Raw genomic sequence first — 55,571 nt, 5'->3', positions numbered from 1 at the left:
CTCGACCTGGCGGATGCAGTCTTCGAGCTGCAGGCGGTGCTGGGTGATGTCGCGGGCCGGCAACGGGGGCTGGATAGCACGCAATTGCCCGACTAGAGCGGAACGCGCCTTTTCATAGACCGCGCGACGCGCGGACCCATTATTCTCGGGCAGCGCCGAGATTGCCCGACGCAACAGCTCCTTGTAATCCGCCATTGGCTACTTGGTACTCACTCTGACAGCGCAGTCTTGTAACAAAATTTCTCAGTCTTGGAATGGGTCAACCACGAGGATCGTGTCGGCGCGTTCCGGGGAAGTGGACAACAATGCGACCGGCGCGCCAATCAGTTCTTCTATGTAACGCACATATTTGACTGCCTGCGCCGGCAATTCGGCCCATGAACGCGCGCCGGCCGTGGTGTCGGACCAGCCTTCGAGCGTTTCGTAGATCGGCTTAACCCGCGCCTGTGCTCCCATTGAGGCAGGCAAATAATCAATGCGTGATCCGTCCAGCTCGTAGCCGACGCAGACTTTGATCTCCTTGAGCCCATCGAGCACGTCGAGCTTGGTCAGGGCAATGCCGGTAATGCCCGAGGTCTTGACGGTCTGGCGCACCAGCACGGCGTCGAACCAGCCACAACGACGCGCACGACCGGTGTTGACGCCGACTTCCTTACCGACCACGGCCAGGTGGCGGCCAATTTCATCGTCCAGTTCGCACGGGAAGGGACCTTCGCCGACGCGGGTCGTATACGCCTTGGTGATGCCGAGCACATAGCCGATGGCCGTGGGGCCCAGTCCCGAACCGGCAGCAGCCTGTCCGGCAACCGTGTTGGACGAGGTCACGAAGGGATAGGTGCCGTGGTCGTTGTCGAGCAGCGCGCCCTGGGCGCCTTCGAACAGGATGCGTGCGCCGGCCTTGCGCTTGTCCTCGAGCACACGCCAGACCTGGTCCGTGAAGGGCAGGATCTCGTGAGCGATCGAGGTCAGTTCCTCGTGGATCGACTGGGCTGAAATCTCTGTCAGACCCATGCCGCGGCGCAGCGCGTTGTGGTGGGTCAGCAGCCGTTCGATCTTGGGCATCAGCGTCTCGGGTTCGCTGAGATCGACGAGGCGGATGGCCCGGCGGCCGACCTTATCTTCATAGGCTGGGCCGATGCCGCGGCGGGTCGTGCCGATCTTGAGGCCGGAATTGGCATCCTCGCGGATGCCGTCGAGCTCGCGATGCAGCGACAGGATCAGGGGGGCATTGTCGGCGATGCGCAGCACCTCGGGGGTGATCTTTACACCTTGGGCGCGCAGCTTGGCCATTTCGGCGACGAAATGATGGGGGTCGACCACGACACCGTTGCCGATCACCGAAAGCTTGCCTTGGACCAGGCCGGAGGGCAGCAGCGCCAGCTTGTAGCTCACGCCATCGATGACCAGCGTATGGCCGGCATTGTGGCCGCCATGAAAGCGCACGACGACGTCGGCGCGCTCCGAGAGCCAATCCACGATCTTGCCCTTGCCCTCGTCGCCCCATTGCGAGCCGACGACAACCACATTCGCCATAATCCAGTCTTCCCCAAAGAACGCGCGTCAACGAGTCCGGCATTGCACCGGCCTCTTTTCGATTGGACGTTCGTGTCCCCGGCCACCTTTGTCTGATTTGATTGTGGCCGAATAGCTGCTAAGTCCGATTGTCCTTACATCACCAAGACGACGATGACAAAGCCGCACGAACAGCAAAATAGCGGCAAATTCGCCCGCATCCTCGATCAACCCTATCTTTTGCTCATTCTGGCCCCGCTGTTCTGGGGCGGCAACGTGGTGGCGGCCAAGCTGGTCGTGGGCGAAATCGACCCGTTTCTGCTGCTTTCGGCGCGCTGCGTCGGCGCCACATTGTTCATCCTGCCGTTCTCCCTGCCATTCCTGCGGGCAGACTGGCCGGTCATCCGCCGGACCTGGCCGCTGGTCATGGGCTTTGGCGCACTCGGCTATGCGCTCTACAACGTACTGCTTTATGTGGGGCTCACCACCACGACGGCGGTCAACTCCGCCATCGAAACCGGCGCTTTGCCGATGATGATCCTTTTGGCCAATTTCGTTATCTTTCGCGTGCGCGCCAATGTCCTGCAGATCCTGGGCGTCGCCATCGCCATTTCCGGGGTCATGCTCACCGCCACGCATGGCGACCTGCGGCGCATCCTGACGCTGGACATCAATATCGGCGACGGCTTCATCCTGCTCGCCTGCCTCACCTATACGGCTTATACGCTGGCGCTGCGCTATCGCCCGCAGATGCACATGATGAGTTTCATGGCGGTCGCATTCCTCGGTGCGGCTTTGACGGGGCTGGCGATGCTGCAGGTGTTCGGGCCGGGCCTCGGCAGTTATGCGTCCATCCCGTCCATGTCAGTGACGGTATGGGCCGTGCTGATCTATGTGATGATCTTTCCGTCCATGTTCAGCCAGATCGCCTATGCGCGCGGCGTCGAGCTGGTCGGCCCGAACCGAGCTGCGCCCAGCCACAACCTGATCCCGGTCTTTGGAGCGCTCGGCTCGGTGCTGATCCTCGGTGAGCGGCTCGAGCCATACCATTACCTCGCCGCTGCCATCATCATCGGCGGAATCTTGTTGGCCGAATGGGCGGCGCGGCGGCACGTACTACGCAGTACTCCGTAATTGCCAGCAGCAGGATCGTGTGTTCCTCTTTTGTTCAAAGGAGGGCGCGCTCATGTCCATGGAAGTATACGTATTTTCTGATCGTCGTCTGGACTCGATGGCCGAATGGCAGGCGGCGCTGGATGATGCAGGCTTTAACATCAGGCTGGATGCTTCTCGGGATTTCCTCGACGTCGCCGGTTTCCTCCCGGTGACCATCGATGACAGGCAAAGTGGCTTCGAATGCGACCACTTCGATGCCGGCAAAGTACTCGATGAACTCAAGGCGGAGGGTTTTCCGGCAGACCGCCAATGGCGATGGTTGCTGGCTTTCCGGTTTGGCGGCCTACGCTACGAGTGTATCTCCGCTCTGGTGTCTGCAGCACTTTACATGCGCGCAACCGGCGGCGTTTTGTTCGATTGCGAGGAAGGCGAGTATTATGGGCCCGATAGCGCCCTGGACTATGCCGAAAAGGCGTCCAATCCTATGGGTTGGGACAATCTGGAGCGTCTCATGCAGGGGATGGCGACAAAGGCGCCGGACCAGTCCACCTGAGGCTGATTTCTGGCACCCAGATAGGGGCTCTGAAGGAAGAAAAACCCCGCCGACTGAGCCGGCGGGGCCTTGATTTGGCGCAAGGTCAAAATTGCCTAGAACTTGAGCGCCTTGGCTTGCTTGACGCCTTCGAGCTTGGCGATCTGGCCCAGCTGTTCTTCGGTCAGTGTACCGTCGATCGAGACCAGTGCGATGGCGTCGCCACCAACCTCGGCGCGGCCAAGGTTGAAATTGGCGATATTGATGCCCAACGTGCCCAGAAGCGTGCCGAGACGACCAATGTGGCCGGGCCGATCCTCATTGGTGACATAGAGCATGGACGGCGTGAGCTCCGCTTCCATGTTGATGTCCTTGACCTGGATGACGCGCGGCCGGCCATTGGCAAAGATGGTGCCTGCAAGGCCCCGGGTCTGGCGTTCGGTCGTCACCACGAGACGGACATAGCCCTCATAGGCGCCCTGCTGGTCGCGGGTGGTGGTCTCGACGACAATGCCGCGATCCTTGGCGATCTGCGGCGCCGACACCATGTTGATGTCCCCGAGCGAGGGCTTGAGCACGCCATTGATGGCGGCAGCGACCATCGGACGGGTGTTAAGCCCGGCCGGGGTGCCTTCGAATTCGATCTTGATGCCACTGATCGCGGTCTCGGTCAGCTGACCGGCAAAGGAGCCGAGCGCCTCGGCAAGCTTGACCCAGGGCGTGATGATCGGGGCTTCCTCGGCCGAGATCGAGGGGAAGTTCAACGCATTGGTGATCTCGCCGGTCATCAGGTAGGCCGAAATCTGTTCGGCGACCTGGAGAGCGACGTTTTCCTGCGCTTCGGTCGTCGCGGCACCCAGGTGGGGCGTGCAGATGACGTTGGGCAGCTCGAACAGCGGGTTGCTTTCCGCCGGTTCCACCAGGAACACGTCGAGCGCGGCGCCTGCAACCTGGCCGGACTTGAGTGCATCGTAGAGCGCAGCTTCATCGATCAGGCCGCCACGCGCGCAATTGATGATGCGCACGCCCTTCCTGGTCTTGGCCAGCGTCTCGGCGTTGAGGATATTGCGCGTGGCGTCGATCAGCGGGGTGTGCAGCGTGATGAAATCGGCACGAGCGAGCAGATCGTCGAGCTCCACCTTTTCGATACCCAGCGTCTGCGCGCGTTCGGGGGTGAGGAAGGGGTCGTAGGCGACGACCTTCATCTTGAGGCCAATGGCGCGGTCAGCGACAATGGAGCCGATATTGCCCGCACCGATCAGGCCGAGCGTCTTGTTGGTGACTTCCACGCCCATGAAGCGGTTCTTTTCCCACTTGGAGGCGCGGGTCGAGGCGTCGGCTTCGGGCAGTTGACGGGCGAGGGCCATCATCATGGCGATGGCATGTTCGGCCGTGGTGATGGAATTGCCGAAGGGCGTATTCATCACAATGATGCCCTTCTTGGTCGCGGCCGGGATATCGACATTGTCAACGCCGATGCCGGCGCGCCCGATGACCTTGAGATTGGTGGCAGCGGCGATGATCTTTTCGGTCACCTTGGTGGCCGAGCGGATGGCCAGGCCATCATATTGGCCGATGACGTCGAGAAGCTTTTCCTTGTCCTTGCCCAGGTCGGGCAGGTAGTCGACCTCGACGCCGTTGTCCTTGAAGATCTGGACTGCGGTGGGGCTCAGTTTATCGGATACGAGAACTTTGGGCATGTGGAATGGTCCCTGCGGTTTGGTTGCAAGAGCAGGATTTGAGCCTGCGACCTTGCATGAATGGGTTGTTTGCTCGGCTGCCTCCTGACGTCACCACCGGGTTTGTCCCGGTGGTCCATTGACGAAGGTGCAAAAGCAGCGTCGTGTCTTCCAAGACGGTCAGGCAGCGGCCCCAAGGGCAGCCTTCTCCTGGGCGAAGGCCCAGTCGAGCCATGGCGTCAGCTTGACAAGGTCATCGGTTTCGATGGTCGAGCCGGCCCAGATCCGCAGACCTGCCGGAGCGTCCTTGTAGGAGCCGAAATCATAAGCCACGCCAAGCTTGTCGAGCCGCGACACGATAGCCTTGGCAAAGGCGGCCTGGGCATCGGGATCGAGCGCGGCGACCGCAGGATCGACAATGGACAGGCACACCGAAGTATTCGAGCGCTGCTCGGGCACCTTGGCGAGGAAGTCGACCCAGTCGGTCTTTTCCACCCATTCGGCCAGCGCCTTGAAATTGGCATCGGCGCGAGCCTGCATGGCCTTGAGGCCTCCGATCTCGAGGCCCCATTTCATGGCGTCGACGGCGTCTTCGATGCAGATCATCGACACGGTGTTGATGGTTTCGGCCTTGAAGATGCCTTCGATCAGCTTGCCGCCCTTGGTCAGGCGGAAAATCTTGGGCAGCGGACGGTCCGGCTTGTAGGTCTCGAGCCGTTCGACGGCACGCGGCGACAGGATCAGCACGCCATGCGCCGCCTCGCCACCCAGCGCCTTCTGCCAGGAGAAGGTCACGACATCGAGCTTCTGGAAATCGAGCTTCTGTGCGAAAGCCGCGGAGGTGGCGTCGCAGATGGTGAGACCTTCGCGGTCGGTCGGGATCCAGTCGGCATTGGGGACGCGGACGCCAGAGGTCGTGCCATTCCAGGTAAAGACCACATCCCGGTCAAAATCGACCTGATCGAGGTCCGGCAGTTCGCCATAGGGCGCCTCGAGCACCCGGCAGTCAGCGAGCTTGAGTTGCTTTTGCACATCGGTCACCCAGCCGGCTCCGAAGCTTTCCCATGCCAGCATGTCGACGCCCCGGGCGCCGAGCGCGCTCCAGAGAAACATCTCGACAGCGCCGGTATCGGAGGCAGGGACGATGCCGATGCGATAATCGGCAGGAACTTCGAGCAGCTGACGGGTGAGGTCGATGGCTTCCTGGATGCGCGCCTTGGCGATCTTGGCGCGATGCGAGCGGCCGGTCAGGGCGCCGGCAAGGGCATCGAGCGTCCAACCCGGACGCTTCGAACAGGGACCCGACGAAAAATTGGGGTTTGCCGGTTTGACCGCCGGTGCGGTGTGGGGCGTCTCAGCCATTCTCAGCGGCCCTCCCAGGCCTATGCGTCTCGCGTTAGGGCGAGATGTCCTGAGGCTGCAAATACGCCTGCGCCGATACGGCGTCAATGGAGATTGTTGACAGAATATGGGTGTCATCGGCAAGCGGGGCAGCCGGCGCGTACACTCTGGCCAGGTGTCTCCTTTTCAAAGCTCGACTGATGCCTACGTCGCGTTCGATCTAACCTCAGTTAGTGAGGCATCCAACGTCGTCTCCAGGAGCTTTTGACCCGTAAGCAGAATGGAGATGCAGGATGTCGACACCATTGGAAATCTACGTGGCTGGCCTGCGCAACGCACATGCCATGGAAAATCAGGCACTTGCCATCATGCATCCGCAGGTGTCGCGCATCAAACATTATCCCGAGATGGCCGAGCGACTTGACCAACATGTGGTCGAGACCGAAGGGCAGCTAACGCGATTGGACAGGCTGCTGGACAAGACCGGCAGCAGTCATTCCAGTCTCAAGGATACCGCCTTGAGCATTGGCGGTACCCTGGCAGCTTTGGGTCACTCCATGGCGCCTGACGAGATCGTCAAAAACAGCTTCGCGAATTTTGCGTTCGAGAATTACGAAATCGCAGCTTACAAATCACTGCTTGCCTTGGCGGAACAAGTGGCCGACGACGAGGCCATCTCTCTGCTGCAACACAATCTCGATGAGGAAATCGCGATGTCCGAATGGCTGGACAGTGCGATTGAGCCGCTGACACTGCGCTATGCCAGTCTCAGCGACAGCGCCACCGAGGCCAAGAAGTAGCGCGATGCGAGGCCCGAACGCGCCGCGCCCGGAGACGGACCGCAGCATCAGCCGTAATCTCCAACAGCCAGTGGATCGATGGCTCCTAGGGGCGTCGCCTCTGGGTGCGATGCTCCGCATCGGAGGCTTTATCGCCGGCTTCATCCTGATCGGCGGCACGATCATGGCATTTTTAAACCCACTGACGTGACCGTCTTCAATTCCGGGTCGGCCGTACATGTCAGGATGCAATAGGGAGGTAAGCGATGAAGTCTGATACAGACACGGCTATCACGGGCGAGCGTCTGCGTGCCGATATCGACGCCGGGCTGACAGGGGACAAGATTGCTTTTCCCGATCCGGCGGCTGCCCCGCTCGAAACGGACGCTGAGGCGGGCGGAAACGCGACCTCTTTCCGTTCCGAACGCCGCCAGCCCGCAGCCAATCCAAAAGGCAATTGGGCGGGAATGCTCATCTATGTGGGGCTAGCGGCCTTGATCGCGTCTGTCGCAGCGTCAATCGTGTGGCTGGGAACCGCCGCATAAGGCATCCGCATGGTTCACCGATTTCACCTGGCCGAGACACTACCAGAAAACGGGATGCTCAATATGCTTCTTTCGGGTACTTGACCGCTCCTGCTCGGTCAGGTCTTGCGGCGCATGGCTTCGCTGAGGCGATCGCCGAGGGAGCCGGTGCTGCTGGTGGGATTTTGGTTTTGCTGCGGCCGTGCGGAGCGGGCGGGCTTTTCGCGCTGACGCTCGCGCGGCGCGCTCTGGTCAATCTCCTTGCGCATCGAGAGTCCGATGCGCTTGCGCGGAACATCGACCTCGACCACCCGTACCCTGACCACGTCGCCGGCCTTGACCACCTCATGGGGGTCCTTGACGAATTTGTCGGCCAGTTGCGACACGTGTACCAGCCCGTCCTGATGCACGCCAATATCGACGAATGCGCCGAAGGCGGCGACATTGGTCACCGTGCCTTCCAGCATCATGCCGGGCCTGAGATCCTTGATGTCTTCCACGCCCTCGGCAAAGGTCGCGGTCTTGAAGGCTGGCCGCGGATCGCGGCCCGGCTTTTCGAGCTCGGCGATGATATCGCGCACGGTAGGCAGCCCGAAGCGATCGTCGACGAAGCGTTGGGCGTCGAGCGTGCCCAAAACAGATTTGTCTCCCATCAGCGTCCGCAGGTCCCGACCGCAAGCGGTCACGATCTTGCGGGCAACGCCATAGGCCTCCGGATGCACCGCGGAGGCGTCGAGCGGTTCGCTGCCATTGGTGATGCGCAGGAACCCAGCGGCCTGCTCGAAGGTGCGCTGCCCCAGACGCGGGACGTCCAGCAAGGCCTTGCGCGAGACGAAAGGACCATTGGCGTTGCGATGGGCCACGATGGCCTCGGCGACCGATGGGCCAAGGCCAGAAATGCGGGCCAGAAGCGGTGCGGAGGCGGTGTTGAGGTCGACGCCCACCGCATTGACTGCGTCTTCGACGACGGCGTCGAGGGAGCGGCCGAGCCGGTATTGGTCGACATCGTGCTGATATTGGCCGACCCCGATGGCCTTTGGCTCGATCTTGACCAGTTCTGCCAGCGGGTCCTGCAGCCGCCGCGCGATCGATATTGCGCCGCGCAGTGACACATCGAGATCGGGAAATTCAGCGGCCGCCAGTTCGGAGGCGGAATAGACCGAAGCTCCTGCCTCCGACACGATCACCTTGGTGGGGCGCGGCGCGGGCAGGCGCTGGATCAGGTCAGTCACGAGCTTTTCGGTTTCCCGGCTGCCCGTGCCGTTGCCGATGGCGATGAGCTCGATGCCATGCCTTCCGATCAAGGCCTGGAGGGCCGCCTGGGCGCCGGCGACATCGTTCCGAGGCTGGAAGGGATAGATCGTGTCGGTGGCCAGTACCTTGCCGGTTGCGTCGACCACGGCTGCCTTGACGCCGGTCCGGATGCCGGGGTCGAGACCCAGAGTGGGGCGGGCGCCGGCGGGGGCGGCCAGCAGCAGGTCCTTGAGATTGCGCGCAAAAACCCCGATGGCTTCGAGTTCGGCGCGCTCGCGCAGGTCCACCATGAGATCGATGGAGAGGGTCATCCTGAGCCGCGTGCGCCAGGCCCAGCCGGCGATCTCGCGCAGCCACAAGTCGGCGGCGCCGTCACTGCGGGCGTCGAGCGCGGCAATAACCAGCCGCTCGGCCGGCTTGACCGCGTCCGTGCTGTCGGCATCCACCTCGATATCGAGGGAAAGGACATTCTCGTCGCGCCCGCGCATCATGGCCAGGGCGCGATGGCCAGCCACCTTGTTCCAGCGCTCGGAATGCTCGAAGTAATCGGCGAACTTGGCTCCGGCCTCTTCCTTGCCCTTGACGACCCGGGAAGACAGCATGGCGCGCTCGCGCATATGGGCGCGCAATTGACCGAGGAGGGCGGCATTCTCCGATAGCCCTTCCACGACGATGTCGCGCGCGCCCTCGAGGGCTTCCTTGGTGCCGGGCACGTCGGGCGCCAGGAATGCCTTCGCCGCTTCCTGGGGATCGGTTCGCCGGTTGGCCAGGAGCATTTCGGCCAGCGGCCCGAGGCCGCGTTCCCGGGCGATTTCGGCTTTGGTGCGACGCTTGGGCTTGAAGGGCAGATAAAGATCTTCGAGTTCCGCCTTGGTCGCAGCACCGGCGATCGCGGCGGTGAGCTGCGGATTGAGCTTTCCCTGGTCCTCGATGGACTTGAGGATCGCCGTGCGGCGCGCTTCCAGTTCACGCAGGTAAGTCAGCCGTTCGGCCAGCAGACGCAATTGGGTGTCATCGAGCCCGCCGGTCACTTCCTTGCGGTAGCGCGCGATGAACGGCACGGTGGCGCCACCGTCCAGCAGGTCTACCGCAGCGCGCACCTGCTCGGGGCGGGCGGCGACGTCCTTGGCGATCTGGTTGGCAATGCGGCTGTCGAGCTGGGACATGAATCACTTTCCTGGTTCGGCTGGCGCGACCATAGGGCGGGCTTGACCGAGAGCACAGCAGGGCAAAGAGATTTCCTCAGTCCCGGGAGATACGGCGCCGGCATCTATGGCAATCTCGACGCTGCCGGATCGATCCGCGGCGAGGCCCTCAATGGTCCGGCCTCGTGGAAATTGCCTCTTTTCAGGCGTATTTGTTGGCGCCTGCTCTGGTTCTTGGCCGGAGAAGCCATTAGCGTGGCTTTCCTTTCCGATCGCTTATTCAGAGACGCCCAATGGCCGAGCCCAGTCTATTCGCCCGCCTTGTAGCCCTTGTCGGTGGTATCGCCGTCGCTGTCCGCCATTCCGGCGATGGTCCGCGCCAGCCGGCCTACGGCACCCAGCCGACCATTCCCGATCCCAAGCCGCAGGGCAAGATTCCCACCCTCAAGATGCCCACGGCCAAGGGTTGGGTCGGCGATCACAAGCCCACGGCGGCACCGGGGCTCAAGGTCAACGCCTTCGCCAAGGGGCTCGATCACCCGCGCAACATGCATGTCCTGCCCAATGGCGACGTGCTGGTGGCCGAATCCATGGGCGAAGAGGGCAGTGGGCCGCGTTCGCTGTTCGACCATGCCATGCATGCCACGATGAAGCGCGCGAAGGCCTCGGGCAAGAGCCCGAACCGCGTTATCCTGCTGCGCGATGCCGATGGGGATGGGGTGGCCGAAGAACGCCACGCCCTGATCGAAAATGTGCGCCAGCCCTTCGGCATGGTGCTGATCGGCGATACGCTCTATGTCGGCGCTTCCGACGCCGTCCTGGCCTATCCCTATAGCCTTGGCACAACGCGGATTTCTGCGCCCGGCCGCAAGATCATGGACCTGATCCCCGGCGGTCACTGGACACGCAATCTCATCGCTTCTGCCGATGGCTCCAAGCTCTATGTCGCTGTCGGCTCGCTGAGCAATATCGGTGACCAGGGCATGGCAGCGGAAGAAAACCGTGCCTGTATCCACGAACTGGATCTGGCCACCGGTCAGTCGCGCATCTTCGGCTCCGGCCTGCGCAATCCGGTGGGCATGGCCTGGGAGCCTCAGGGTGGGCATTTGTGGACCGTGGTCAATGAGCGCGACGGGCTGGGCGACGAAACCCCGCCCGATTACCTGACCTCGGTGGTCGATGGTGGCTTTTACGGCTGGCCCAATTGTTACTGGAACCGGGTGGTCGACGACCGTGTGCCGCAAGATGCAGCCAAGGTGGCCTCGGCGCTGCAGCCCGATTATGCCCTGGGCGGACACACCGCTTCGCTTGGTCTTTGCTGGCTGCCCGAGGGCACGCTGCCGGGCTTCCCGCAGGGCATGGCCATCGGCCAGCACGGCTCCTGGAACCGCTCCAAGCTATCCGGATACAAGCTGGCCTTCGTGGAATTCCAGAATGGCAAGCCGGTCGGCATGCCGCGCGAGATCCTCAAGGACTTCCTCTCGCCTGACGAGGAGCATTCCTATGGCCGTCCAGTGGGCGTCGCCATTGCTGCCGACGGTGCCGTGCTGATGGCCGACGACGTCGGCGACGTCATCTGGCGGGTCACCGGCGCATAAAGGCCCCATCGTGTTCACACGTTCGCTCGCGGCATTGACGCTCCTGGCCGGGATGGTTGTCTCCGTCCCGGCCCAGGACACGATTGTTTTGGGATTGCAGGAAAGCGGTACCGTGCAATGGGAGATCGAGGCGATCCGCACGCTCGGCCTGGATCTCCAGCATGGTTTGACGATCGACGTCCGGCCTCTTGCCGATAGCCGGGCCGGGCAGATCGCCCTCCAGGCTGGGGCGGTCGATATCATCCTTTCCGACTTCACCTGGGTTTCGGCGCAGCGCAGCCAGGGCGCCGATTTCACCATGGTGCCGCATTCGCTGGCGGTGGGCGGGTTGATGGTACCGCCCGATAGCACCATTTCCGATGTCACTGACCTTGCGGGCAAGACCATCGGCGTCGCCGGTGGTCCGGCCGACAAGAGCTGGGTGGTGCTTCAGGCCTATTACGAGCAGTTGACCGGCACGGCGCTGGCTGATGTGGGGCAGGCGCGCTTCGGCGCACCGCCCCTCATCAACGAATTGCTCGCCTCCGGCGCCATCGATGCCGGGCTCAATTTCTGGCACTGGAACGCCCGGGCCAAGCAGGCGGGCATGGTCGAGGTGATCTCGGTTGCCGAGATGTTCGCCGATCTTGGGCTCGAGCGCACGCCAGTCCTGCTGGGCTGGACTTTCAGCGAAGCGGTTGCGGCCGAAAAGGCAGACGTTTTCGGCCGCTTCCTCGATGCCTCCTTCGACGCCAAGGCCAGGTTGCTTTCCGACGATGCGGTCTGGACGGAGCTGGCGCCCCTCATGGGGGTGAGCGCGGACGCCTCGCTGTTTGCCCAATTGCGCGAAGACTACCGGGCCGGCATTGTCTCGGGCGTCAGCGGGGAAGATGTGCTCGCCGCCGAGCAGGCCTTCGCCGTTCTGGCCCGCACCGGTGGCAGTGATGTTGTGGGGTCACAGACGCAATTGGCGCCGGGTACGTTCTGGGCGGGATATTCCCGATAGTGCGTCCAGACCGGCAGCGGCTGGCAGGCTGGCGCTGGGAACTGGCTTCCCTGCCGCTCCTGCTCATTGTCTGGCAGGTTCTGGCCATTGTCGTGGCCCATCGTCTCTTCCCCACTCCACTTGAGGTCACCGCTGAGATCGTGCGAGTGGCCAGCCAGGGGCCGCTCCTGGCCGATCTTGCCAAGACCCTGGCGCGGGCCACCAGCGCTTTCGTCATTGCAATGGTCCTGGGCACCGTGCTCGGCCTCCTGCTGGGTCGGCAGGCCATCCTCGACCGCCTGTTTTCCGCCTGGCTTGTCGTCGGGCTCAATCTGCCGGCCATTGTCGTGGCCATCGTCCTCTATATCTGGCTGGGGCTGACGGAGAGTGCGCTGGTCGCGGCCGTCGTCATCAACAAGATGCCCCTTGTCATTGTGACCGTGCGCGAGGGCGTGCGCAGCTTTTCAAACGACTATGAGGAGTTGTCCCGCGCCCTGCGGCTCGATTTTCGACAGCAATTGGCCAAGATCTACTGGCCGCAATTGCTCCCCTTCATGCTGGCGGCAGCACGCACGGGGCTGTCCCTCATCTGGAAGATCGTGCTCGTTTTCGAGGTGCTGGGTAGCGACGGTGGGGTCGGTTATCGCGTCAGCGTTCTGTTCCAGTTTTTCGACGTCCAGGGCATCCTCGCCTATACGGCAAGCTTCATCGCCGTCGTGCTGGCTTTCGAATATGGCCTCTTGCGGCCGCTCGAGCGGAGGGCGCTGGCATGGCGGCAGACCTGACCATCGAAATCACCGAAAAGCGCTATGGCGCGGGCGCGCCGCTCTTTACCGATTTTCACCTATGCGTGCCGCGGGGAAAGGTGGTGGCCTTGCTGGGACCCTCGGGGGTGGGCAAGTCGAGCCTTCTCAGGATGGTCGCCGGGATCGACCGGACCTTCAGCGGCAGCATCCGCCTTGGAACGCAGGATCTGGCCGATGCCCCCGGCATGGTGTTTCAGGATCCCCGGCTTTTGCCCTGGCTTACTGCGGTCGACAATGTACGGCTGGCGAACGGTGCTCTCAGCCTTGCGGAGGCCACGGCGCTTCTCGATCAGGTCGGTCTTGCCGGAGAGGGCCGCGCCTTTCCCGGGCAATTGTCAGGCGGCATGCAGCGCCGCGTCGCACTGGCCCGGGCGCTGGCGACACGCAGCGGCCTGTTGCTGCTCGATGAACCCTTCGTTTCGCTCGACCGGCAGCTTGCCGGCGAGATGCGCACCTTGCTTGCCGGTGTCATCGCCCGGCTCGGTCCGACAATGCTGCTCGTTACCCATGATCCTGAAGACGCGGCACACCTGGCCGATAGTGCCGTCATTCTTTCAGGGCGTCCGGTGCGCATTGCGCGGCAGGTGCAGCTACCCGTCCCGCGTGCCGACCGCGACAGACAGGTCATGGAGGACTATCGTCGGCTTTTCGATGGCGATGCGTGATATGGGCCCAGGCAAAAGGGCCGACGTCTTTCGGCGCCGACCCTTTCATTGCGCATGGCGGATGTGGCGGTCCGCCACAGACCAGATCAGTTGAAGCGGTAGCGGACGGTGCCGCGCACTTCGTGAACCCAGTTATTGTCCACCGAGTAGGGATAGGCTGCAGTCGTGTTCTCGATGCGGTTGATATAGAGGCCGCGATAGCCGACATCGGCGACGATCTGACCGAAATCATAGCCCAGACCAACCATGCCGGCTGCGGCGAGGCTGGTGTTCTGGGCCTGGACGGTCGCACCCAGCGGATCGGTCACGGTGTGATCGTTGAAGGCCACACCGAGGCCGCCACCGACATAGCCGAAGGCGCCGCCAGCGGCACCATAGCCATCGCCGAACCCGACATCGTAATAGGCGTTGGCGAGGAAGACGCTGGAGCGCAGGGCCAGCTTGTGCACGCCATCGACCAGCGGGCCGGCGGCGCCGTCATCGACAGTGGCGCGCATGCCTTCATTGCGCAGGATATCGGCAGTGACGTCGAAACGCAGGCCCGTGCCGGTTTCGAAGCCGGCGCCGACGCCATAGGAATAGCCGTAGCCGAAGCCATCGATATTGTAGGTCGTGGGCGTCGCCGTCGGGTGATAGACGTTGGGCGCCCACATCAGGTTCAGGCCGGCGCTGCCGCGCAGGTAGAACGAGCCGGTATAGCCATAGTCGACGTCGGGAACTTCGACGATCGGCGGATAGAAAGGCAGGTCGGCTGCCAGGGCCGGTGCGACAAGAGCAGCTCCTGCCGCCAGCACCGCGAGGGTGAGCTTACGCATGTGAAAAGATCCTTTGGTTGCCACGACACCAGTCGATTGCAGCCAATATTGCGTAAACTTCTTAAGGCCCACTTAACCTAAAGCTTTAACCCTATTGTTCCCGATGCCACAGGTATTGACGAAGTATTCGGCCCCGGCGATGGCGTTAATCACTCGCTCATAAATGGCGCATCAGGCAATCTCGCGGATCGCCGTTTCGACCTGGGCCACCACCTTTTCGACCAATTGGGCATCGTCGGCCTCGCCCATGACGCGAATGACCGGCTCGGTGCCGGAGGCGCGCACGACCAGTCGCCCGCCAGCGCCCAGCATGGCCTGTCCGTCGGCAATGGCCTGGATGACCAGCTTGTGCTCGAGCGGCTTGCCGGACTTGAACTTGACGCTGCGCAACAGTTGCGGGACCTTCTCGAACCGGCGGCAGATTTCGGAGACGGCCACGCCCTTCTGCTTGAGCACGCCCAGCAATTGCAGCGCGGCGACAAGCCCGTCGCCAGTAGTGGTGAAATCGGACAGGATGATGTGGCCCGATTGCTCGCCGCCGACATTGAAGCCCTTGGCGCGCATGGTTTCGAGGACGTAGCGGTCGCCCACCTGTGTGCGCTCCAGCGTGAGGCCCAGATTGGTCAGGTGCCGCTCGAGACCCAGATTGGACATGATCGTGGCCACGATCCCGCCGCCCATGAGCATGTCGCGCTCAAGCCAGCTTTCGGCGATCACGGCCATGAACTGGTCGCCATCGACCACGTGCCCCTTTTCATCAACGATGATGACCCGGTCGGCGTCGCCATCGAGCGCGATGCCGATATCGGCGCGCACTTCCTTGACCTTCGCCGCCACCGCTTCCGGCGCCGTCGAGCCGACCTTGTGATTGATGTTGAAGCCATCGGGTTCGGCACCGATGGTGAAGACTTCCGCGCCCAGCTCCCAGAGCGCGATCGGGGCGACCTTGTAGGCGGCGCCATTGGCGCAATCGAGCACGACGCGCAGGCCCGCCAGATCCACGCTGCGGGGCAGGGTGCGCTTGGCATATTCGATGTAGCGGGTGCGGGCTTCCTCGTCGCGGTGAGCGCGACCGATGTCGCGGCCCCGGGCGAGATGGCGGGTCATGTCGCTGTCGATCAGCCGTTCGATCTCGGCTTCGATCTCGTCGCTCAGCTTGTATCCATCGGGACGGAACAGCTTGATGCCATTGTCGTCATAGGGATTATGCGAAGCCGAGATCATCACCCCCAGATCGGCACGCAAGGAGCGGGTCAGCATGGCGACCGCCGGGGTCGGCATCGGTCCGAGCAGGTAGACGTCCATGCCCACTGCGGTGAAACCGGCAGTGAGCGCCTGCTCGATCATGTAGCCCGACCGACGCGTATCCTTGCCGATCACCACGCGGTTGCGGTGATCGCCACGCACGAACTTGGTGCCCGCGGCCATGCCGACCTTGAGCGCCAGCTCGGGCGTGAGCTTGTCACCGTTGGCAAGGCCGCGAATGCCGTCGGTGCCGAAATATCTGCGGGCCATGGCCGGTCTCCCAATTCATTGGTTCGGTAATATCAATACCACTTTGCGCCTGAATAGAGCAGCGCAAGACAAAGAGAAAGGGCCACCTGGTGGTGACCCTTAATGATTGATCCCGATGGGCTCAGCTTTCCGGCTGCGGTTCCATGCCTGGCTCCGGCGGCGAATCCGGCCGCTTCTTGGTCGCCTTGCCAGCAGTCGGCACACCCGTCGCCTTGGGTGCGGCGGGACCATTGTCGTCGGGCCGAACCGGCTGTTTGCCGTCCATGAGGGCGCGCAATTCATCGCCGGTCAGGGTCTCGAACTCGAGCAGGGCCTGGGCAATCGCTTCCCACTGGTCGTGGTAGGTGGTAAGGATTTCGCGGGCGGAGGCTTCGCCATCCTCGATCAGCTTGCGCACTTCCTGGTCGATGATGCGGGCCGTATCGTCGGACATATGCTGCGACTGGGTCACCGAATGGCCGAGGAACACCTCCTGGTCATTGGACTTGTAGCGCACGCGGCCGAGCTTTTCGCTCATGCCCCATTCCATGACCATTGATCGGGCCAGGCTCGTGGCCATCTGAATGTCACCGGAAGCACCCGAGGTCACCTTGGCCGGGCCGAACTTGATGATCTCGGCTTCGCGGCCACCGAACAGCATGGTGAGACGGGCGAGCGCCTTTTCCCGGCTGAACGAATAGCTGTCGGTTTCCGGCAGGGTCATCACCATGCCCAGCGCACGGCCGCGCGGAATGATCGTAGCCTTGTGGATCGGATCGATGCCGGCAACCTTGAGCGCGATGATGGCATGGCCAGCTTCGTGATAAGCGGTCAGCTTCTTTTCGTCGTCGGTCATGGCCATGGTGCGGCGCTCGGCGCCCATCATGATCTTGTCCTTGGCGTCCTCGAATTCCTGGTGGGTGACAAAGCGCTTGTTCTTGCGCGCCGCCATCAGGGCCGCTTCGTTGACGAGGTTCATCAGGTCAGCACCAGAGAAGCCGGGCGTCCCGCGAGCCAGGACCTTGAGGTCGACGTCCGGCGCCAGCGGCACCTTGCGGACATGGACCTTGAGGACCTTTTCGCGGCCCGAGACATCGGGATTGGGCACGACGACCTGGCGGTCGAAACGGCCGGGACGCAGGAGCGCAGGGTCCAGAACGTCGGGGCGGTTGGTGGCGGCGATGAGGATAATGCCCTCATTGGCCTCGAAACCATCCATCTCGACGAGGAGCTGGTTCAGCGTCTGCTCGCGTTCATCATTACCGCCGCCCAGGCCGGCGCCGCGCTGGCGACCGACGGCGTCGATTTCGTCGATGAAGATGATGCAGGGTGCGTTCTTCTTGGCTTGTTCGAACATGTCGCGGACGCGCGAGGCGCCGACACCGACGAACATTTCCACGAAGTCGGAACCGGAAATGGTGAAGAACGGCACATTGGCTTCGCCGGCCACCGAGCGGGCCAGCAGCGTCTTACCGGTACCCGGGGGGCCCACCAGCAGCACGCCGCGCGGGATTTTGCCGCCCAGGCGCTGGAACTTGCCCGGATCGCGCAGGAATTCCACGATTTCCTCGAGGTCCTGCTTGGCTTCGTCGACGCCGGCGACGTCCTCGAAGGTGATCTTGCCCTGGGTTTCGGTCAGAAGCTTGGCGCGCGACTTGCCAAAGCCCATCGCGCCGCCACGGCCGCCGCCCTGCATCTGGCGGATAAAGAAGAACCACACGCCGATGATGACGAGGAAGGGCAGCCAGCTCGAGAGCAGGATCGACCAGAATGGGCTCGATTCCGGGGCGCGTGCCGTGATGCTCACGTCGCGCTCCTCGAGCTTGGTGATCACATCGGCGCCTTGCGGGATGATGGTCTCGAAGCGCGTTCCGTCCTGCAACTGGCCGGACACGACGTCATTGGTGATGGTGACATTGGTCACCCGACCCGCATCGATATCCGAGACGAATTGAGAATAGCTCTTCTCCGCAACGGAGATGGAGCGCGACGAGGACTGAAAGACCTGGAACAGGCCCATCAGCATAAAGAGAATAACCAGCCAGATGGCGAAGTTGCGGAAATTTCCGTTCATCAATCCTGTCCCGGAAGGGGCCGACGAAAAGCGCGTCGACAATGGGCCGAATGTAAGACCCCCAATAGGGCGTTACAAGGGCAAGACCTCGTCTGTTCGGGCGTCGTCGTCCAGTCATATTGTCGCTACGGGGTTAATACGCCGTCACGACCCGATTGGATGCATGCAGGTCCTGCGCAAATCAAAACGCCCCGGCAGCGGGCCGGGGCGTTCCAAACTCATCGCGCTGGTTCAGGCTCCGGCCGCTTCACGGACGGCGTCCTGCACCTTTTCGAAGGCGCGCACCTCGATCTGGCGGATGCGTTCGCGGCTGACATCGTATTGCTGAGCCAGTTCCTCGAGCGTCGAGGGATTGTCCTGCAGGCGACGGGCCTGGAAAATGGCGCGCTCGCGTTCGTTGAGCACGTCCATCGCCGTGTTGAGCATGCCCATGCGCTCGGAGAATTCTTCGCTTTCGCCCAGGCTCGTTTCCTGGTCGGGCGTATCGTCCACCAGCCAGTCCTGCCATTCGGAGGAGCCTTCGTCCGCCCGCATGGGCGAATTGAGCGAGGCATCGCCGGACAGGCGCGAATTCATCTGCACCACTTCGTCTTCGGTCACCTTGAGGGTGGTGGCGATCTGCTTGATCTGGTCGGGATGCAAAGCCCCGTCCTCGAGAGCGGCGATCTGGCCCTTGACCTTGCGCAGATTGAAGAAAAGCCGCTTCTGGGCAGCAGTCGTGCCAATCTTGACCAGGCTCCAGGAGCGCAGGACATATTCCTGGATCGCGGCGCGGATCCACCACATCGCATAAGTCGCCAGGCGGAAGCCTTTTTCGGGCTCGAAACGCTTGACCGCGTGCATCAAGCCCACATTGCCTTCCGAAATCACCTCGGAAATCGGCAGGCCGTAGCCGCGATAGCCCATGGCGATCTTGGCGACGAGGCGCAGGTGGCTGGTGATCAGCTTCTGGGCAGCGCCGGGATCGGCGTGCTCCTTGTAGCGCTTGGCCAGCATATATTCCTCATCCGGTTCCAGCATGGGGAACTTGCGGATTTCCTGAAGATAGCGGCTGAGGCCCCCTTCGGACGAGAGGACCGGCAAATTGGACTGGGCCATGGACGCACCCCCTTTCGTTATCCCCCGCATTGCGCGGGCGGATCACCTGACGACATCCCTGAGGCAAGCCGACAGATATCCAACATATAGGTAGCACTTGGGCAATTTTAAGAGGTCGGAACCGAACTAAACGTTACAAATTGGATAGGGTTCCCGCCTCATCCTCGTGCTTTCATCGGTATACTACGATGGAAAGTCCGAATGGTTCATACACGTCGGCGTGAGGCCTTCTGAGAGTGTAGCGGCTCCATCAGGGTGGCGCATTGGCCTTGTCGTAATCGCCCAGGGCGTCTTCAAGCTCCTGGAGATCGTCGGGCAGGTTGGCCTCGAACAGCATTTCCTCGCCCGTAGCGGGATGCTCGAAGCCCAGCTCGGCCGCATGGAGCGCCTGCCGGCCGAGATTTGCAACGATCTGCGCCAGCGGTTCGGGCAGGCGATTGACCTTGGTGGCAAAGCCCGGGGCATAGAGCAGGTCCGACACCAGCGGATGACCGATATGGGCCATGTGCACGCGGATCTGGTGGGTGCGGCCGGTTTCGAGCTGGCACTGGATGCGCGTGATGTCCCAGCCGTCCCCGCCGAAGCGCGCTTCGACATTGTAGTGGGTAATGGCCTCGCGGCCGCTCTTGAGCACGGCCTGCTTGAGCCTGTTGCCCGGATCGCGGCCAAGCGGGGCGTCGACCGTGCCCATTCCCGATTGGGTACTGCCCCAGGCATAGGCGATATAGGCGCGGTGCAGTGGGCCGGTGCGCCCGTGATCGGCAAATTGCTCGGAGAGGTGCTTGTGCGCCCGCTCGGTCTTTGCCGCCACCATCACGCCCGACGTATCCTTGTCCAGTCGGTGCACGATGCCCGGGCGCTTGACCCCGCCAATGCCCTTGAGACTTGCACCGCAATGGTGGATCAGCGCGTTGACCAGCGTGCCGGAAGGCGAGCCGGGGGCGGGATGAACCACCATGCCGACCGGCTTGTTGATGACGATCAGGTGCTCGTCCTCGTAGAGGATATCGAGCGGGATGTCCTCGGGCTGCGGGTCGGGATCTTCGGGGGGCGGGGCAAGAAGAACAATTGTCTCACCTGGCTTGACCCGGTAATTGGGTTCCGCGATCGGCTTTGCGTCGACGCTGACGGCGCCGGTGAGGATCAGGTCCTTGATCCGGCTGCGGCTCAGCACATCGTGGGCCTTGGCCAGCACGGCGTCGAGCCGTCCGCCAGCCAGGCTCTCGTCGATCACTATTTCAATGGGTTCGCCCTCAAACTCCAAATCGGTATTTTCCGCCATGAGCAATCCTGATCAGAACAAGCCCCAGGCCGACGCCACCGAGTGGACGCCGGAAGCAAGGGCCGCATTGGGAAAAGCCCGCCGGTCATTCGCGTTTTCGATGGGCATTATGGTGCTCGGCTTTATGGCCGTTGGCTTTGCGCTTGTCTATCGGGTGACGCGCGACAGTCCGCCGCCTGCCGTCGCGGACGCGGTCAGCATCCCGGCAGGTGCTGAAATCATTTCGGCCCTGACCGATGATGGTACGGTCCAGGTCACCTATCGCTTGGGCGGGGACGTGACGCTCTCCATATTCGATGCCGGAACCGGGGCGCTGACACGCAGCCTGCGCATCACCGCCGAATGACCGGCCTCGGCTGATCGTGGTCCGTGGTTGCGTTCCGTTGATGCACGAGGCATCCGCGGCTCTTCAGCAATTGCCCGGACTGTGCAGGAGACGACGCCACCCGGATTGGACTAGCGGTCCTGGATTTCCCGCAGGGCCGCCAGCCGGTCGGAGACCGTGCCGCGCTGGCTTTGGCTTGGCGTCGGCAAGATATCCTGGCTTTCACCATCATCGGCGAAGCGCTGCACGCGGTCGAAGAGGCTTTCTTCCGGAAAGGCATTGGCAATGGGCTGGGTGTCCACGGCATAAACCAGCCGGCTGACGCTGGCGGCGATGTCGTTGAGCTTTTCGCGCAGGTGGGCCTCTTCGAAGCGCTCGGTCTCCCAATCGGCCATGATCGCGGCCTCGACATTGCCGACCTTGGCCCGCAGCGTTTCGAGTTCGTCTTCCATCGAGAGCTTGTCGGCCAGCAATTGTTCGGCCCGGTCCTCGCTGCGCGCAATGGTCACGCTGGTCTCGGCCAGCAGCGCATTGAGACGGTTTTCGGCACTGGCAATACGGGCTTCGGCGGCCACCAGCTCGTCCTTGCCGGATTGGCGCTCGCTCTCCTGTCCTTCGAGCGCTGCGCGCATATGGGCAATGGCGTCATTGGTTTCACCGCTGCGCCGGTCGGCTTTTTCCAGCCGTTCGATCAGGCTGCGCGCCTGGTCTTCCAGAAAGTCCGCACGCTTGCGCTCAAAGGCGAGGGCGCTGGACAGATGCTCGATCTGTTCGGCCGCTTCGCTCCCCGCTGCGTCAGTGCCGGCGCTGCTGCGCAGGGACGATCGCAGGCTTTCCAGCTCGCCGGCCCGTGTTTCCAGCTCGCGGTCGCGCATGCGCAGCCGCTGTGCCAGGTCCGTGCCTTCCTTCTCAAGGTCCAGCACCCGCGCGCGCAATTGGGCTTCGCGTTCTTCGAGCTCGCGCACGATCTCAAGATGCTTGTCGCGCTCGGCCTTGAGGGTGCCCAGGTCCGCCCGTTTCTGGTTAACGTCGCTCAGCTGCTCGGCCAGCCGCTTGCGCAGGGCCTCGACATTCATTTCCAACCGACGGGTCGAAAGGGCGAATTCGGCGCGCAACTGGTCCTTGTCGGCGCGGAACTCGGCCATGGTGATGGGTGTCGCGGCCTCGATGCGGCGCTTGGTGAGGCGCACGGCGCGCTTCCAGACGGCCGGCATGATGACGAGCGCAACCAGCCCTGCCACGAGCAGGCCCAGTGCGAAATACATGATGTTCTCGATCAGCATCGAACATCTCTCCGGCAGCGTCGTGCAGCCACCCGTGCAGTCGTTGTGGTTCTATCTGGCAGCAAAGCGGGGTGCTGACCATCTTTGGCACTCGTTAACCCTAACGGGTTTGGGACGTCCCGTCACGACAAAGCCGGGGAGGGTGTCCCCGGCTTGGTCAAGATTTGATCGGGAACCGGAGGTCAGAAGGGGTTCCAGGTGGGCTGGTTGGTGAAGTTGAGATAGCCCACATTGATGCCCAGCCGCGCGCCGACGCCCGAGCGGATCGGCACCACGACGACATTGCCGCGCTTGGTGACCGTCATCCCGAAACCACCCAGCACATAGGCAGAGCCATCCACGCCCGGGTAGCGGCCCAGGATTTCCTGAATGCTCGAGAGATTGTAGACCAGCATCATGGTCTTGGAGCCATCGCCACCGATATCGAAGCCGATAGAGGGGCCTTGCCAATAGATCGAGAACTGGCCGGCATTGCGGGTATAAAGCGTGCCCTCGCCATATTTGGCGCCGACGATCAGGGCTCCGCCGGCTTCCTCGCCCAGGATATAGCCATTGGGCAGGCCGAACTGGCTGACGGCGCGTTCGACCACCGATGCCAGGCCCTGCGCGGCAGAACCGAAAAACTGCTGGCCGCTTTCGACCAGCTCATCGCCCGAAAAGGTGTCGCTCAACGAGCCCTGGGCCAAAGCCGGGCCAGCCGGGGCCAGCAGCGACACGAGCAGGGCTGTCATCAGGGCAAGGCGCTTGAACATCGTTGGGGTCTCCCTGAAGCGCGGAAATTTACGAAGACCTTAAGGTCTCCTGCGTCAAAATTAGGACGCGGGTGATGCGCCGCTCATTGGGCAGATGATGAAGCAAATCTCTAAACAAATCTTAACCATGATGGCCCTTGTTCTGCCGCTTTTCGGGCTCCTTCCGGCCATGGTTCAGCAGAGCGCCGCGCAGACGCTGGCAACCTACATCATGACCGATCCGCTGACCGGCCTCGCCATCGGCGGCATGGACCCGGTTTCCTATTTCACCGAGGAGGCTCCGTTGCCCGGGCGACCGGGGCTCGAGACCGAATGGATGGGCGCGTCATGGTTGTTCGCCAATGCCGCCAATCGCGACATCTTCAGGGCCAATCCGGAGATTTATGCCCCTCAATATGGTGGCCATGGCGCCATGAGCATGGCGCGAGGCTTCGTCTCCGATGCCGATCCGATGATCTATACCGTGTTCAAGCAGCGGCTCTTCCTGTTCTATTCGGCGTCAAACCGGCAGGCCTTCCTGCTCTCGCCGGATGCGGCGGCCTTGCAGGGCGCTGAACATTGGCAGGTTCTGTCCAAAAGCCTGTCGATCAGGTAGTGCACCCCGAAAAGCCGCTTTAATGTCGGCCTATTGATTCTCGCCGCTCGCGGCACCTCGACGGAGAAATGCATCATGGCCGATATCATCGAGCTCAAGGCAACCGATCTGGCCGCCATGCTCTGCTCCAGGGTCTGTCACGACCTGATCAACCCGATCGGGGCCATCGGCAATGGTCTGGAAGTGCTGTCCGATCCGGGCCAGGGCGAGATGGCCGAGGGCGCCCGTGACCTGATCGCGAGCGCCGCCAAGCAGAGCCGGGCCAAGCTCGAATTCGCCCGCCTTGCCTATGGCGCGTCCTCGACCGCCGGCACCGATATCGACACACGCGAATGCGAGCGGGTTGCCCGCATCCTGTTCGAAATCGAGAAGGCCGACCTTGAATGGGATGCGCCGCTGATCCTGCTGCCCAAGCACAAGGCCAAGCTGTTCATGAACATGCTGCTGATCGCCGCCGGTTCGGTGCCGCGCGGTGGTCAGGTCAAGGCATCCATCAGCGGCCCGGCGGGTGAGGAAAAGTTCGAGTTCACCTCGAAAAGCGATCCGGACAAGCGCCAGAAGACGCTGGTGCCGTCCGGTTCGGCCGGCCTGCTTTCGGGCATTCCCGAGGAAGGATATGTCGATGCGCGCGGCATCCAGCCATTCTATACTGGCCTTCTGGCCCGCATGACCGATATGGACATCAATATTGGCATCGAGAACGACGTCTTCTTCTTCACCGCCGTGCCCAAGGCCAAGTCGGATGAAGTCAAAGTCGAGGCGGACGCGGCGCAATAGCGCAATTGCGCTAACCATTCGCCAATCATTGTTGCGCATAGTCGCAAGGCGTCCCTGTCTGTTCCGGATCCTTGTCTATGCGCACCTGCCTGATCGTCGATGATTCCAGTGTCGTGCGCAAAGTGGCGCGCCGGATCCTCGAAGATCTGGACTATGACGTCGACGAAGCCGAAGACGGGCAGGAAGCCATCGACAAGTGCCGTGAGCAGATGCCCGATGCCATCCTGCTCGACTGGAACATGCCCATCTTGAGCGGGCTGGAATTTCTCAAGCTGCTGCGCACCTATGTCGGGGGCGAAAAGCCCCGCGTCATCTATTGCACGGTCGAGAACGACATCGGTGCCATTGCCATGGCCCTTAAGGCCGGTGCCGACGATTACATGATGAAGCCCTTCGATCGGTCCGTGCTCGAAGCCAAGTTCGAGCATCCCGAAAGCACTGCTGCCTAGCCCGTTTCTTCCGCGGCGCGCGCCAGAAGGAACGCCTTTTCCCGCGCGTTGCGCGTCAGTTCCGCAGCTTTACCGAACTCCCGATTGGCCTCCTCGTGCCGGCCCAGGCGGCGCAGCAGATCTCCGCGCACGCCATAGAGCAGGTGGTAATTGGCCAGGACGGGGGTCTCGCTCAGCGCATCCACCAGCAGGAGCGCCGCGGCCGGGCCCTGCGACATCGAAATGGCGACGGCGCGATTGAGCTCGATGACGGGGGAGGGCGTCATCTGGTTGAGAAGGGCGTAGAGCGCGGCGATCTGGCCCCAATCAGTGTCTTCGGCCCGACTTGCCCGCGCATGGCAGGCGGCAATCGCGGCCTGGACGGTATAGGGGCCACTCTGTCCCTCCACTGTCTGCGCCCGCGTCAAGGCACGAAGCCCGTCGGCAATGAGGTCAGCGTTCCAGCGGCTGCGATCCTGTTCGGGCAGCAATACCGGCTCTCCGGCAGCGTTCACCCGCGCGGCCGCGCGCGAATGCTGCAATTGCATCAGCGCCAAAAGGCCATGCACTTCCGCCTCCTCGGGCATCAGTTTAGCCAGGATCAGCCCCATGCGAAGCGCCTCGTCGCAGAGCTGCGGCCGCATCCAGTCGGCGCCGGTGGTGGCGGAATATCCTTCGTTGAAAATAAGATAAAGCACGCCCAGTACCGAGGCGACTCGGTCCTTGCGCTCTGTGCCGCTCGGTACTTCGAAGGGCAGGCCAGCATCGGCAATGGTGCGTTTGGCCCGCACGATGCGCTGGCCGATGGTGGTGTCATTGGCCAGGAAGGCGCGGGCGATCTCTTCGGTGGTCAGCCCCCCGATCAGGCGCAAGGTGAGGGCGACGCGGCTTTCGGGCGGCAGCACGGGATGGCATGAGGTGAAGATGAGGCGCAAGACGTCGTCGCCGACATCGTCATCCAGCTGGTCGAGCAGCCTGGTTTCGGTGTCAGCCACATCGTCCTCCAGGCTGCGCCCGACTTCCTCGAGCTTGCCCGTCGCCATCTTGCGATGCCGAAAATAGTCGATTGCCTTGCGCTTGCCGGCCTGCATCAGCCACGCGCCCGGATTGCGTGGCACCCCGGTCTGCGGCCAGCTCTTCAAAGCAGCCAGCAGGGCCTCCTGCGCCAGCTCTTCGGCCAGGGAAATATCGCGAACGATGCGGGTCAGGCCGGCGACGACCCGGGCATGCTCGGAGCGCCAGACGGCATTGATGGCGCGGTCGGTTTCCGCACGATGGGCGGCCAGGGGCTCTTGGGCAGGGTCGGTCATCGGCACAGAGCATCGTTTTGCAACGTGATCGTCAAGGGGAGCGCTAGGGCGCACCTCTCCGACGTATAACCGGCCGGCGTTTCGACAGCGGCCGGTTGATGCCTATTGCGCAGTGTTGGGCTCTTGCGCGTCCTCTTCGATCAGCGGCTCGAAGGTCAGGCCGGACAAGAGGCATCCTTCTGCTTCCCCGATGATCAAGGCTTCCCCCTCGCGCTCGAGCGGGCAGGACATCGGAAAACTGGCAGTGCCCAGCCGCCCGGTGGCCTCGCTGAGAACAAGCTCGCCGTCCAAGAGTGTATAGCGGCCCTCGACGCTGCGGTTGAAGCGGTCGCTAAGCGTGAAGGTGTCATCTGCCGCGAGGGTCAATTCCATGCCATTGCCCTGGCCTTCGGCCGAGACAACGTAACTCTGCGGTTCGGTGGCGGCCTCGGGCTCTGGTTCGGTGGCTGCGGCCGGAGCCGTCGCGGGCACGGCCTGGGCGATATGGGCTTCCACCTCTTCGAGTTCGCTCGAGCGCTGTGCCAGCGTGCGGGTCAATTCCTCAACCTGCGGCTGAAGGATGGCCAGCTGTTCCTCATAGCCGGCTACGTCACGTTCGAGGCCGGTTCGGCGGGTCTCGAGGTCGCTCACCTGGGTCTGGAGTGCCTGGGCCTGGGCCCCGGCTTCCTCCGACTGGGCAGCAATCGTGGCCAATTGTTCCTGGGCGGCGGTGAGCTCTGTGCGGCTTTGCTGCAGCTGGCTCTGGGTGTCGGCCAGGGAGGTGGTGGCCAAGGCCGCTTCTTCGGTCAGCTGGGCAATGGCCTGGGTATTGGCCTGCTCCTGTCGCCGGGCTTCTTCGAGGCGTGCGCCCACATCCTGCAATTGCCGGTTCGAGCTCTGGATTTCCGCCTGCAGGGCCGCCTGGCGGCTGGCCAGCTCCTCCGTCTGCTCCTTGGCATCGCCGACCTGCTGCAGGAGAGCGTCGGCCTCCTGGCGATTGGCGTCGAGGTTCTGGCTCACGGACGCCAGTTCAGCTTGCCGCGCTTCGAGTTCGGTATTGACCTCTGCCAAGGCGATGTCCGCTTGGCTGCGCTGCTCTTCGGCCGATGTCAGGGCCAGGCTGACATCTTCGAGGCTTCCCTGGGCCGCCTCGCGTTCTTCGAGGACGCGATTGGCTGCGTCGCGCTGGTCTGTGACTTGCGCCATTTCAGTGCGCAGGCGATCAGCCTCGCCATTTGAATTGATCCACATGGCAATGAAGGCCAGCCAGCCGGCTGCGGCGAGCACGAGCAAGGCCATAGCAAGCGGCTCGCGCAGGCGTTTGGATAGGTCTGCCATATTGGTCCCCCTGAAATGTCTCCACTGGCTCCAACGTTGCGCCACGCTCAGGGTTCCGGCAAGACGGGTTTCGGAGTGCAAAGACGAAAAACCCCGCGCTTTGGGCGCGGGGTTTTGATTTCAGCAGGATAAGAATTAAGGGTCAGGCGACGTTTTCGCTGTAGCCTTCGTTCTCGTCCGGCTCGCGCAGCACATAGCCGCGTCCCCAGACGGTTTCGATGTAATTCTTGCCGCCGGTGGCAACCGAGAGCTTCTTGCGCAGCTTGCAGATGAAGACGTCGATGATCTTGAGCTCGGGCTCGTCCATGCCGCCATAGAGATGGTTGAGGAACATCTCCTTGGTCAGGGTCGTGCCCTTGCGCAGCGAAAGCAGCTCCAGCATCTGATATTCCTTGCCGGTCAGATGCACGCGCTGGCTTTGAACCTCGACGGTCTTGGTGTCGAGATTGACCATCAGGTCACCGGTCGAGATGACCGACTGGGCATGGCCCTTGGAGCGGCGGACGATGGCGTGGATGCGGGCCACGAGCTCGTCTTTGTGGAACGGCTTGGTCATGTAGTCGTCGGCGCCGAAGCCGAGACCACGAACCTTGTCTTCGATACCGGCCAGACCCGACAGGATCAGGATCGGCGTCTGCACCTTGGCGACGCGAAGGGTCCGCAGGACCTCATAGCCGCTCATGTCGGGCAGGTTCAGATCGAGTAGAATGATGTCGTAATCGTAGAGTTTTCCAAGATCGACGCCTTCCTCACCGAGATCGGTGGTGTAGACGTTGAAACTTTCGGACTTCAGCATCAGTTCGATGCTCTGCGCCGTGGCGCTGTCGTCCTCAATAAGGAGTACCCGCATTATATTCCCCTTGTCATTCGTTCCTGCTGGAACACGCGGGAGGCAAGGCCAAATTGCCCGTCCCGCTCCAACCCTACTGGATATGACTGAAGCCTAAGCCCAACTAGTTAACAAAGTTTAATTCTGATCCGCAATACGCAAAGCGCGGTAAGGTGAATTTATATTAACTCTTTGAAAATTAAAGATAAATCACCCAAAAAAATCTTAAGGTAAAACATTAAGAAGGCGTTCCAAGCGACTCTTGGGACTCAAGCAATTGAGGCATTTGGGGGGTGTTTGGCCACAATGGTGGCCCGGGGCGGATTCCGCCGATCCTTCATGCCAATAAAGCTTTTCGGTTAACGATCGGTTACATTCTGATTCGTGACGGGGCGCCAGCGATCGATGGCGGAAACCATAATTGTGATCGGTTTTGCCCCAGGCGTTAACGACCAGCGCGAACCGGGCGGATTCATAATCGCATGAAGGCACTGATTTCGGCCATCGATGCCATCGAAGACGTGGAGGTGTTCGGGCGGGTGAAATCCGTGCAGGGCCTGCTGATCGAGGTCGTCGGCCCGGTGCGGGAATTGCGCGTGGGTGGCCGCGTCGTCATCGAGGCCAGTGGCGGCGAGCACCTGGACGCCGAGATCATCGGTTTTCGCGACGGTCATGCCCTGTGTCTTCCCTTTGGCGAATTGCGCGGCATCCGGCTGGGCTGCAAGGCGGTGTTCCGTCGACATGACGGCTCGGTCAATCCATCCGATGGCTGGCTGGGCCGCGTGGTCAATGCCAATGGCGAGCCCATCGACGGCAGGGGACCACTGAGGCGCGGGGCCGTCTCCTATCCCCTGCGCCAGTCCCCGCTTGCCGCGCATGACCGTACGCGCGTGGGCGAGCCGATCGAATTGGGGGTACGGTGCCTTAACACCTTTACGACCATGTGCGAGGGACAGCGCATGGGCATCTTTGCCGGCTCGGGTGTGGGCAAGTCGGTGCTGATGTCGATGCTGGCCCGCAATACCGATGTCGACGTGTCGGTGATCGGCCTGATCGGTGAACGCGGCCGGGAAGTGCACGAATTCATCCAGGAATATCTCGGCGAAGAAGGGCTCAAGCGCGCCGTCGTGGTCGTGGCCACATCCGACGAGGCCGCGCTGATGCGGCGACAGGCCTGCTATATCTCCATGGCGCTCAGCGAATATTTCCGCGACCAGGGCAAGCGCGTCCTGTGCATGATGGATTCTCTCACCCGGTTTGCCATGGCCCAGCGCGAGATCGGCCTTGCCATCGGCGAACCGCCGACGGCCAAGGGATATCCACCCACCGTCTTCACAGAATTGCCACGATTATTGGAACGGGCCGGTCCTGGTAAACCGAATTCGGGCTCCATTACCGGACTATTTACCGTTTTGGTGGAAGGTGATGATCACAATGAGCCCATTGCGGATGCCGTGCGCGGCATTCTTGACGGGCACATCGTGATGGAGCGCGGCATTGCCGAGCGGGGACGTTACCCGGCTGTCAATGTGCTCCGGTCCATCTCGCGGACCATGCCAGGTTGCGTGCCGGAAGACGTCCGGCCGACCCTGTCTCGGGCGCGGGAACTCATGTCCATCTTCTCGGACATGGAGGAACTGATCCGGCTGGGGGCTTACCGGAAAGGGTCAGATCCGAATGTGGACCGCGCGATCGCCATCAACCCGCGGCTGGAGGCCTTCCTGGGCCAGCGGCGGGATGAAACGACTACGATACTGGACGGCTATGACCAGCTGGCCCAGATCGTCGCCGAGGCGGATGCGGGGGCCTAGCGGGGCGGAGCCGAGTTGTGGACCGTTCCGGAGCTGACTTGATGTGTAAGGAGTACAGGTCTTGAAATCGCGCAGCGAGAGCCTCATCAGGCTCAAGAAGTTCCAGGTGGACGAGAAGCGCCGTCAGGTCGCCCAGATCGAGATGATGATCGCCGATTTCGAGCGCATGGCGTCCGAACTCGACCAGCAGATCGAGATCGAGCACACCAAGACCGGCATTTCCGATGTGGCGCACTTCGCCTATTCCACCTTTGCCAAAGCCGCCCTTACACGGCGCGACAATCTTCTGGCATCGGCCAACGACATGAAGTCCAAGCTTGAGGTGGCCCAGGATGCGCTGGCCGAGGCGCTCGAGGACCTCAAGAAGGTCGAGCTTCTCGATCAGCGTGAACATCAGCGCGAGCGCGACGAGCAGAACAAGGTCGAGCAGGCCGAGTTCGACGAAGTGGCGCGGCTGCGCTTCCGACGCCAATAATCCTGCGCTCTGAACACGAAAAAGGCCCGCCGAAGCGGGCCTTTTCCATTTCAGCCTTGTCTGCCGACTACTGCGGCACGGCCGGAGCGGCAGGATCAGCCGGGGCCATGGCCGGATCGGCCGGAGCCATTGCGGGGTCCATAGCCGGGGCGTTCGGATCTTCCCAGACGAATTCCGGAGCGGCTTCAAGAGCCTCAGCGGTCGTGGGCAGGACCCAGCGCCAGGTGTTGTCGGCAGCCATGGTGTATTCAAGCGACATGTAGTCGACGGCAACGTTCTTTTCGCCGATGCCGAGGAAGCCACCCACGCCGATCACGACGGCATTGATATCACCGCTCGAGGTAATCACGAGGTCGTTGACGGTACCGATTTCCTCGGCGTCATCGGCAGCGCTGGAATAGACCGGGGCGCCGAGCAGCTCGTTGACGATGATATCGTCAGCGCCGATCGTATAGCCATTGGCCCAATCCCAGGTGGTTGCGCCGGACATGGCGCTGTCAGCGGCAGGAGCCGTCGTGGTGGCGGGGGCCATTGCGTCTGCCGGAGCGGCAGGATCAGCCGGAGCCATCGAGTCGGCGGGAGCCATCGAGTCAGCGGGGGCCATCGAGTCGGCCGGAGCCATCGAATCGGCCGGAGCCATGGTGTCGGTCTGGGTGGTGGTGTCAGCCGGAGCTGCGGGATCGGTCGTCGTGGTCTGGGCGAACGCGCCAGTGCTCAGGACGAGGGCCACGGCCGAGGTGGTCAGAAGGGTGCGGATCATTGTATGCTCCTAAGGTTCATCGTTGCGGTGAACAGGGCCGTGCGGTGCAAAACTTTGCCGGTGCTGTACCGTGCGGCCCATTTATGGCTGCTCAACGCCTCGACTCGCCGAGCCGTTCCGAAGCTTTTTTCTTTCCTTTGGGGGAACCCTGATGCGCAGGGCTCAATCGACGAGCACAGCGCTGTGCTTGTCGTAGTCGCGCATGGCCCGGTGCGGCATGCCGCCATCGATGATTTCCGGACCGAAGGCAACAAAGCCCAGGCTCTCGTAGAAACCGAGCTTGTCCGATTGCGCGGTGAGATAGAAGCGGTCACGCCCGGCCTTGCGGGCATGGTCCATCGCCGTGTCGATCATCGAACGGGCAATGCCGCGGCCGCGATAGGCCATGCGTACCGCGACCCGGCCGATCTTGACATGCTCGTCGAGAGTGATCAGCCGCAGCGTCCCAACCACTTCCCCGTCGGCGAGCGCGACGAAGTGCGTGGCGCTCAGGTCATAGGCGTCGTGCTCTTCTTCCTGGGGAACCTTTTGTTCCCAGACGAAGACTTCGCGCCGCAGGGCAAAGGCGGCGTTGCAGAGGGTGGAGAAGGCGGGAACGGATAGAATGGTGATGGTCGACATGCCCATATTCTAGCGGCTGGCGTCAGGGGCGACAATCTCGGCCTATATTCTCTCCAGCGCAGAAAGATGCTGCAGCGAGGGCGCCTGGTGAATGAGGCCGTTGATGAATCCCAGCTTTTCGATCACCGGCGGCGTCAGGATGAAGGGATAGGCATCGGGCTGGCCCACGGCGCGATTGAGATTGTTGATCAGTCCCGCCAGGGGGATCCATTGATCGACGATGGCGCCCATGTCGGGGGCCATATAGGGGTCGAAGGTGATCGCGGGCACGACGAGCTTGTCGTCCCTTGTGCTGGGACGCGCCCGCAGGCCGAAGGAGGCTGCCATTTCCACCGTATCGGTGATGTGCAGGTAATGGGCGAAGCTTTCGGCAAAGTCTTCCCAGGGGTGGGCGGTGGCATAGGCGCTGATATGGTTCTGCTCCCAGCCCAGAGGCGCGCCATTGGCGTAATAGGTGCCCAGGGCAGCGCCATAATCTTCCCGCTCGTCGCCGAACAGCGTGCGGAACTGCTCCAGCGCCGGCGTGCCATCGACCAGCAGGTCCCAGTAATGGTGTCCGATTTCGTGGCGGAAATGGCCCAGCAGCGTACGGTAGGGCTCGCCCATACCGACGCGGCGGCGTTCCCGTTCGGCGTCGTCGGCCTCGGCCAGCGCAATGGTGATGATGCCGTTGTCATGCCCGGTCATTACCCGCTCGAAGGCAGTCTGGTCGTCGGCGAGAAAGCGGAAGGCCAGGCCATGCAATCCGTCCTCGTTGCGCGTGTGCAGCGGCAATCCCAGCCGCAGCAGCGAATAGAACAGGCGCTTCTTGGCACGCTCGATGGCCTGCCATTGCAAGAGGTGCAGAGGGTCGCCGATGGGAGGAATGGTTTCATTGTGCCGACAGGCCACGCAATAGACGTCGCCGCCGGGCTGGGCGGGCACGAGCCAGTTACAGGCGCCATGGGTCGCATTGGCGCAATAGACATAGGCCTCGCCCTCAAGGGCGGGACTGGTCCAGACACCGTTCTCCGCATTGAGTGACACCAGAGCATTATGCTCGGCGGCATAGCCAAGGGCATGGCCGCAATTTTCGCAGAGGGCGTTTTCGAAATAGACGCTGTTGCCGCAATGATCGCAGGCGAAGAGTTTCATGCTGCTGTCTCCCGGCCCTCGGGGGCCCGACGTGGCCAGATAATGCCGCGCCTCACATCCGCGTTCCGTCAGCAACCGCAAAGCTTCTGCTCCGTTACTGCATGGTGATGAGGAGGAGTGCCATGCACAATATCGACGAGCAGAAAATTCGCGACCGCGCTTTCCAGCTCTGGGATGCGGCCGGCCAGCCCGAGGGCCGCGAGGAGGAATTCTGGTACGCGGCCGAACTGGAACTGGCCGAACAGGGCGAAGCCGATGTGTCCGAGGATCGCAGCGAGATCAGGAAGCCGCCGCTGGTGCCGGGCGGCATAGCCTGAGAACTGGCGGTCGAGTTATCCGGGGAGCGTCCATTGGGTCGCTCCCCTTTTTCGTCTAGACGCTGCCCACGGTTTTGAGGCGAATGCGCGGGTGCACTTCGTTCTGGCTCATGATCACGGTCTGCGGCCGGAACCGCTCGATGATGGAGCGCACCTGCGGACGGATCGAGGGCGAGGTGATCAAGACCGGGATTTCCCCCATCTGCGCGGCCTTTTCGTAGCCGGTCTGCACGGCGCCGATGAATTGCTGCAGCTTGCTCGGCGCCATGGCCAGGTGCCTGTCCTCGCCCGCGCCCACCATGGCCTCGGCAAAGTCGCGTTCCCATTGCGGGGACAGCGTCAGCAACGGCAAATTGCCATCGGGTCCCAGATTGGCGGCGCAGATCTGCCGCGACAGCCGCGAGCGCACGTGCTCGGTGATGGTCTGCACCGAGCGGCCATTGCCGGCAATCTCGGCGACGGCCTCCAGGATCGAGGACAGGTCGCGGATGGAAATGCGTTCGGTCAGCAGCGATTGTAGCACGCGCTGCAGGCCCGATACCGTGATCATGCTCGGCACGATGTCTTCCACCAGTTTCTGCTGGTCCTTGGGCAGGCCGGACAGCAGGCTCTGCACATTGGCGTAGCTCAGAAGGTCGGCGACATTGGCCTTGAGGATTTCGGTCAGGTGCGTCGAGATCACCGTTGAGGGATCGATGATCGAAAGGCCCCGCAATTCGGCCTCGTCGCGCAAGGCCGGCTCGATCCAGGTCGCCGGCAGTCCGAAGGTCGGCTCGGTGGTATGGGTACCCGGCAGGTCGATCTGGTTGCCATAGGGGTCCATGACCATGAGCTGGTTGGCATAGATCTGGCCGGCGCCCGATTCCACTTCCTTGATGCGCACCTTGTAGTCATTGGGCTCGAGCTGCATGTTGTCGAGAATGCGCACCGGCGGCATCACGAAGCCCAGTTCCAGGGCGAGCTGGCGGCGCAGGGCCTTGATCTGCTCGGTCAGCCGGTCGGTGCCGTTCTCGTCTTCCTTGACCAGGCTGAGCAGGCCATAGCCCAGTTCAAGCTTCAGATCGTCGATCTTGAGGGCGTCGGTGATCGGCGGTTCGCTGGGCTGGGCAGGCGCGCCCGGTGTGCCCATGGGACCGGCTGCAGCCTTGGCGAGAACTTCGGCGGCTTCGGTCTCGTCGCGCACCTGCTTGGACTTGCCGGCGCGGTAGGCGGCATAGCCAACGCCGCCGGCCAGGGCCAGGAACGGCAGCATGGGCATGCCGGGCAGGAAGGCCAGGGCGCCCATGACGGCCGAGGACATGCCCAGGGCACGCGGATAGCCGGCAAATTGCTTGGTCAGTGCCTTGTCGGCGGCGCCGGTCACGCCGGACTTCGACACCAGGATACCCGCTGCGGTCGAAACGATCAGTGCCGGAATCTGGCTGACGAGGCCGTCACCGATGGTGAGCAGGGTATAGACGCTGCTGGCCTCCTGAAAGCTCAGGCCTTCCTGCAGCATGCCGATCAACATGCCTGCGGCAATGTTGATGAAGGTGATGATGAGGCCGGCAATGGCGTCGCCGCGCACGAATTTTGACGCACCGTCCATGTTACCGAAAAAGGCGCTTTCGCCCTCGAGTTCGGCCCGGCGCTTCTTGGCGGTGTCCTCGTCGATCAGGCCCGCGCTGAGGTCGGCGTCGATGGCCATCTGCTTGCCGGGCATGGCGTCGAGGCTGAAGCGGGCGGCCACTTCGGCGATACGACCCGAACCCTTGGTGATGACGATGAAGTTCACGATCATCAGGATGAGGAAGATCACCGTCCCGATGACGAAATTGCCGCGGGTGACGAAATTGCCGAAGGCCTCGATGACATGGCCCGCGGCCGCGGTGCCGTTGTGACCCTCGGCCAGAATGAGGCGCGTCGTGGCCAGGCTCAGGCCCAGCCGCAGCATGGTGGCGATCAGCAGCACCGTGGGAAAGGCGGAAAATTCCAGCGGCTTCTGGATGAACAGCGCCGTCATCATGATCATGACCGAAAAGACGATCGAGATCGCCAGGAGCATGTCCACCAGGAGCGGCGGCATCGGCACGATCAGGATGACGATCAGGCCCATCACGCCTGCGGCCAGGGCAATGTCGCCCGAGCGCAGGGTGTTGAGGACCGTTGCGACGCTGGGCGGCTCGAAGCCCGAGGGGCGGCTGGATGGGATGTCGGTCATCTCGGTACTGGCTTACGCCGCACCCCGCTTTTCGCCGGGTTCGGGCACGGCAACGCCCTCGTCGGCATATTGGTTGAGCTTGTTGCGCAGCGTACGGATCGAAATGCCGAGGATAGTGGCCGCATGGGTGCGGTTGCCCAAGGTGTGGTCCAGCGTGTCGAGGATGAGGTCGCGTTCGACGTCGGCCACGGTACGGCCGACCAACGCCCGGTTCATGGCCTCGGCGGTCTGCGCTGCCATGGCAGCGGGGCTGGTCGCCCTGGCCGCTTCAGCCAGGCCCATGCCGTCGGGCAAAACGATCGCTTCGGGTTCGATCGTATCGCCAGAGGACAGCAGCACGGCGCGGTGCAGGGTATTTTCCAGTTCCCGCACATTGCCCGGCCAGGGTGCCTTGACCAGAGCCTCGCGCGCCGCTGCCGAGAGCGCACGGGGCGGAATGCCATTGGCCTTAGCATATTTGGCCACGAAATGCTCGGACAGCGCGACGATGTCGCCGGGGCGGTCGCGCAGGGCGGGGAGCCGGAGATTGACCACGTTGAGGCGGAACAGCAGGTCTTCGCGGAAGCTGCCTTCACGCACAGCCTCGTTCAGATTGCGGTTGGAGGTGGCGAGGATGCGGATGTCGACGGGCACCGGCTTGGTGCCGCCGACCCGGTCGATGACGCGCTCCTGGATGGCGCGCAGCAGCTTGGCCTGCAGCCGCACGTCCATTTCGGAGATTTCATCGAGCAGGAGCGTGCCGCCCGAGGCTTCCTCGAACTTGCCGATGCGCCGGGCGACGGCGCCGGTAAAGGCGCCCTTTTCGTGGCCAAACAATTCGCTTTCCAGCAGCGCCTCGGGGATGGCGGCGCAATTGATGGAAATGAATGGCTTGTTGGCGCGGCGGGACCGGGCATGGACAAACTTGGCCACGACTTCCTTGCCGGTGCCGCTTTCCCCGGTGATGAGGATCGAGGCTTCCGAGCCGGCAATCTGCTCGGCCATCTTCACCACACGCTCCATGGCCGGGTCGCGGTAGAGGAAGTCCGAGCTTTCCCGCGCCACGGCGGCGATCACGGCAGCGATCAGCTCGGCATCGGGGGGCAGGGGGATATATTCCTTGGCGCCGGCGCGGATGGCATTGACGGCGGCCGCTGCATTGGTCTCGACGCCGCAGGCGACGACGGGAATGGCGATGCGCTCGCCTTCGAGCCCGGCGATCAGGCCGGCAATATCCATCATCACGTCGACCAGGAGCAGGTCGGCGCCCTTGCCGGCGCGCAGGGCCGCCAGGCCGATCTCGATCGAGGGGGCATGGGCCACCTTGGCGCCCCCGTCCATGGCCATTTTGGTAGCGGTCGAGAGCTGGCCTTCCAGGGCTCCGATGATGAGCAGGCGCATGATGATGCTCCCTATTGGGGCTTGATGATTTCGGTCATGGTGACGCCGAGCCGGTCTTCGACCAGCACGATTTCCCCACGGGCGACCAGGCGGTCGTTGATGTAGATTTCCACGGCCTCGCCAACCTGTCGGTCGAGTTCGATCACCGCGCCCGTGTCGAGCTTGAGCAATTGCGACACCGGCATCTTGGTGCGGCCCAGGACGACCGAGACGCGCACGGGCACGTCGAAGACGGCTTCGAGGTCTGCGGCATTGCGCTCGATATGAAGCTCGGTAATGTCCTCGCGGGCATTGGGCTCCATGGCGTCGAAGCTGAGGCCTTCGGTGGTGGTGATGTCGTCTTGGGGATCGGTCATGCCCCGTTCTCCTCGTCATCATGGCGGCCGTGAGCCGAAAGATAGGACGTGATCTGCCGGTCGATTTCGCGGGCGGTCTGGGCGATGTCGCGGACGACGCCGCCATCGACCCATTCGATCCGCCCGTCGCCCAGGCGAATGTCGGGGTCGCCCATCACCACCAGGCGCCCCGAAAAGCCGGAATGGGCCATCTGCGCGGTGGCATTGTCGCGAATGGCGTCGGCCAGGTCCGGATGGCAGCGGATAACCAGGTGCGGCACCCCGCCCAGGCTCGAGAGGCATTCCGACACCAGCGCCTCGAGTTCGGCCTGCGGATAGCGGGCGACCAGGTGCAGGGCGAGCTTGCGGCCGATCCCGAGCGCCAGTTCCACCGCTTCGCTGCGATGGCGGGCCATTGCCTCGTCGAGCGCGGCAGCCATCGGGCCGGCCTGGGTGGCCAGGGTGCCCGAAGCGGCGGCGATGGTCTGGGTTGCCGTATTGGCGGCATTGCGCTGCCCGGCGGCCATGCCCTCGGCATAGGCTTCCTGGCGCGCTGCAGCCACCAGCTGGGCGACCACGTCCTCGGGAATGCCGACCATCGGCAGCGACTGGGGTGGATCGTTGGCCGGGCGGGCGGCGCGGGTTCCGTCTTCCAGGTTGAGATCGAAGGTGAAGCGGGCAAGCTGGGCCATGTCTTACGCCACCATCTGGTCGTCGGACTTGGTCTTGAGGATGACGATCTCGCCCTTGGCGGCGAGGTCCTTGGCGATGCCGACCATGCGGGTCTGGGCCTCGTCCACGTCCTTGAGCCGCACCGGGCCCATATCGGCCATGTCGTCCTGCAACAGCTTGGCGGCGCGGCCGGACATGTTCTTGAAGAAGGATTCCTTGACCTGCTCGTTGGCGCCCTTGAGCGCCAGGGCCAGTTCGCGCTTGTCGAGCTTGGACAGCAGCGTCTGGATCGAGGACATTTCGAGCCGGGCCAGATCCTCGAAGGTGAACATCAGCTGCTTGATGCGGTCGGCATCGTCGCGGTTGACTTCTTCGAGGCTGGTAATGAAGCGCGCTTCGGTCTGGCGATCGAAGGCGTTGAAGATTTCCGCCATCTGCTCATGGCTGTCGCGGCGCTTCTGGTGATTGAGCGTCGACATGAATTCGGTGCGCAGGGTCATCTCGATCTTTTCGAGGATTTCCTTCTGCACAGGGTCGAGGCCGAGCATGCGCTGCACCACGTCCATGGCCAGTTCCTCGGGCAGCACGGCCAGCACCTTGCTGGCATGCTCGGTGGCGATCTTGGAGAGGACCACCGCGATGGTCTGGGGATATTCGTTTTTGAGATAGGCGGCGAGCACGTCGGCCTGCACGTTGGAGAGCTTTTCCCACATGTTGCGCCCGGCCGGACCGCGGATTTCCTCCATGATCGCGTCCACCTTCTCCTGCGGCAGGAAGGAGAGCAGCAGGCGCTCGGTCGAGTCGGTATTGCCCGAGAGCGAGCCGTTCGAGGACACGGTGGTGACGAATTCGATCATCAGGTCGTCGAGCATTTCCTGGGTGATCGGGCCCAGCCGCGCCATGGCGCGCGAGAGCTGGCGGATCTCGAGTTCGTCCAGTTCCTCGAAGATGGGCTTGCCGTAATCGGGGCCGAGCGCCAGCATCAGCGCCGCCGCCTTTTCGTCGCCCTTGAGCACGCGGTTTTCCCCGCCCACCTGCAATTGCCGGCCGGCCGAGAGGAGCTTTTCGTCGTCGGGGAGGGATTGGGAAACCAGGGCCATCGGACTTACGCTGCGCTACCGAGCCAGTCGCGCACGATGAGCGCGGCCTGCTTGGGATTTTCTTCGACCAGATTGCCCACGGTCTTGAGCGTCTGGAGCTGGGTCTCGCCCATGGACTTGGCGTTGGCCACCCAGGCGGGGGTCTTGTCCCTGGGCACTTCTGGGAGGGTCTCGGGCTGGTTGGCGACGCTGCCATCGGCCAGCAGCGTGCCGTTCTGGCCGAGCTCGGCGGCGGCGGGCAGGGCGAGCGGCTGGGTTTCGGGGGTCAGCGCCTTCTTGATGAGCGGCCGCATGACGAAGAACACCAGCGCCAGCGCGATGAGCAGGGTCACCGCCATTTCGGCGCCGCTCATCAGGTCGTCGCGGGTAAAGTCGAGCAGGCCCGCATTCTGGTCGGTGCCGGGCGCCAGCAGGTCGGGCCGCTCCGCGAACTGCATGTTGATGACCTCGACGCTGTCGCCGCGATCGGCATTGAAGCCGGCAGCGGAGCGGACGAGGGTCAGCAGCTGGTTGATTTCGTCGGCGCTGCGCGGGGTATAGGTCTGGTTGCCGGCGCCGTCATCGGCATAGGTGCCGTCGACCACCACGGCCACGGAAAGCCGCTTGATCGCGCCGGCTTCTGTCACGGCCGTCTGGGTGGTCTTGGAAATCTCGTAATTGACGATTTCCTCGTTGGAGGTGCCCTGTTCAGTCGCGCCCTGGCTGGCGGCATCCTGGCTGGCGCCGGGCAATTCATTGGCCACGGTAACCTGGCCGGAATTGGCTCCGCTCAGGTTTTCGCTGTCGCGCGTCTGGGTCGAGCGCACCACCTGCCCGTCGGGATCGAAGCGTTCCTCGGTGGTGGTGGAGCGATTGAGGTCGATATCGGCAGCCACTTCGACGCGGGCGCGGCCGGCGCCGACCACATTGGCCAGCATATCCTCGATGCGAGTGCGCAGGCGGTTTTCGATGCCCAGCCGGCGCTCGTCGCTCTGGGCCGAGATGATGCCCGCTTCGTCTTCGCCGCTGCCCGAGGCCAGAAGATTGCCCTGGTCGTCGACGATGGAAACGCGCGAGGGGCTCAACCCTTCGATGGCGGAGGCGACGAGGTGCTGGATGGCGCGGATTTCCCCGCCGGCCAGCGCACCGCGCACCGATAGCACGATGGAGGCGGAGGGGTCCTTGCGCTCGCGGCGGAACAGTTCGCGCTCGGGCAGGACCAGGTGCACCCGCGCGCCCTTGATGCGATTGAGCGAGCTGATGGTGCGGGCAAGCTCGCCTTCGAGAGCACGCACATTGTTGATGTTCTGTACGAAGCTGGTGGCGCCCAGCGTCGATTGTTGATCGAAGATCTCGTAGCCGACCTGACCGCGCTGCGGCAGGCCCTGGCCGGCCAGCGACATGCGGGTCGTGGTGATCTGATCGCGCGGGACCAGGATGGTGTCGCCTTCACCGCGCAGTTCATAGGGAATGTTGAGCGTCTGCAATTCGGTGATGATGGAGGAAGAATCCTCCAGGCTCAGCCCTGAATAGAGCGGCGCCATCTGCGGGGTTTGCGCCCGCATGATCAGGAAGCCGAAAAAACCGAGCATCAACACGGCCACGATGGCCATGGCTGCCAGGCGCGGCATGCCGATGCGGTTGATGAGGTTGGTCAGACTGTCCACGCCACCACTCTGGGTTCCGACCATTGCGTGTTCACGCGCCGGCGACTCAATGCGGTCACTGGTGCCCCCAAGACCGATGGGCAAAAATTACCTACCGGATGGTAAACAAGTTATTAACCAGCTGTTCTGATTTGCGAAAACAGGCAAGAATTGCCGGGCAGCATTAATAGGGAGTGAAGCTTTTCATGCGGGTTTTGGGGCGAGTGACGTCGATCAATGTGCGCAAGGTGCTCTGGGCGCTGGACGAGATGGGGGCGGTCTATGATCGCGAGGACTGGGGTCTGCCGCTCCGCGACCCCAAGGTGCCCGAATTTCTCGCGCTCAATCCCAATGGGCAGGTGCCCGTGCTGGTCGACGGCGATTTCGCCCTTTGGGAAAGCAATGCCATCCTGGTTTATCTGGCTGACAAGGCGGCGCCCGGCCAGCTCCTGCCGACCGATCTGCAACAAAAGGGGCGGGTGCTGCAATGGCTGGGCTGGCAGGCCGCCGAACTCAACCCGGCCTGGGGCTACGCCGTGATGGCGCTGCAGCGCAAGACGCCGGGCTATGACGATCCGCAGGCCATTGCCGCGTCGCTGGAGCGCTGGACGGCCCGGCTCGACATTCTCGAGGCCGAGCTTGGCCGCAACGGACCTTTCCTCGGCGGATCGGTCTTTTCCATCGCCGACATCGCCATCGGGCTTTCGACCCATCGCTGGATGTGTCTGCCCGCCGACAGGAAAAGCCTGCCGGCAGTCGAAGCGCATTACCAAAGGCTTCTGGAACGGCCCGCCGGCGCACGCTGGATGAGCCCGGCGACACCCTGAGCCGGCGCACAAAAACAACAACCCGCCGGATTGCTCCGGCGGGTCTGGTTGATGCCCATGGGCAGCGTGGTGGGGCTTAGCCCTCCCGGTAGTGCTGGATCCATGTGGTCCTCAGACCGGCAAGGCCATGCTTATCGATGGCGGCCTGCCAATTGAGGAATTCATCGACACTGAGCGTATAACGCTCACAGGCTTCTTCAAGGCTGAGGAGGCCGCCGCGAACGGCGGCAACGACTTCGGCCTTGCGGCGGATCACCCACCGCCTCGTATTGGCTGGCGGCAGATCTGCTATCGTAAGCGGACTACCATCCGGGCCGATTACGTACTTTACGCGCGGACGCATTTGTACGGTCATTTTACTCTCTACTCAAACCTGACCATATCAAGGCAAAGTAGAGGAACGGCCTTAAAATACCCCTAAGGGGAAACTTACAACAGGTTAAGAAAGGCAAGTTGTTTCAAGCAATTGCCGATGACCGGAAAAGACGATGGCCCCCTTGCGGGGGCCAGTGGGCAGGCATGCCTAGAAGCCTCAGCTTGCAGGCGTTTCCGTCTCGCCGTCCCCGCCCGGCGTCCCGGTCGCGGGGGGTGGCGTCGTGGTTTCGGTGACGATGCGAATATTGGTGACGTCCTTGAGGGCGATCTTGTTGCGGCCCACGGTCAGCATCGGTTCGGCACCCGAGAAGTCCACCGCGGTCACCACGCCTACCGAGCTGGTCGACACGGCCACGGTATTGCCCGAAACATTGGTGCCCTTGATTTCGATCGTATAGACGCCGTCTGGCTGCTTGTTGCCGTCCGAACCCATGCCGTCCCAGAGGAAGGCTCCATTGCCGCCGCTCAGCGAGCCCTGTTCGACATAGACCACGCTGCCGGCGGCGTTCTTGATGGTGACCGTGGCATTGGCGACATTGGTGGCCGCATTATAGGTCCAATAGGCCCCGCCTTCCTTGAGCTCAGCCGTCTTGCCGGACGCCGATACCTCGCGCCCGATATAGGAGACAGCATCCGAGCGCGCCGTGCTCTGGGTATTGAGCAGCAGGGCCTCGAGAAATTCGTTGGTCTTGAGCTGCTGCTCGACGCCGGTGAACTGCACCAATTGCTGGGTGAACTGATTGGTGTCGAGCGGGTCGAGCGGGTTCTGGTTCTTCAGCTGCGTGGTCAGGATCGACAGGAAGGTGTCGAAGTTCTGCGCAATGGTCTGGCGGGACGCGGCACTCGCGCCCGAAGTTCCCGATACACCTGAGACGGTCATGGCCCTGGTCCTTACGCGATGATGTTGACGCCGCTGGCCTGAAGGCTGCCGCGATAAAGATTGACTGTGGTGGAAGGCGCCTGCTCGATGTCGCCGGTCCCCTGCTCATCGCCGCCGAAGAGCGGTGTGTTTTCCCGCTGTCCGCGCTCTTGGCCGGCAAAGGGATTCTGCTTGAGAGAGAATTCCAGGTTGGTCTTGCTGCCGTCGAGCCCGGCCTGTTGCAGGGCCCGTTCCAAAGCGCGCTGGTCGCGCTGCATCAGGTCCAGCGTTTCGGATTTTTCCACCGTCAGGCGCGCATGCACCTGTCCGGACTTGTCGATATCGAGACGCACGTCGATCTTGCCCAGTTCGGGTGGGTCGAGGCGGATCTGGAAACGGGTATTGCCATCCTGCACCTGGCGGGCCAGCTCGAAGGCAATCTGCGGCAGGTTGAGCTGCTGCTGGCTGGTCTGATAGCCCGCCTGAATGACGCGCGGCCCGGTCGCAGGGTCGATCCGCAGGACGCCATTGTCCTGGGCGGCCTGCGCTGCGGGAGCGTCAGGCTGGTTGACCGGAGCCTGCTGGGTCGGTGTGGCCGGCGGAGCCTCGCGTCGCGGAACGTCCGCGTCGCGGCTGGCGGGCCGCTGTCCGGCATCGTCGCTCCGGGGCTTTGTGTCGAGGCTGACGGCGTCGGGCTTGGAGGCGGGCGCCGCATCGGCGCTGGTGTCCGTGACTTTGCCGGCAATAACCGGTTCGGTGGTCTTGAGCGTCGGGGTCGCCAGCTCCGGCTCCTCCGGCACGTCGGCCCCGGATTTGAGCAGGGCGGCAAAGCGGTTCATGGCCGCTTCGATTTCCTCGGCGGGCTTCGTACCCGGCTTCATGCCGATGGCGTCCAGCTTGTCCTGGCTGATGGCATTGTCCTCGACCGCTGCCAGCAGGGCGGCGAGTTTTTCGCCAAGAGCCTTGATCTGTTCATCGGCCGGGCCGGGTTCGCTCCCCGGTGCCGGGGCCGCAGCGGAGAGCGGCGCCAGAAGCTGGGAAAGCATGCCGGCCAGGCTCGCGTCGCTCTCACCACCCTTGGCGATCACGGTCGCCATGTCCTGAGGAACGGGCAGGGCCGCCAGATCGAGCCCCAGGGCCTGGGCCAGCGTGTCCAGCGCCGTGTCGACACGCGCAAACAGATCCGGATCGACCGGCTCGCCGCTGTCGAGGCCGGTCTTGAGCGCTGTCAGGGCATCGACCAGTTCGACCAGCGCCGCCGGATCGCGATGGGTGGCCGTCGCGGTCTGGAGGTCCAGCGTTGCGGCGATCGGTTCGGCATGCACGTCGTCCGGCACCGCGCTCTTGTCCGCGCCCTGGCCCGTGGCCGCTTCGAGTGCCAGGCGCGCAAGGCGCTGGAACTCGGTCTCGATCTTGCCCTCAGCACCTGTGCCTGCGGCATTGCCCTGCGCGCCGGCTCCGGTAGGCGAGCCCCCCAGGAGTGCCGCGAAGATGCCCGGCACATCCGCCGTCTCGACGGCATTCTTCTGGCCGTTAAGGGCACGGCTGCTCGTCGTGCCGGCTGTCGCGCTGATGATGGTCAAATGTGAAGCCACGGGGGCGCACCTGAAAGAGACTGATCCAGAGCTGGTGATGCAAGCGCCTTGCCAAGTTTGCGTCCCCTCAAAACATAAGCTCTATCAATGACTTGTTTTCGAGTTTCCGGTCATCCTGCCAGCCTCCGCCGGTGCAAAGCTGCCGGGCGTCGGCAAAAGCTGCCGGGCGGGGAATGGACACCTGGCCGGCTTGCGCGTAAATACCGGGCCAAGTTTTCCGCTGGCCCTTGAACCCAACCGGATGCAGGATACATGTTGAACTCGCTTGATATCGCCAAGCGCCCCGAGGACACGCGCGTCGTCGTCGCCATGTCCGGTGGCGTGGATTCCTCGGTCGTTGCCGGCCTGCTCGCCCGCGAGGGCTACGAAGTGGTGGGGGTGACCCTGCAGCTTTACGACCATGGCGAGGCGACCCATCGCAAGGGTGCCTGCTGCGCCGGGCAGGACATCCACGATGCCCGCCGCGTTGCCGCAAAGCTTGGCATTCCCCATTACGTTCTGGACTACGAAGAGCGCTTCAAGGCCTCGGTGATCGAGCCCTTCGCCAATGCCTATCAGCAGGGCGAAACCCCGGTGCCCTGCATTGCCTGCAACCAGTCGGTCAAGTTCGTCGACCTGATGACCGTCGCGCGCGAACTTGGCGCCGACGTGCTGGCCACCGGCCATTACGTGCAGGCCAGGCTGGGCGAAGACGGACGGCGCCAGCTGTTCCGGCCGGTCGACAATGACCGCGACCAGTCCTATTTCCTGTTTGCCACCACCCAGGACCAGCTTGATTTCCTGCGCTTTCCGCTCGGCGGCATGGGCAAGGCCGAAGTGCGTGCGCTGGCGCGGGAATTCGGCCTCGAGATCGCCGACAAGCACGACAGCCAGGACATCTGCTTCGTGCCGCAGGGTAAATATGCCGACATCATCGCGCGCATGCATCCCGAGGCGCTGAGCAAGGGCGAGATCGTGCATATGGACGGCCGGGTGCTCGGCGAGCATGAGGGGATCGTCCATTACACGATCGGCCAGCGCAAGGGCCTGGGCATCGCGGCGGGCGAACCGCTCTATGTGGTCAAGCTCGACCATCGGACGGGACGCGTCATTGTCGGCCCGCGCGAGGCGCTCAGGACCCATACGGTGCGCCTGCGCGACGTCAACTGGCTGGGCGGCATGCCGCTGGCCGAGGCCAGCGCCGGCAATGGCGCGCCGGTCGAGGTCAAGGTCCGCTCGACCCGCGGCCCGCAGCCGGCCGTGATCCAGATGCGCGACGGGGCGGTCTATGTGACGCTGGTTTCCGGCGAATACGGGATTTCGCCGGGACAGGCCTGCGTGTTCTATGCCGATGACGGGGCCACCAGCCAGGTGCTGGGCGGGGGCTTCATCGCCGAGGCGGTGCCGCAGGCGCTGGTCGCCTAGCGATCGCGCCCGGCGCCTCAGGCGTTACGACATCAATTGCCGCTCAATTGCTCCGCCGTCGGCTCGCGCGCGGCGTTGGAGGCTTCCTTGAGCGCATTATAGGAGCCCAGCCCGCCCATCATCATCGACACGGTGATGAGCAGCACGAAGGCGCCCATGGCCAGCAGGAAGATGCGGGTGCGGTTGAGACCGAAGGGGCCGGGCTTGTCGTCACGCATGGTCGGGGTCTCCGAAACAGGCAAAAATGCTGGGGCAGGACCAAAGGAATTCAGCCGCGCTGCCGTCTTATCTGCACAATAGCGCGGAGAGGCGGCGAGTGCATGCTGAGATGATGGGACTGACCGCCGCACCCCCGCCCGACCGCGCCGGGCTTGCCGATAGCCTGGTCGATCGCGCCCGCAAGGGCGACAGCCAGGCCTTTTCCGACCTGATCGAGCATCACTACGACGCCATCTATCGCACGGCCTGGCGCTGGTGCGGCGATCGGCACGAGGCCGAGGACATTGCCCAGGATGTCTGCGTCAAGCTCGGTGCGGCCATTATGGGGTTTGACGGGCGCAGCGCCTTTTCCTCCTGGGTCTATCGCATCACGATCAATGCGGTGCGCGACTGGCAACGCGCGGGCAGGCGGCGGGGGCGAGATCTCAACGCTTATGCCGAGATCAGTCCCCCCGACCAGCCGCCAGACCAGGAGGCGGCCGCCACCAACAGCCAGCTCTGGGATGCGGTGCGCCGCCTGCCGGAAAAACAGCGCGACGCGGTTCTGTTGGTCTATGCCGAAGAAATGAGCCATGCCGAGGCTGCCGAGATCATGGGCATCCGGGAGGCGACCGTCTCCTTCCACGTGCATGAAGCCCGCAAGAAATTGAAGGTTCTGCTATGAGCCACGACAACGATCCGTTCGAGCGCCTGAAGTCGACGCCGCCGGCCCCGCGTCCAGAAGCGCGCGCCAGGGCGCTGGCCGCCGCACGCTCCTCCTACGCTGCCGAAAAGGCCAAAATCTCCATTGCGGCCCCCAAAGGAAAATTCGGGGGCAGCCGTCTCACGTCCATCTTCACATCCCTCAGAAGGATTTCGATCATGGACATGCGTATCCCCATCGGCACTGCCGCCATTGCCCTATTGGTCCTGCCGCTGGGCTGGCAGCTTTACAGCTCCACCGCCCTGCCGCCCACCTGGGAGCACCGTTCGGAAACCCCGCCTGTGGCAGGCGGCGCTGTGACCAATGCCGAATCCATTCCGTCCGAGTCGCGGGCCAAGACGGCCAATGAGCTGGTCATGGCCGAGCCGCGACTGGTGGATGCCGCACCGCCCCCACCATCGCCCTCTCCCATGATGACCACGATGCGCAGCGTTTCGGCCGACCAGCTCGCGCCGACCAGCTATGAGATGAGAGGGGACACATTCACCGGCTTCGACGAGCAGCGTCTCAAGATCGCCGCAGAAGAGCCGGTGTCTACCTTCTCGCTCGATGTCGACACGGCCAGCTATGCCTATGTCCGGCGCATGCTGGAGGACGGCACCTTGCCGCAGCGCGACGCGGTGCGTATCGAGGAGCTGATCAACTATTTCCCCTATGATTATCCGGCGGCGGACGATGCCGAGACGCCCTTCGCGCCGGATGTGAAGGTCTTCCCGACGCCCTGGAACACCGATACGCAGATCCTGCAGATCGGCATCAAGGGGTTCGAGCCGGTCCTGGCCGATACCAGAAGCAATCTGGTCTTTCTCATCGACACGTCCGGCTCGATGAATGCGCCGGATCGCCTGCCGCTGCTCAAGCGCGCCTTCGGACTGCTGCTGGACCAGCTTTCGGCCAATGACACGGTGTCCATCGTCACCTATGCCGGCTCGGCCGGTATCGCGCTGGAGCCGATTGCGGCCGATAACAAGGCGCAGATCATGGCGGCGCTGGACCAGCTTTATGCCGGCGGCAGCACCGCGGGCGCTGCAGGGATCGAGCTGGCCTATCGGCTGGCCGAGCAGGCCCGGATCGCGGGGGGCACCAATCGCGTGATCCTCGCCACCGATGGCGATTTCAATGTCGGCATCAACGATCCCGACGCGCTCAAGGATTTCATCGCCGACAAGCGGCAGAGTGGCATCAGCCTCTCGGTGCTCGGCTTCGGGCAGGGCAATCTCGATGACGCGACCATGCAGGCGCTGGCCCAGAACGGGAACGGCAATGCCAGCTACATTTCGAGCTTCGCCGAGGCCCGCAAAGTGCTGGTCGAGGAGATCGGCGGCACGTTGCACACCATCGCCAATGACGTGAAGGTGCAGGTCGAGTTCAACCCGGCCCAAATCGCCGAATACCGGCTGATCGGCTACGAGACGCGCCATCTCAACCGCGAGGATTTCAACAATGACGCGGTCGATGCCGGAGATATCGGGGCCGGCACCACGGTCACCGCGCTCTACGAGATCACCCCTGCGGGTGCCGGGCAGGTCGATCCGCTGCGCTATGGCGAGGCGGCGCCGCAGGGCATGGAGGGTGGCGAGCTTGCCTTCCTCAAGATGCGCTACAAGCTGCCCGACAGCGCCGTGAGCCAATTGATCGAAGTGCCGGTGACGTCCGAGCTGGTCTATGACGATATCGCCGAGGCGGGCGTCGATGCCCAGTTCGCCGCCGCCGTCGCAGCCTTCGGGCAGAAGGTCAGGTCCAGCGTTCATGGCAGCGCCATGAGCTGGGAAGCGATCCGGGATCTCGCCCGCGCCGGCCGCGGCGACGATGACGGCGGATACCGGGCCGAATTCATCCGACTGGTGGACATGGCCGCAATGCTGAAGCCGGATGGGTCCACGGATTAAGGCGGAAATCTCCCCTCAACCGCCGCTTCGCGGCGACCTCTTCCCCAAGAGAGAGGTGAAGGAGGCCGCAGGCCGGGTGAGGGGGCCTTCCCCCAAATCCGCCGCATCCCACCAAGGTCCGCGGCACTCCATCCGTCCTATCAGCAGCAAGAAAAGGATGTCACGATGCGCAAAATTCTCGCCGCCACCCTGCTGACCCTCACCCTCTCCATGCCATCCGTCATGGCGCAGCCAATCCCTGCTCAGGAGATTACGCTCGATGCCGAAGCGGAGGCCCGTATCCGCCGGGCCGTGGAGGCGCTGGTGCCCGAGTACAATCGGCGTCTGGCCCGCGACGGTGAGACCAGCGCCAATGACTGGATCCGGCAGAAAGCCTTCGAGCTCGGCCAGCGCGAAGCCGAGTTGATGAAGCAGCGCCTCGGCCGGAACTGAACGGCAAAGCGGCTCCCTCGTGACAAGGGAGCCGCTCCAGGGTTTTCGACGATGCCGAACGAGACGCGTTATTCGAGCGGCTTGAGGCCGGCTTCGATCTGGGCGCGGTGCCCTTCGAGGAAGGGCGGCAGCGACAGGCGTTCGCCCAGGCTTTCCATAGGTTCGTCGGCGGCAAAGCCGGGAACGTCGGTCGCCAATTCGAACAGGATGCCGTTGGGCTCGCGGAAATAGAGCGAAGTGAAATAGAACCGCTCCACCTCACCCGACGAGCGGATGCCAAACGAATTGACGTGGCTGATCCATTCCCGCAGCGTTTCCTGGTTGGGGGTGCGGAAAGCGACGTGATGGACGCCACCGGCACCGGGCCGCGCATTGGGCAGGCTCGGATCGACAGAGACATGCAGTTCGGCGCCCGGACCGCCGGGGCCCATTTCATAGACGAAGACCTCGGCATTGCGTTCGCGCGCAGCATATTTGCGCACCTGCCGCATATTCATCACGCGGGTCAGCATGGCGTCGGTGGGTTCGAGCTTGGGCACGGACAGGGTGATGGGCCCAAGCCCGATGATCTGCCGTTCGGCCGGCACGGGCGACTTGGCCCAGGGCACGACCTTATTGTGCTCGTCGATCACCATGCGGAAGCGCTGGCCTTCGAAATCCTCAAAATCCATCGAAAGGTGACCGAACCGATCCTTGATGCCGGAGGTCGAGACCTGATTGGCCTCAAGATGCTCCTTCCACCAGTTCAGCGTCTCCTCGCTGTCGACGCGCAGCCCGGTGCGGCCAACGGTGTGGTTGCCGCGCTGCTCGCGCAGAGTGGGAAAATCAAAGAAGGTCAGGTCGGCGCCGGGCGAGGCGACGCCATCTCCATAAAAGAGGTGATAGGCTGACGTATCGTCCTGGTTCACCGTCTTCTTGATCAGGCGCATGCCGAGCGTCTTGGTGTAGAATTTGAGATTGCGCGGCGCATCTGCGGTCACGGCCGTCAGGTGGTGGATGCCGCCAAGTTCGAGTGTCATGTGCATGTCTCCTCATGCGACGCCGATGCGCCGTGTTCGAGACGGAATGTATGGTCACCTGTCATCGTTGCAAAGTCAGCCAATCGCAACGGATTGGTACCGATTATTGAACAGCTTCGATATCAGGTGCGGCCAGCGGTCCGAGAAAAGTCAGCATGGAATGCGGTTCGACGATCAATTCGTTGAGTGCCGCGTTGAAGGTGGCGCCGTACTCGGCACCGACATGCTCGGCAAAAGCGGCGCGATCCTGGTAGATCTCATAGACCACGAAGGCGTGCTCATCGTCGTGCCGCCGATAGCAGTCAAAGGCCAGATTGCCCGATTCGCGCCGCACATTTTCCGCCAGGCCGGCCAATAGGGTCGCGACCTGCTCTGCTTGGCCGGGTCGGGCGGTAAAGGTCGCGATCAGGGTAATCGGGCCTTCTTTCGGCAATCGGTCGAGGTCGATCATCGTTTAACTCCTGTGGACGGACGATCAGGCGCGCAGGATCTTGTCCATCGCCTTGCCCTTGGCCAGTTCGTCGATGAGTTTATCGAGATAGCGGATCTCGCGCATCACATCCTCCTCGATCTCTTCGACCCGCACGCCGCAGACCACACCCCTGATCAATCGACGGTCAGGATTGAGGGCAGGGGCCCGGATAAAGAAATCCTCAAAGGTCACGCCGGTCGCCAGTTCGGCAGCCAGGCTCTCCGCGTCGTGCCCCGTCAGCCAGTGGAAAATTCTGTCCACTTCCGCCTTGCTGCGCCCCTTGCGCTGCGCCTTTTGCACATAGAGCGGATAGACGCTGGCAACCGAGGTCGAATAGATCCGATGGCTCATCCTGGCGTCCCCCTTCTGGCCGTTCACAAAAAGCCGAGGCATGTCTTTTTGACATGCGCCGGCCGACCATACCAGCTATTCATCCAGAACAAAGGATGAACGATATGGTTGCCCTGTCCCTGACCCGCAAGCTGGCCATTCTGGCCGATGCCGCCAAATATGATGCGTCCTGCGCCTCAAGCGGCAGCGAGAAACGCAATTCATCGGCCACGAAGGGCGTCGGATCAACCGAGGGGAGCGGCATCTGTCATTCCTACGCCCCCGATGGCCGCTGCATCAGCCTGCTCAAGCTGCTGCTGACCAATTTCTGCATCTATGACTGCGCCTATTGCATCAATCGCTCATCGTCCAATGTGCAACGCGCCCGCTTTTCGGTAGACGAGGTAGTCCGGCTGACGCTCGATTTCTACCGGCGCAATTATATCGAGGGCCTGTTTCTGTCTTCGGGCATCATCAAGTCTCCCGACCATACGATGGAGGAAATGGTGCGGGTCGCCCGTACCCTTCGCGAAGACCACCTCTTTGCCGGCTATATCCATCTCAAGGTCATTCCCAACGCCGCGCCCGAGCTTCTCCTTGAAGCTGGGCGCTGGGCCGATCGGCTCTCCACCAATATCGAATTGCCGACCGATGGCGCACTGGAGCAATTCGCACCGGAAAAGCGTCCGTCCGAAATTCGCACGGCTATGGCTCGGCTGCGCGGCAAGCTCGACGAAGCCGCGCCGGAAAAAAAGCTCAAGGCCAAGAAGGATCGCTTTGCGCCAGCCGGCCAGTCGACGCAGATGATCGTCGGCGCGGACGGCGCAAAGGACGCCGCCATCCTGACGCGTGCCGCGGGGCTCTATTCCGGCTACCAGCTCAAGCGCGTCTATTATTCCGCCTTCTCCCCGATCCCGGATGCCTCATCGCGCCTTCCTCTCAAGCCCCCGCCGCTGATGCGCGAGCATCGTCTCTATCAGGCAGACTGGCTCATTCGCTTTTATGGCTTCGACGTGCCCGAGATCGTCTCGGGCGGCGAGGATGGCGATCTTGATCTGGTCATCGATCCGAAACTGGCCTGGGCGCTGAAGAACCGGCAGAGTTTTCCTGTCGACGTGAACCGCGCGGAGCGGGAAGTCCTGCTGCGGGTGCCGGGCCTGGGCATCAACGCGGTCAACCGCATCATCGCCTCGCGCCGCCATCACCGCCTGCGGCTGGACGACGTTGCGCGTCTCACTGCCTCCATCGACAAGGTGCGGCCGTTCATCGCCGCCGCTGACTGGTCGCCGGGTGGGCTGACCGACGATGCACGCCTGCGCCAGAAGCTGGCGCCGCCGCCCGAACAGCTGAGCCTGTTTTAATGTATCGCGTCCGGCTCGAACGCCCCAATGATCCTGCCGAATGGCGCGATCAGGCCCGGCGTCTGCTCATGGCCCACATCGCGCCCGAGGACATCGTCTGGCAATACGGTGACAGCGGCGGTGAATTGTTCGGCTCCGACGAACTACCGGCTGCGCCTCAGGGTGTGGTCGGGTCGGTGCCGCGTGCTTTCATCGAGCTTGCCGGGCAGGTGATCCAGCACTCAGAGCCACAACGCTTCGCGCTGCTCTATGATGTGCTCTGGCGTTCACAGTCTGATAGCCGTTTGCTGGCTGATGCGACGGACAGGGTTAACAGTCTGTTAGCGAAAATGGCCTCTGCAGTGCGTCGCGACAGTCACAAGATGAAGGCCTTCGTCCGCTTCCGGCAGGTGCTGGACGAGGCCGGCCAGGAGCGGTTTGTCGCCTGGTTCGAGCCCGATCATTTCACGCTCGAAGCCACCGCACCCTTCTTCGCCCGACGCTTCGCCGGCATGCATTGGGGCATCGTGACGCCCTATGCAAGTGCCTGGTGGGACACGGAAAATCTAAGCTTTGGTCCCGGCGGTCGTAAGAGTGACGTCCCCGCTGAAGACGCGGTCGAGGAAGACTGGAAAACCTATTACGTCTCGATCTTCAATCCGGCGCGGCTCAAGGTTTCGATGATGAAAAGCGAAATGCCGGTCAAATATTGGCGCAACCTCCCCGAGGCCGCCGCCATTGCCCCCTTGATCCGCAATGCCAGGACCATGGAGCAGGACATGATCGAGCGCGCCGCCACCCAGCCGCCGGCCCGGCACCTGCGCCGAAAGGTGGAAATTCCAGAAGAAATCGAACAAATTCAGTCGCTTAACGACGCCAAAGCGGCCGTTCAAAGCTGCCGGCGTTGCCCGCTCTACGAGCATGCCACCCAGGTCGTTTTCGGCGAAGGCCCCGAAATGGCAGACGTCATGTTCGTCGGTGAGCAGCCCGGTGACCAGGAGGATCTGCAGGGTCGGCCCTTTGTCGGTCCCGCCGGCCAAGTACTTGATCAAGTTATCGAAAAGGTGGGTATCGACCGCAAGAAGGTCTATGTCACCAACGCCGTCAAGCATTTCAAGTTCGAGCCCCGCGGCAAGAGGCGCATTCACCAGAGGCCCGATGGCGGGGAGGTTCAGGCCTGCAAGTTCTGGCTTGGGCTTGAAATCGGATTTGTCCGGCCCAAAGTTATCGTGGCTCTTGGCGCCACGGCCGCCCAAAGCCTTCTCGGAAAGGCCAGCGTCACCATTGGCAAGATGCGCGGCCAACCCCTGCAAATGCCTGATGGCTCAACGCTTTTTATCACCAATCACCCTTCCTACCTGCTGCGCATTCCGGACCCGGAAAGTCGGGCGCGGGAGCGCGAAAAGTTCGAGGCGGACCTCGTCCTGGTGCGGGATTTCATGGCGGGCCTGGAAAAAACCTGAAGCGCCTCAGCAGGCGCTTGACAGGGCCAGTCTCTCAACCTTAGTAAGGCGCGCACCGATCGCATGATCGCAGCCCTTGGGGCGGAGTAGCTCAGTTGGTTAGAGCAGCGGAATCATAATCCGCGTGTCGGGGGTTCAAATCCCTCCTCCGCTACCATTCAAAGCCCCGAAAAACCTCGGCTTTTCGCAGTCTCATCTAGTCTTCGGTCGTTCAATTGCGTCGCAGTTGGATGACCGGTTTGCCCAAGGTCGCCTTCCCAGACCAATCTCACTAGGGTCTAATCGATACCGCTGGTCATGACCGGGCTTCTAGACGCTCCGGAAATGCCTCGAGGGCGACCCTCAACAAATCCTTCTACGACGACTTGTCGCCAGCGATTGCGCTGGGCTGGCACGTGAGAAATTTGCTGCAGACCGTCAATCAGCAAGAACTGATTTAGCCACCAAGAAAAATCGACGCTGCAGACGGAACGCTAGCTTTACAAATATTGGATGTTTTCATAGCAATCTTAATATCTTGGTGGATTCGAGGACGAGCCAGTAGCCAAGGTTGTTTGAGGGCGGTGGGGCGAACTGGTGGGTGTTGTTCGAAGACACGCGGCGCGGCTGCGCGTGGGCATCGCTGTGCTCTCCGCTGTTTTGCAAGTTGCCGCACTGAGCAGCCCTCTTGCCGACAGCGTAATCGTCACGGACACGAGCGGCCTGCAGGCGGCGGTAGACGCGACCATTACGAGCGGCCAGCCGGACACCATCACGGCGCAGGGAGGCGGCACTTTCGTCGCCGGGCCGGACTGGATACTGCCCGGCGCTGGCGATTTCGTATCGCTGACGTTCAACACGTCGCCCTTTCAGGTCGGCAATCCGGATGGCGATGCTACGCTGACACTGCTCTCTGGATCGATCCTGACTTTGGACACCACTTCGGGGACCAGTGCAGGCCGAATTGAGCTGGGCAATGGCAGCGGTTCATCAGGCACGCTCAACATCAGCGGCGGCACCCTCCAGGTCAATCTTGCGGATACCAGCACCGCTCCCGGGACTTCGATCGGGCGTATCTGGGTGGGTGGCGGCGCCACCAACACGACAGGCGGCACGGGCAGCCTCAACATCACCGCCGGCGAGCTGCTCTATGTCGCGAACGCGGGAAGCCTGAATTATGGCGGCCTCGCCGTAGGGCGAGGGAACGGCGTAACCGGAGCCATTACCCAATCCGGCGGGGTGGTGCGGTTCAGCAGCGCTGGCTCGCTCGACCTCGGCACGCAGGGCGGGTCGGGCACCTATACCCTGTCGGGCGATGGCGTGTTCGATGCCGGCTCGGGGGGCATGACGGCCTATATCGGCTCGCGCACCTCGGGCGGCGGCGGCACCGGGACTGCAGCGACCGGAACCTTGATCGTTTCGGACAACGCCCAGTTCTCCATGACAACCGGCAGCTTTGCCGGCGGGCAGCTCTATGTCGGCGATTCCAAGGGCGTCGGCGTCATCAGGCAGCACGGCGCGGGCTCCAGCGTGACCCTTGGGCTGCAGTTTCCGATCAGCTTCGGCAGCGATGTGTCCAATTACGGCACGGGCGGATCAGGGACATACGAACTCTCTGCCGGCACATTGTCCGTGCAGAATGTTGGCGGTTCAGGACAGATCGTCTTCGGCGCCGCCGCAGGGGGCACCGGTACTTTTGATATTTCGGGCGGGTCGGCCACTGTCGCAACGCCGCTCCTGCTCGCCAGTGTTACTGGGTCAACCGGCACCCTGAACCTGACGGGTGGATCGCTAACTCTTTCGGGTTCAAGCTATCTGAGCTTCGGCTCGGGCAGCGGCACGGTCAACCTGAACGGCGGCACGCTGACGGTCGGCGGCACGGACGGCATCCGCGGCACCGGCACGTTCACTTTCGGCGGTGGAACCCTGGCCGTCGGATCA

Annotated in this window: 54 protein-coding genes and 1 tRNA gene (2 of these 55 cut by a window edge); 24 read left to right on the top strand and 31 right to left on the bottom strand. The window is 62.9% G+C overall.

The features are described from left to right. Together VE26_RS12010 and VE26_RS12005 are read right to left on the bottom strand one after the other, a co-directional pair. Positions 1-195: the 5' portion of a hypothetical protein gene (locus VE26_RS12010; protein WP_046105505.1), read on the bottom strand. Its footprint begins 1,797 nt before the window's first position; 195 of the gene's 1,992 nt are visible here — the first part of the coding sequence; its start codon is at positions 193-195; its stop codon lies beyond the left edge, outside the window. A gap of 48 nt (positions 196-243) precedes the next feature. After that, positions 244-1,533, bottom strand: a complete 1,290-nt coding sequence (locus VE26_RS12005) for an adenylosuccinate synthase (RefSeq protein ID WP_046105504.1) — start codon at positions 1,531-1,533, stop codon at positions 244-246. A 153-nt stretch (positions 1,534-1,686) separates the two neighbouring features. On the opposite strand from VE26_RS12005, the gene VE26_RS12000 reads away from it, so the two are divergent. Continuing rightward, entirely contained in the window at positions 1,687-2,646 is a 960-nt protein-coding gene (locus VE26_RS12000) for a DMT family transporter (protein WP_046105503.1), read from the top strand. Between the two features lie 52 nt (positions 2,647-2,698). Continuing rightward, positions 2,699-3,181 (top strand): hypothetical protein, encoded by a 483-nt coding sequence (locus VE26_RS11995; RefSeq protein ID WP_046105502.1) that lies wholly within the window; start codon positions 2,699-2,701, stop codon positions 3,179-3,181. A gap of 95 nt (positions 3,182-3,276) precedes the next feature. On the opposite strand, the gene serA is transcribed toward VE26_RS11995, so the two are convergent. Together serA and VE26_RS11985 are read right to left on the bottom strand one after the other, a co-directional pair. Continuing rightward, positions 3,277-4,860, bottom strand: a complete 1,584-nt coding sequence (gene serA, locus VE26_RS11990; RefSeq protein ID WP_046105501.1) for a phosphoglycerate dehydrogenase — start codon at positions 4,858-4,860, stop codon at positions 3,277-3,279. Positions 4,861-5,019: 159 nt separating this feature from the next. After that, on the bottom strand, positions 5,020-6,201 hold the full coding sequence (locus tag VE26_RS11985) for a phosphoserine transaminase (RefSeq protein ID WP_046105500.1): 1,182 nt from the start codon (positions 6,199-6,201) through the stop codon (positions 5,020-5,022). 284 nt (positions 6,202-6,485) lie between these two features. On the opposite strand from VE26_RS11985, the gene VE26_RS11980 reads away from it, so the two are divergent. Together VE26_RS11980 and VE26_RS11975 are read left to right on the top strand one after the other, a co-directional pair. Next, positions 6,486-6,980, top strand: a complete 495-nt coding sequence (locus VE26_RS11980; RefSeq protein WP_342018414.1) for a ferritin-like domain-containing protein — start codon at positions 6,486-6,488, stop codon at positions 6,978-6,980. Between the two features lie 245 nt (positions 6,981-7,225). Further along, the gene (locus VE26_RS11975; RefSeq protein ID WP_052715870.1) at positions 7,226-7,504 is read left to right on the top strand and encodes a hypothetical protein; all 279 of its coding nucleotides are present in this window, start codon (positions 7,226-7,228) and stop codon (positions 7,502-7,504) included. 98 nt (positions 7,505-7,602) lie between these two features. Here the strand turns inward: VE26_RS11975 and VE26_RS11970 are convergent, their stop codons facing one another. Next, positions 7,603-9,903, bottom strand: coding sequence for a Tex family protein (locus VE26_RS11970; RefSeq protein ID WP_046105498.1), 2,301 nt, complete (start codon positions 9,901-9,903; stop codon positions 7,603-7,605). Positions 9,904-10,175: 272 nt separating this feature from the next. On the opposite strand from VE26_RS11970, the gene VE26_RS11965 reads away from it, so the two are divergent. Genes VE26_RS11965 through VE26_RS11950 form a run of 4 tightly spaced genes read left to right on the top strand, consistent with a single transcriptional unit; the run spans position 10,176 to position 13,915 of the window. Further along, complete coding sequence (locus tag VE26_RS11965) at positions 10,176-11,480, top strand: PQQ-dependent sugar dehydrogenase (RefSeq protein WP_046105497.1); 1,305 nt, start codon at positions 10,176-10,178, stop codon at positions 11,478-11,480. Positions 11,481-11,490: 10 nt separating this feature from the next. Continuing rightward, positions 11,491-12,465 (top strand): ABC transporter substrate-binding protein, encoded by a 975-nt coding sequence (locus VE26_RS11960; protein ID WP_200897245.1) that lies wholly within the window; start codon positions 11,491-11,493, stop codon positions 12,463-12,465. Next, positions 12,465-13,229 carry an ABC transporter permease gene (locus tag VE26_RS11955; protein ID WP_200897244.1) on the top strand — a complete coding sequence of 255 codons (765 nt, stop codon included), beginning with the start codon at positions 12,465-12,467 and terminating at the stop codon, positions 13,227-13,229. Before VE26_RS11960 ends, VE26_RS11955 begins: the two co-directional genes overlap by 1 nt. Beyond that, the gene (locus VE26_RS11950; RefSeq protein ID WP_046105495.1) at positions 13,214-13,915 is read left to right on the top strand and encodes an ABC transporter ATP-binding protein; all 702 of its coding nucleotides are present in this window, start codon (positions 13,214-13,216) and stop codon (positions 13,913-13,915) included. The genes VE26_RS11955 and VE26_RS11950 overlap by 16 nt, the downstream gene beginning before the upstream one ends. 86 nt (positions 13,916-14,001) lie before the next feature. On the opposite strand, the gene VE26_RS11945 is transcribed toward VE26_RS11950, so the two are convergent. The 5 genes from VE26_RS11945 to VE26_RS11925 all read right to left on the bottom strand — a co-directional run bounded on the left by VE26_RS11945 (position 14,002) and on the right by VE26_RS11925 (position 20,678). Continuing rightward, a complete protein-coding gene (locus VE26_RS11945; RefSeq protein ID WP_046105494.1) occupies positions 14,002-14,730 on the bottom strand; it encodes an outer membrane protein in 729 nt (242 codons plus the stop codon). Between the two features lie 171 nt (positions 14,731-14,901). Then, entirely contained in the window at positions 14,902-16,245 is a 1,344-nt protein-coding gene (gene glmM, locus VE26_RS11940; protein WP_046105493.1) for a phosphoglucosamine mutase, read from the bottom strand. A gap of 121 nt (positions 16,246-16,366) precedes the next feature. After that, a complete protein-coding gene (gene ftsH / locus VE26_RS11935) occupies positions 16,367-18,298 on the bottom strand; it encodes an ATP-dependent zinc metalloprotease FtsH (protein ID WP_046105492.1) in 1,932 nt (643 codons plus the stop codon). 231 nt (positions 18,299-18,529) lie between these two features. After that, positions 18,530-19,396 carry an RNA polymerase sigma factor RpoH gene (gene rpoH / locus VE26_RS11930; RefSeq protein ID WP_046105491.1) on the bottom strand — a complete coding sequence of 289 codons (867 nt, stop codon included), beginning with the start codon at positions 19,394-19,396 and terminating at the stop codon, positions 18,530-18,532. 250 nt (positions 19,397-19,646) lie between these two features. Then, complete coding sequence (locus VE26_RS11925) at positions 19,647-20,678, bottom strand: RluA family pseudouridine synthase (protein ID WP_046105490.1); 1,032 nt, start codon at positions 20,676-20,678, stop codon at positions 19,647-19,649. On the opposite strand from VE26_RS11925, the gene VE26_RS11920 reads away from it, so the two are divergent. Continuing rightward, a complete protein-coding gene (locus VE26_RS11920) occupies positions 20,677-21,024 on the top strand; it encodes a DUF6476 family protein (RefSeq protein WP_046105489.1) in 348 nt (115 codons plus the stop codon). The genes VE26_RS11925 and VE26_RS11920 overlap by 2 nt on opposite strands. A gap of 110 nt (positions 21,025-21,134) precedes the next feature. Here the strand turns inward: VE26_RS11920 and VE26_RS11915 are convergent, their stop codons facing one another. Further along, complete coding sequence (locus VE26_RS11915; protein ID WP_046105488.1) at positions 21,135-22,286, bottom strand: coiled-coil domain-containing protein; 1,152 nt, start codon at positions 22,284-22,286, stop codon at positions 21,135-21,137. Positions 22,287-22,468: 182 nt separating this feature from the next. Then, positions 22,469-23,038 carry a DUF1134 domain-containing protein gene (locus VE26_RS11910; protein WP_046105487.1) on the bottom strand — a complete coding sequence of 190 codons (570 nt, stop codon included), beginning with the start codon at positions 23,036-23,038 and terminating at the stop codon, positions 22,469-22,471. A 127-nt stretch (positions 23,039-23,165) separates the two neighbouring features. On the opposite strand from VE26_RS11910, the gene VE26_RS11905 reads away from it, so the two are divergent. The 3 genes from VE26_RS11905 to VE26_RS11895 all read left to right on the top strand — a co-directional run bounded on the left by VE26_RS11905 (position 23,166) and on the right by VE26_RS11895 (position 24,859). Further along, entirely contained in the window at positions 23,166-23,633 is a 468-nt protein-coding gene (locus tag VE26_RS11905; RefSeq protein WP_052715868.1) for a YHS domain-containing (seleno)protein, read from the top strand. A 75-nt stretch (positions 23,634-23,708) separates the two neighbouring features. Then, a complete protein-coding gene (gene chpT, locus VE26_RS11900) occupies positions 23,709-24,410 on the top strand; it encodes a histidine phosphotransferase ChpT (protein WP_046105486.1) in 702 nt (233 codons plus the stop codon). 77 nt (positions 24,411-24,487) lie between these two features. After that, the gene (locus VE26_RS11895; protein WP_046105485.1) at positions 24,488-24,859 is read left to right on the top strand and encodes a response regulator; all 372 of its coding nucleotides are present in this window, start codon (positions 24,488-24,490) and stop codon (positions 24,857-24,859) included. Here VE26_RS11895 and VE26_RS11890 read toward each other — a convergent pair. The 3 genes from VE26_RS11890 to ctrA all read right to left on the bottom strand — a co-directional run bounded on the left by VE26_RS11890 (position 24,856) and on the right by ctrA (position 28,315). Continuing rightward, positions 24,856-26,148: an RNA polymerase sigma factor gene (locus VE26_RS11890; RefSeq protein WP_046105484.1), complete on the bottom strand. Its 1,293-nt coding sequence runs from the start codon at positions 26,146-26,148 to the stop codon at positions 24,856-24,858. The two genes, VE26_RS11895 and VE26_RS11890, sit on opposite strands and share 4 nt — an antisense overlap. A 102-nt stretch (positions 26,149-26,250) precedes the next feature. Next, positions 26,251-27,465, bottom strand: a complete 1,215-nt coding sequence (locus tag VE26_RS11885) for a coiled-coil domain-containing protein (RefSeq protein ID WP_046105483.1) — start codon at positions 27,463-27,465, stop codon at positions 26,251-26,253. Positions 27,466-27,607: 142 nt separating this feature from the next. After that, positions 27,608-28,315 (bottom strand): response regulator transcription factor CtrA, encoded by a 708-nt coding sequence (ctrA, locus tag VE26_RS11880; RefSeq protein WP_046105482.1) that lies wholly within the window; start codon positions 28,313-28,315, stop codon positions 27,608-27,610. 461 nt (positions 28,316-28,776) lie between these two features. On the opposite strand from ctrA, the gene fliI reads away from it, so the two are divergent. Further along, positions 28,777-30,105: a flagellar protein export ATPase FliI gene (gene fliI / locus VE26_RS11875; protein WP_046105481.1), complete on the top strand. Its 1,329-nt coding sequence runs from the start codon at positions 28,777-28,779 to the stop codon at positions 30,103-30,105. A 61-nt stretch (positions 30,106-30,166) separates the two neighbouring features. Further along, on the top strand, positions 30,167-30,580 hold the full coding sequence (fliJ, locus tag VE26_RS11870; RefSeq protein WP_046105480.1) for a flagellar export protein FliJ: 414 nt from the start codon (positions 30,167-30,169) through the stop codon (positions 30,578-30,580). A 67-nt stretch (positions 30,581-30,647) separates the two neighbouring features. Here fliJ and VE26_RS11865 read toward each other — a convergent pair whose 3' ends face one another. The 3 genes from VE26_RS11865 to VE26_RS11855 form a co-directional block, all read right to left on the bottom strand. Further along, positions 30,648-31,340 carry a PRC-barrel domain-containing protein gene (locus VE26_RS11865; protein WP_052715867.1) on the bottom strand — a complete coding sequence of 231 codons (693 nt, stop codon included), beginning with the start codon at positions 31,338-31,340 and terminating at the stop codon, positions 30,648-30,650. Between the two features lie 162 nt (positions 31,341-31,502). Continuing rightward, positions 31,503-31,967 (bottom strand): GNAT family N-acetyltransferase, encoded by a 465-nt coding sequence (locus tag VE26_RS11860; protein WP_200897243.1) that lies wholly within the window; start codon positions 31,965-31,967, stop codon positions 31,503-31,505. Positions 31,968-32,003: 36 nt separating this feature from the next. Then, positions 32,004-33,095, bottom strand: coding sequence for a zinc-binding metallopeptidase family protein (locus VE26_RS11855; RefSeq protein ID WP_046105479.1), 1,092 nt, complete (start codon positions 33,093-33,095; stop codon positions 32,004-32,006). 122 nt (positions 33,096-33,217) lie between these two features. On the opposite strand from VE26_RS11855, the gene VE26_RS11850 reads away from it, so the two are divergent. Then, positions 33,218-33,412: a DUF2934 domain-containing protein gene (locus VE26_RS11850; protein ID WP_046105478.1), complete on the top strand. Its 195-nt coding sequence runs from the start codon at positions 33,218-33,220 to the stop codon at positions 33,410-33,412. Between the two features lie 55 nt (positions 33,413-33,467). Here the strand turns inward: VE26_RS11850 and flhA are convergent, their stop codons facing one another. The 6 genes from flhA to fliF are packed head-to-tail and all read right to left on the bottom strand — an operon-like array spanning position 33,468 to position 40,745. Beyond that, positions 33,468-35,612 (bottom strand): flagellar biosynthesis protein FlhA, encoded by a 2,145-nt coding sequence (flhA, locus tag VE26_RS11845; RefSeq protein WP_046105477.1) that lies wholly within the window; start codon positions 35,610-35,612, stop codon positions 33,468-33,470. Positions 35,613-35,624: 12 nt separating this feature from the next. Further along, entirely contained in the window at positions 35,625-36,992 is a 1,368-nt protein-coding gene (gene flbD / locus VE26_RS11840) for a sigma-54-dependent transcriptional regulator FlbD (RefSeq protein ID WP_046105476.1), read from the bottom strand. 11 nt (positions 36,993-37,003) lie between these two features. Beyond that, positions 37,004-37,294, bottom strand: coding sequence for a flagellar motor switch protein FliN (gene fliN / locus VE26_RS11835; protein WP_244465725.1), 291 nt, complete (start codon positions 37,292-37,294; stop codon positions 37,004-37,006). A gap of 50 nt (positions 37,295-37,344) precedes the next feature. Continuing rightward, entirely contained in the window at positions 37,345-38,019 is a 675-nt protein-coding gene (locus VE26_RS11830; RefSeq protein ID WP_052715866.1) for a FliH/SctL family protein, read from the bottom strand. Between the two features lie 3 nt (positions 38,020-38,022). Continuing rightward, a complete protein-coding gene (gene fliG, locus VE26_RS11825) occupies positions 38,023-39,099 on the bottom strand; it encodes a flagellar motor switch protein FliG (protein WP_046105474.1) in 1,077 nt (358 codons plus the stop codon). Between the two features lie 5 nt (positions 39,100-39,104). Then, on the bottom strand, positions 39,105-40,745 hold the full coding sequence (gene fliF, locus VE26_RS11820) for a flagellar basal-body MS-ring/collar protein FliF (RefSeq protein ID WP_046106280.1): 1,641 nt from the start codon (positions 40,743-40,745) through the stop codon (positions 39,105-39,107). Positions 40,746-40,930: 185 nt separating this feature from the next. Here fliF and VE26_RS11815 point away from each other — a divergent pair, with 185 nt between their 5' ends. Then, on the top strand, positions 40,931-41,551 hold the full coding sequence (locus VE26_RS11815) for a glutathione S-transferase family protein (RefSeq protein WP_046106279.1): 621 nt from the start codon (positions 40,931-40,933) through the stop codon (positions 41,549-41,551). 76 nt (positions 41,552-41,627) lie between these two features. Here the strand turns inward: VE26_RS11815 and sciP are convergent, their stop codons facing one another. From sciP to VE26_RS11800, 3 genes are all read right to left on the bottom strand, one after another. Further along, positions 41,628-41,906 (bottom strand): CtrA inhibitor SciP, encoded by a 279-nt coding sequence (gene sciP / locus VE26_RS11810; RefSeq protein ID WP_035085775.1) that lies wholly within the window; start codon positions 41,904-41,906, stop codon positions 41,628-41,630. A gap of 177 nt (positions 41,907-42,083) precedes the next feature. Next, positions 42,084-42,806, bottom strand: a complete 723-nt coding sequence (locus VE26_RS11805; protein ID WP_084620397.1) for a flagellar hook assembly protein FlgD — start codon at positions 42,804-42,806, stop codon at positions 42,084-42,086. 11 nt (positions 42,807-42,817) lie between these two features. Continuing rightward, complete coding sequence (locus VE26_RS11800) at positions 42,818-44,380, bottom strand: flagellar hook-length control protein FliK (protein WP_152658831.1); 1,563 nt, start codon at positions 44,378-44,380, stop codon at positions 42,818-42,820. 252 nt (positions 44,381-44,632) lie between these two features. On the opposite strand from VE26_RS11800, the gene mnmA reads away from it, so the two are divergent. Continuing rightward, the gene (mnmA, locus tag VE26_RS11795; protein ID WP_052715865.1) at positions 44,633-45,784 is read left to right on the top strand and encodes a tRNA 2-thiouridine(34) synthase MnmA; all 1,152 of its coding nucleotides are present in this window, start codon (positions 44,633-44,635) and stop codon (positions 45,782-45,784) included. A gap of 32 nt (positions 45,785-45,816) precedes the next feature. Here mnmA and VE26_RS11790 read toward each other — a convergent pair whose 3' ends face one another. Further along, a complete protein-coding gene (locus VE26_RS11790) occupies positions 45,817-46,002 on the bottom strand; it encodes a hypothetical protein (RefSeq protein WP_046105472.1) in 186 nt (61 codons plus the stop codon). Positions 46,003-46,115: 113 nt separating this feature from the next. On the opposite strand from VE26_RS11790, the gene VE26_RS11785 reads away from it, so the two are divergent. From VE26_RS11785 to VE26_RS11775, 3 genes are all read left to right on the top strand, one after another. Then, positions 46,116-46,667, top strand: a complete 552-nt coding sequence (locus tag VE26_RS11785) for an RNA polymerase sigma factor (RefSeq protein WP_046105471.1) — start codon at positions 46,116-46,118, stop codon at positions 46,665-46,667. Beyond that, positions 46,664-48,595: a vWA domain-containing protein gene (locus tag VE26_RS11780; protein WP_046105470.1), complete on the top strand. Its 1,932-nt coding sequence runs from the start codon at positions 46,664-46,666 to the stop codon at positions 48,593-48,595. Before VE26_RS11785 ends, VE26_RS11780 begins: the two co-directional genes overlap by 4 nt. Before the next feature lie 165 nt (positions 48,596-48,760). Continuing rightward, the gene (locus VE26_RS11775; RefSeq protein WP_046105469.1) at positions 48,761-49,027 is read left to right on the top strand and encodes a hypothetical protein; all 267 of its coding nucleotides are present in this window, start codon (positions 48,761-48,763) and stop codon (positions 49,025-49,027) included. A gap of 68 nt (positions 49,028-49,095) precedes the next feature. Here the strand turns inward: VE26_RS11775 and VE26_RS11770 are convergent, their stop codons facing one another. The 3 genes from VE26_RS11770 to VE26_RS11760 all read right to left on the bottom strand — a co-directional run bounded on the left by VE26_RS11770 (position 49,096) and on the right by VE26_RS11760 (position 50,869). Further along, entirely contained in the window at positions 49,096-50,046 is a 951-nt protein-coding gene (locus tag VE26_RS11770; RefSeq protein ID WP_046105468.1) for a ring-cleaving dioxygenase, read from the bottom strand. A gap of 103 nt (positions 50,047-50,149) precedes the next feature. Beyond that, positions 50,150-50,497 carry a putative quinol monooxygenase gene (locus VE26_RS11765; RefSeq protein WP_046105467.1) on the bottom strand — a complete coding sequence of 116 codons (348 nt, stop codon included), beginning with the start codon at positions 50,495-50,497 and terminating at the stop codon, positions 50,150-50,152. Between the two features lie 24 nt (positions 50,498-50,521). Continuing rightward, a complete protein-coding gene (locus tag VE26_RS11760; protein ID WP_046105466.1) occupies positions 50,522-50,869 on the bottom strand; it encodes a DUF2200 domain-containing protein in 348 nt (115 codons plus the stop codon). A gap of 104 nt (positions 50,870-50,973) precedes the next feature. Here VE26_RS11760 and VE26_RS11755 point away from each other — a divergent pair, with 104 nt between their 5' ends. From VE26_RS11755 to VE26_RS11740, 4 genes are all read left to right on the top strand, one after another. Further along, positions 50,974-52,209 carry a putative DNA modification/repair radical SAM protein gene (locus VE26_RS11755; protein ID WP_046106276.1) on the top strand — a complete coding sequence of 412 codons (1,236 nt, stop codon included), beginning with the start codon at positions 50,974-50,976 and terminating at the stop codon, positions 52,207-52,209. Then, a complete protein-coding gene (locus VE26_RS11750) occupies positions 52,209-53,651 on the top strand; it encodes a UdgX family uracil-DNA binding protein (protein WP_046105465.1) in 1,443 nt (480 codons plus the stop codon). The genes VE26_RS11755 and VE26_RS11750 overlap by 1 nt, the downstream gene beginning before the upstream one ends. An 80-nt stretch (positions 53,652-53,731) precedes the next feature. Then, positions 53,732-53,808, top strand: a tRNA-Met gene (locus VE26_RS11745). Positions 53,809-54,227: 419 nt separating this feature from the next. After that, positions 54,228-55,571: the 5' end (the start) of an autotransporter-associated beta strand repeat-containing protein gene (locus tag VE26_RS11740; protein ID WP_152658830.1), read on the top strand. 4,332 nt of this gene lie beyond the right edge of the window; only the first 1,344 of its 5,676 coding nucleotides appear in the window; its start codon is at positions 54,228-54,230; its stop codon lies beyond the right edge, outside the window.

The sequence above is a fragment of the Devosia chinhatensis genome, assembly GCF_000969445.1.
Classification (GTDB): Bacteria; Pseudomonadota; Alphaproteobacteria; order Rhizobiales; family Devosiaceae; genus Devosia; species Devosia chinhatensis.
The sequence above is the reverse complement of the archived record's forward strand: the minus strand, read 5'-3'. Positions and strand labels throughout refer to the sequence as shown.

What these genes read in the sequence shown, in the direction of transcription:
- VE26_RS11755 (WP_046106276.1), top strand. Translation starts at nt 50,974, where the DNA reads ATGGTTGCCCTGTCCCTGACCCGCAAGCTGGCCATTCTGGCCGATGCC.
- VE26_RS11770 (WP_046105468.1), bottom strand. Translation starts at nt 50,046, where the DNA reads ATGACACTCGAACTTGGCGGCATCCACCACCTGACGGCCGTGACCGCA.
- VE26_RS11750 (WP_046105465.1), top strand. Translation starts at nt 52,209, where the DNA reads ATGTATCGCGTCCGGCTCGAACGCCCCAATGATCCTGCCGAATGGCGC.
- VE26_RS11905 (WP_052715868.1), top strand. Translation starts at nt 23,166, where the DNA reads ATGATGGCCCTTGTTCTGCCGCTTTTCGGGCTCCTTCCGGCCATGGTT.
- VE26_RS11945 (WP_046105494.1), bottom strand. Translation starts at nt 14,730, where the DNA reads ATGCGTAAGCTCACCCTCGCGGTGCTGGCGGCAGGAGCTGCTCTTGTC.
- ftsH (WP_046105492.1), bottom strand. Translation starts at nt 18,298, where the DNA reads ATGAACGGAAATTTCCGCAACTTCGCCATCTGGCTGGTTATTCTCTTT.
- VE26_RS11790 (WP_046105472.1), bottom strand. Translation starts at nt 46,002, where the DNA reads ATGCGTGACGACAAGCCCGGCCCCTTCGGTCTCAACCGCACCCGCATC.
- VE26_RS11920 (WP_046105489.1), top strand. Translation starts at nt 20,677, where the DNA reads ATGAGCAATCCTGATCAGAACAAGCCCCAGGCCGACGCCACCGAGTGG.
- mnmA (WP_052715865.1), top strand. Translation starts at nt 44,633, where the DNA reads ATGTTGAACTCGCTTGATATCGCCAAGCGCCCCGAGGACACGCGCGTC.
- VE26_RS11785 (WP_046105471.1), top strand. Translation starts at nt 46,116, where the DNA reads ATGGGACTGACCGCCGCACCCCCGCCCGACCGCGCCGGGCTTGCCGAT.
- VE26_RS11985 (WP_046105500.1), bottom strand. Translation starts at nt 6,201, where the DNA reads ATGGCTGAGACGCCCCACACCGCACCGGCGGTCAAACCGGCAAACCCC.
- flbD (WP_046105476.1), bottom strand. Translation starts at nt 36,992, where the DNA reads ATGCGCCTGCTCATCATCGGAGCCCTGGAAGGCCAGCTCTCGACCGCT.
- VE26_RS11830 (WP_052715866.1), bottom strand. Translation starts at nt 38,019, where the DNA reads ATGGCCCAGCTTGCCCGCTTCACCTTCGATCTCAACCTGGAAGACGGA.
- VE26_RS11805 (WP_084620397.1), bottom strand. Translation starts at nt 42,806, where the DNA reads ATGACCGTCTCAGGTGTATCGGGAACTTCGGGCGCGAGTGCCGCGTCC.
- VE26_RS11975 (WP_052715870.1), top strand. Translation starts at nt 7,226, where the DNA reads ATGAAGTCTGATACAGACACGGCTATCACGGGCGAGCGTCTGCGTGCC.
- VE26_RS11865 (WP_052715867.1), bottom strand. Translation starts at nt 31,340, where the DNA reads ATGATCCGCACCCTTCTGACCACCTCGGCCGTGGCCCTCGTCCTGAGC.
- VE26_RS11780 (WP_046105470.1), top strand. Translation starts at nt 46,664, where the DNA reads ATGAGCCACGACAACGATCCGTTCGAGCGCCTGAAGTCGACGCCGCCG.
- VE26_RS11850 (WP_046105478.1), top strand. Translation starts at nt 33,218, where the DNA reads ATGCACAATATCGACGAGCAGAAAATTCGCGACCGCGCTTTCCAGCTC.
- VE26_RS11815 (WP_046106279.1), top strand. Translation starts at nt 40,931, where the DNA reads ATGCGGGTTTTGGGGCGAGTGACGTCGATCAATGTGCGCAAGGTGCTC.
- VE26_RS12005 (WP_046105504.1), bottom strand. Translation starts at nt 1,533, where the DNA reads ATGGCGAATGTGGTTGTCGTCGGCTCGCAATGGGGCGACGAGGGCAAG.
- VE26_RS11760 (WP_046105466.1), bottom strand. Translation starts at nt 50,869, where the DNA reads ATGAGCCATCGGATCTATTCGACCTCGGTTGCCAGCGTCTATCCGCTC.
- VE26_RS11765 (WP_046105467.1), bottom strand. Translation starts at nt 50,497, where the DNA reads ATGATCGACCTCGACCGATTGCCGAAAGAAGGCCCGATTACCCTGATC.
- VE26_RS11965 (WP_046105497.1), top strand. Translation starts at nt 10,176, where the DNA reads ATGGCCGAGCCCAGTCTATTCGCCCGCCTTGTAGCCCTTGTCGGTGGT.
- glmM (WP_046105493.1), bottom strand. Translation starts at nt 16,245, where the DNA reads ATGGCCCGCAGATATTTCGGCACCGACGGCATTCGCGGCCTTGCCAAC.
- fliG (WP_046105474.1), bottom strand. Translation starts at nt 39,099, where the DNA reads ATGGCCCTGGTTTCCCAATCCCTCCCCGACGACGAAAAGCTCCTCTCG.
- VE26_RS11925 (WP_046105490.1), bottom strand. Translation starts at nt 20,678, where the DNA reads ATGGCGGAAAATACCGATTTGGAGTTTGAGGGCGAACCCATTGAAATA.
- fliI (WP_046105481.1), top strand. Translation starts at nt 28,777, where the DNA reads ATGAAGGCACTGATTTCGGCCATCGATGCCATCGAAGACGTGGAGGTG.
- VE26_RS11775 (WP_046105469.1), top strand. Translation starts at nt 48,761, where the DNA reads ATGCGCAAAATTCTCGCCGCCACCCTGCTGACCCTCACCCTCTCCATG.
- VE26_RS12000 (WP_046105503.1), top strand. Translation starts at nt 1,687, where the DNA reads ATGACAAAGCCGCACGAACAGCAAAATAGCGGCAAATTCGCCCGCATC.
- VE26_RS11895 (WP_046105485.1), top strand. Translation starts at nt 24,488, where the DNA reads ATGCGCACCTGCCTGATCGTCGATGATTCCAGTGTCGTGCGCAAAGTG.
- VE26_RS11885 (WP_046105483.1), bottom strand. Translation starts at nt 27,465, where the DNA reads ATGGCAGACCTATCCAAACGCCTGCGCGAGCCGCTTGCTATGGCCTTG.
- VE26_RS11890 (WP_046105484.1), bottom strand. Translation starts at nt 26,148, where the DNA reads ATGACCGACCCTGCCCAAGAGCCCCTGGCCGCCCATCGTGCGGAAACC.
- ctrA (WP_046105482.1), bottom strand. Translation starts at nt 28,315, where the DNA reads ATGCGGGTACTCCTTATTGAGGACGACAGCGCCACGGCGCAGAGCATC.
- VE26_RS11860 (WP_200897243.1), bottom strand. Translation starts at nt 31,967, where the DNA reads ATGGGCATGTCGACCATCACCATTCTATCCGTTCCCGCCTTCTCCACC.
- chpT (WP_046105486.1), top strand. Translation starts at nt 23,709, where the DNA reads ATGGCCGATATCATCGAGCTCAAGGCAACCGATCTGGCCGCCATGCTC.
- sciP (WP_035085775.1), bottom strand. Translation starts at nt 41,906, where the DNA reads ATGACCGTACAAATGCGTCCGCGCGTAAAGTACGTAATCGGCCCGGAT.
- VE26_RS11915 (WP_046105488.1), bottom strand. Translation starts at nt 22,286, where the DNA reads ATGCTGATCGAGAACATCATGTATTTCGCACTGGGCCTGCTCGTGGCA.
- flhA (WP_046105477.1), bottom strand. Translation starts at nt 35,612, where the DNA reads ATGACCGACATCCCATCCAGCCGCCCCTCGGGCTTCGAGCCGCCCAGC.
- VE26_RS11855 (WP_046105479.1), bottom strand. Translation starts at nt 33,095, where the DNA reads ATGAAACTCTTCGCCTGCGATCATTGCGGCAACAGCGTCTATTTCGAA.
- fliN (WP_244465725.1), bottom strand. Translation starts at nt 37,294, where the DNA reads ATGGAGCCCAATGCCCGCGAGGACATTACCGAGCTTCATATCGAGCGC.
- VE26_RS11995 (WP_046105502.1), top strand. Translation starts at nt 2,699, where the DNA reads ATGTCCATGGAAGTATACGTATTTTCTGATCGTCGTCTGGACTCGATG.
- rpoH (WP_046105491.1), bottom strand. Translation starts at nt 19,396, where the DNA reads ATGGCCCAGTCCAATTTGCCGGTCCTCTCGTCCGAAGGGGGCCTCAGC.
- serA (WP_046105501.1), bottom strand. Translation starts at nt 4,860, where the DNA reads ATGCCCAAAGTTCTCGTATCCGATAAACTGAGCCCCACCGCAGTCCAG.
- VE26_RS11970 (WP_046105498.1), bottom strand. Translation starts at nt 9,903, where the DNA reads ATGTCCCAGCTCGACAGCCGCATTGCCAACCAGATCGCCAAGGACGTC.
- VE26_RS11950 (WP_046105495.1), top strand. Translation starts at nt 13,214, where the DNA reads ATGGCGGCAGACCTGACCATCGAAATCACCGAAAAGCGCTATGGCGCG.
- VE26_RS11910 (WP_046105487.1), bottom strand. Translation starts at nt 23,038, where the DNA reads ATGTTCAAGCGCCTTGCCCTGATGACAGCCCTGCTCGTGTCGCTGCTG.